Source organism: Pseudomonadota bacterium (assembly GCA_036339585.1).
GTDB lineage: Bacteria > Pseudomonadota > Alphaproteobacteria > UBA8366 > UBA8366 > UBA8366.
This window is the reverse complement of the sequence record JAYZAS010000004.1, coordinates 172,155-229,825: the sequence shown is the minus strand read 5'-3', so window position 1 is coordinate 229,825 and position 57,671 is coordinate 172,155. Positions and strand designations below refer to the sequence as shown.

The 57,671-nt window shown below is 45.9% G+C and carries 54 protein-coding genes and 1 tRNA gene (2 of these 55 cut by a window edge); 26 read left to right on the top strand and 29 right to left on the bottom strand.

The window, feature by feature from the left end; translation table 11 throughout:
- The 9 genes from cofH to VX941_03965 form a co-directional block, all read right to left on the bottom strand.
- On the bottom strand, positions 1 to 1,189 hold the 5' portion of the coding sequence (gene cofH / locus VX941_04005; GenBank protein ID MEE2932569.1) for a 5-amino-6-(D-ribitylamino)uracil--L-tyrosine 4-hydroxyphenyl transferase CofH. Its footprint begins 1,184 nt before the window's first position; the window shows 1,189 of its 2,373 coding nt (coding positions 1-1,189); the start codon lies at positions 1,187 to 1,189; its stop codon lies off the left edge, out of view.
- Entirely contained in the window at positions 1,186 to 1,863 is a 678-nt protein-coding gene (gene cofC, locus VX941_04000) for a 2-phospho-L-lactate guanylyltransferase (protein ID MEE2932568.1), read from the bottom strand. Before cofC ends, cofH begins: the two co-directional genes overlap by 4 nt.
- Before the next feature lie 79 nt (positions 1,864 to 1,942).
- Positions 1,943 to 2,890 (bottom strand): 2-phospho-L-lactate transferase, encoded by a 948-nt coding sequence (gene cofD, locus VX941_03995; GenBank protein ID MEE2932567.1) that lies wholly within the window; start codon positions 2,888 to 2,890, stop codon positions 1,943 to 1,945.
- Positions 2,887 to 3,645 (bottom strand): coenzyme F420-0:L-glutamate ligase, encoded by a 759-nt coding sequence (gene cofE / locus VX941_03990; protein MEE2932566.1) that lies wholly within the window; start codon positions 3,643 to 3,645, stop codon positions 2,887 to 2,889. The genes cofD and cofE overlap by 4 nt, the downstream gene beginning before the upstream one ends.
- A complete protein-coding gene (npdG, locus tag VX941_03985) occupies positions 3,642 to 4,310 on the bottom strand; it encodes an NADPH-dependent F420 reductase (protein ID MEE2932565.1) in 669 nt (222 codons plus the stop codon). The genes cofE and npdG overlap by 4 nt, the downstream gene beginning before the upstream one ends.
- A 17-nt stretch (positions 4,311 to 4,327) precedes the next feature.
- Positions 4,328 to 5,119 carry a 3-oxoadipate enol-lactonase gene (gene pcaD / locus VX941_03980; protein MEE2932564.1) on the bottom strand — a complete coding sequence of 264 codons (792 nt, stop codon included), beginning with the start codon at positions 5,117 to 5,119 and terminating at the stop codon, positions 4,328 to 4,330.
- Between the two features lie 65 nt (positions 5,120 to 5,184).
- Positions 5,185 to 6,273: a hypothetical protein gene (locus VX941_03975; protein ID MEE2932563.1), complete on the bottom strand. Its 1,089-nt coding sequence runs from the start codon at positions 6,271 to 6,273 to the stop codon at positions 5,185 to 5,187.
- Between the two features lie 23 nt (positions 6,274 to 6,296).
- Entirely contained in the window at positions 6,297 to 6,608 is a 312-nt protein-coding gene (locus VX941_03970) for a DUF4387 domain-containing protein (protein ID MEE2932562.1), read from the bottom strand.
- A gap of 5 nt (positions 6,609 to 6,613) precedes the next feature.
- Positions 6,614 to 7,978, bottom strand: a complete 1,365-nt coding sequence (locus VX941_03965; protein ID MEE2932561.1) for an acyclic terpene utilization AtuA family protein — start codon at positions 7,976 to 7,978, stop codon at positions 6,614 to 6,616.
- Between the two features lie 283 nt (positions 7,979 to 8,261).
- On the opposite strand from VX941_03965, the gene VX941_03960 reads away from it, so the two are divergent.
- Complete coding sequence (locus tag VX941_03960; GenBank protein MEE2932560.1) at positions 8,262 to 8,816, top strand: MmgE/PrpD family protein; 555 nt, start codon at positions 8,262 to 8,264, stop codon at positions 8,814 to 8,816.
- A 476-nt stretch (positions 8,817 to 9,292) separates the two neighbouring features.
- Here the strand turns inward: VX941_03960 and rpoN are convergent, their stop codons facing one another.
- From rpoN to VX941_03925, 7 genes are all read right to left on the bottom strand, one after another.
- Entirely contained in the window at positions 9,293 to 10,867 is a 1,575-nt protein-coding gene (gene rpoN / locus VX941_03955) for an RNA polymerase factor sigma-54 (protein ID MEE2932559.1), read from the bottom strand.
- 19 nt (positions 10,868 to 10,886) lie between these two features.
- On the bottom strand, positions 10,887 to 11,675 hold the full coding sequence (lptB, locus tag VX941_03950) for an LPS export ABC transporter ATP-binding protein (GenBank protein ID MEE2932558.1): 789 nt from the start codon (positions 11,673 to 11,675) through the stop codon (positions 10,887 to 10,889).
- A gap of 94 nt (positions 11,676 to 11,769) precedes the next feature.
- Positions 11,770 to 12,630 (bottom strand): LptA/OstA family protein, encoded by an 861-nt coding sequence (locus tag VX941_03945; GenBank protein ID MEE2932557.1) that lies wholly within the window; start codon positions 12,628 to 12,630, stop codon positions 11,770 to 11,772.
- Complete coding sequence (gene lptC, locus VX941_03940; protein MEE2932556.1) at positions 12,627 to 13,346, bottom strand: LPS export ABC transporter periplasmic protein LptC; 720 nt, start codon at positions 13,344 to 13,346, stop codon at positions 12,627 to 12,629. Before lptC ends, VX941_03945 begins: the two co-directional genes overlap by 4 nt.
- Positions 13,347 to 13,350: 4 nt before the next feature.
- Positions 13,351 to 14,355, bottom strand: coding sequence for a KpsF/GutQ family sugar-phosphate isomerase (locus tag VX941_03935; GenBank protein MEE2932555.1), 1,005 nt, complete (start codon positions 14,353 to 14,355; stop codon positions 13,351 to 13,353).
- Positions 14,356 to 14,408: 53 nt separating this feature from the next.
- Positions 14,409 to 15,023, bottom strand: a complete 615-nt coding sequence (locus tag VX941_03930) for a ribonuclease D (GenBank protein MEE2932554.1) — start codon at positions 15,021 to 15,023, stop codon at positions 14,409 to 14,411.
- A 126-nt stretch (positions 15,024 to 15,149) separates the two neighbouring features.
- A tRNA-Leu gene (locus tag VX941_03925) sits at positions 15,150 to 15,236 on the bottom strand.
- Between the two features lie 130 nt (positions 15,237 to 15,366).
- Here VX941_03925 and VX941_03920 point away from each other — a divergent pair.
- Positions 15,367 to 16,362 (top strand): complex I NDUFA9 subunit family protein, encoded by a 996-nt coding sequence (locus tag VX941_03920; GenBank protein MEE2932553.1) that lies wholly within the window; start codon positions 15,367 to 15,369, stop codon positions 16,360 to 16,362.
- Between the two features lie 6 nt (positions 16,363 to 16,368).
- Here the strand turns inward: VX941_03920 and VX941_03915 are convergent, their stop codons facing one another.
- On the bottom strand, positions 16,369 to 17,166 hold the full coding sequence (locus VX941_03915) for an undecaprenyl-diphosphate phosphatase (GenBank protein MEE2932552.1): 798 nt from the start codon (positions 17,164 to 17,166) through the stop codon (positions 16,369 to 16,371).
- Positions 17,167 to 17,303: 137 nt separating this feature from the next.
- Between VX941_03915 and VX941_03910 the strand changes: the two genes are divergently transcribed.
- Both VX941_03910 and VX941_03905 read left to right on the top strand, forming a co-directional pair.
- Positions 17,304 to 17,972 (top strand): glutathione S-transferase family protein, encoded by a 669-nt coding sequence (locus VX941_03910; GenBank protein MEE2932551.1) that lies wholly within the window; start codon positions 17,304 to 17,306, stop codon positions 17,970 to 17,972.
- A gap of 345 nt (positions 17,973 to 18,317) precedes the next feature.
- A complete protein-coding gene (locus VX941_03905) occupies positions 18,318 to 19,205 on the top strand; it encodes an SDR family oxidoreductase (GenBank protein ID MEE2932550.1) in 888 nt (295 codons plus the stop codon).
- Here VX941_03905 and VX941_03900 read toward each other — a convergent pair.
- On the bottom strand, positions 19,171 to 19,932 hold the full coding sequence (locus tag VX941_03900; protein MEE2932549.1) for an alpha/beta fold hydrolase: 762 nt from the start codon (positions 19,930 to 19,932) through the stop codon (positions 19,171 to 19,173). The two genes, VX941_03905 and VX941_03900, sit on opposite strands and share 35 nt — an antisense overlap.
- 57 nt (positions 19,933 to 19,989) lie before the next feature.
- Here VX941_03900 and VX941_03895 point away from each other — a divergent pair, with 57 nt between their 5' ends.
- From VX941_03895 to infC, 4 genes are all read left to right on the top strand, one after another.
- Positions 19,990 to 21,150, top strand: a complete 1,161-nt coding sequence (locus VX941_03895) for a glycosyltransferase family 4 protein (protein ID MEE2932548.1) — start codon at positions 19,990 to 19,992, stop codon at positions 21,148 to 21,150.
- A gap of 76 nt (positions 21,151 to 21,226) precedes the next feature.
- Positions 21,227 to 22,168, top strand: a complete 942-nt coding sequence (locus VX941_03890; GenBank protein ID MEE2932547.1) for a glycosyltransferase family 9 protein — start codon at positions 21,227 to 21,229, stop codon at positions 22,166 to 22,168.
- A gap of 62 nt (positions 22,169 to 22,230) precedes the next feature.
- On the top strand, positions 22,231 to 24,159 hold the full coding sequence (gene thrS / locus VX941_03885) for a threonine--tRNA ligase (protein MEE2932546.1): 1,929 nt from the start codon (positions 22,231 to 22,233) through the stop codon (positions 24,157 to 24,159).
- Between the two features lie 116 nt (positions 24,160 to 24,275).
- Complete coding sequence (gene infC / locus VX941_03880) at positions 24,276 to 24,797, top strand: translation initiation factor IF-3 (GenBank protein MEE2932545.1); 522 nt, start codon at positions 24,276 to 24,278, stop codon at positions 24,795 to 24,797.
- A 75-nt stretch (positions 24,798 to 24,872) separates the two neighbouring features.
- On the opposite strand, the gene VX941_03875 is transcribed toward infC, so the two are convergent.
- The gene (locus VX941_03875; GenBank protein MEE2932544.1) at positions 24,873 to 25,337 is read right to left on the bottom strand and encodes an enoyl-CoA hydratase-related protein; all 465 of its coding nucleotides are present in this window, start codon (positions 25,335 to 25,337) and stop codon (positions 24,873 to 24,875) included.
- A gap of 403 nt (positions 25,338 to 25,740) precedes the next feature.
- Here VX941_03875 and rpmI point away from each other — a divergent pair, with 403 nt between their 5' ends.
- From rpmI to VX941_03830, 9 genes are all read left to right on the top strand, one after another.
- Positions 25,741 to 25,941, top strand: a complete 201-nt coding sequence (rpmI, locus tag VX941_03870; protein MEE2932543.1) for a 50S ribosomal protein L35 — start codon at positions 25,741 to 25,743, stop codon at positions 25,939 to 25,941.
- 25 nt (positions 25,942 to 25,966) lie between these two features.
- The gene (gene rplT / locus VX941_03865; protein ID MEE2932542.1) at positions 25,967 to 26,323 is read left to right on the top strand and encodes a 50S ribosomal protein L20; all 357 of its coding nucleotides are present in this window, start codon (positions 25,967 to 25,969) and stop codon (positions 26,321 to 26,323) included.
- Between the two features lie 49 nt (positions 26,324 to 26,372).
- Positions 26,373 to 27,449, top strand: a complete 1,077-nt coding sequence (gene pheS / locus VX941_03860) for a phenylalanine--tRNA ligase subunit alpha (GenBank protein MEE2932541.1) — start codon at positions 26,373 to 26,375, stop codon at positions 27,447 to 27,449.
- Positions 27,449 to 29,851 carry a phenylalanine--tRNA ligase subunit beta gene (gene pheT, locus VX941_03855; protein MEE2932540.1) on the top strand — a complete coding sequence of 801 codons (2,403 nt, stop codon included), beginning with the start codon at positions 27,449 to 27,451 and terminating at the stop codon, positions 29,849 to 29,851. The genes pheS and pheT overlap by 1 nt, the downstream gene beginning before the upstream one ends.
- Before the next feature lie 277 nt (positions 29,852 to 30,128).
- Complete coding sequence (locus VX941_03850) at positions 30,129 to 30,779, top strand: J domain-containing protein (GenBank protein ID MEE2932539.1); 651 nt, start codon at positions 30,129 to 30,131, stop codon at positions 30,777 to 30,779.
- Between the two features lie 29 nt (positions 30,780 to 30,808).
- The gene (locus VX941_03845; GenBank protein MEE2932538.1) at positions 30,809 to 32,101 is read left to right on the top strand and encodes an aspartate aminotransferase family protein; all 1,293 of its coding nucleotides are present in this window, start codon (positions 30,809 to 30,811) and stop codon (positions 32,099 to 32,101) included.
- Between the two features lie 323 nt (positions 32,102 to 32,424).
- Complete coding sequence (locus tag VX941_03840; protein MEE2932537.1) at positions 32,425 to 33,507, top strand: hypothetical protein; 1,083 nt, start codon at positions 32,425 to 32,427, stop codon at positions 33,505 to 33,507.
- 134 nt (positions 33,508 to 33,641) lie between these two features.
- Positions 33,642 to 35,654, top strand: coding sequence for a tripartite tricarboxylate transporter permease (locus VX941_03835; protein ID MEE2932536.1), 2,013 nt, complete (start codon positions 33,642 to 33,644; stop codon positions 35,652 to 35,654).
- Positions 35,655 to 35,784: 130 nt separating this feature from the next.
- Complete coding sequence (locus tag VX941_03830; protein MEE2932535.1) at positions 35,785 to 37,788, top strand: tripartite tricarboxylate transporter permease; 2,004 nt, start codon at positions 35,785 to 35,787, stop codon at positions 37,786 to 37,788.
- 132 nt (positions 37,789 to 37,920) lie between these two features.
- Here the strand turns inward: VX941_03830 and VX941_03825 are convergent, their stop codons facing one another.
- The 8 genes from VX941_03825 to VX941_03790 form a co-directional block, all read right to left on the bottom strand.
- Positions 37,921 to 39,177 carry an MFS transporter gene (locus tag VX941_03825; protein ID MEE2932534.1) on the bottom strand — a complete coding sequence of 419 codons (1,257 nt, stop codon included), beginning with the start codon at positions 39,175 to 39,177 and terminating at the stop codon, positions 37,921 to 37,923.
- A gap of 31 nt (positions 39,178 to 39,208) precedes the next feature.
- A complete protein-coding gene (locus VX941_03820) occupies positions 39,209 to 40,099 on the bottom strand; it encodes an ABC transporter substrate-binding protein (protein MEE2932533.1) in 891 nt (296 codons plus the stop codon).
- A gap of 305 nt (positions 40,100 to 40,404) precedes the next feature.
- Positions 40,405 to 41,247 carry a TauD/TfdA family dioxygenase gene (locus tag VX941_03815; GenBank protein ID MEE2932532.1) on the bottom strand — a complete coding sequence of 281 codons (843 nt, stop codon included), beginning with the start codon at positions 41,245 to 41,247 and terminating at the stop codon, positions 40,405 to 40,407.
- 9 nt (positions 41,248 to 41,256) lie between these two features.
- Positions 41,257 to 42,105: a TauD/TfdA family dioxygenase gene (locus VX941_03810; GenBank protein ID MEE2932531.1), complete on the bottom strand. Its 849-nt coding sequence runs from the start codon at positions 42,103 to 42,105 to the stop codon at positions 41,257 to 41,259.
- 55 nt (positions 42,106 to 42,160) lie between these two features.
- The gene (locus tag VX941_03805) at positions 42,161 to 42,997 is read right to left on the bottom strand and encodes a TauD/TfdA family dioxygenase (GenBank protein ID MEE2932530.1); all 837 of its coding nucleotides are present in this window, start codon (positions 42,995 to 42,997) and stop codon (positions 42,161 to 42,163) included.
- Positions 42,998 to 43,224: 227 nt separating this feature from the next.
- Positions 43,225 to 44,820, bottom strand: coding sequence for a rhodanese-like domain-containing protein (locus VX941_03800; protein MEE2932529.1), 1,596 nt, complete (start codon positions 44,818 to 44,820; stop codon positions 43,225 to 43,227).
- Positions 44,821 to 45,024: 204 nt separating this feature from the next.
- Positions 45,025 to 45,264 (bottom strand): hypothetical protein, encoded by a 240-nt coding sequence (locus tag VX941_03795; GenBank protein ID MEE2932528.1) that lies wholly within the window; start codon positions 45,262 to 45,264, stop codon positions 45,025 to 45,027.
- Positions 45,265 to 45,710: 446 nt separating this feature from the next.
- Positions 45,711 to 46,820, bottom strand: a complete 1,110-nt coding sequence (locus VX941_03790; GenBank protein ID MEE2932527.1) for a mandelate racemase/muconate lactonizing enzyme family protein — start codon at positions 46,818 to 46,820, stop codon at positions 45,711 to 45,713.
- A 109-nt stretch (positions 46,821 to 46,929) separates the two neighbouring features.
- On the opposite strand from VX941_03790, the gene argH reads away from it, so the two are divergent.
- From argH to VX941_03760, 6 genes are all read left to right on the top strand, one after another.
- Positions 46,930 to 48,462, top strand: a complete 1,533-nt coding sequence (gene argH / locus VX941_03785; GenBank protein MEE2932526.1) for an argininosuccinate lyase — start codon at positions 46,930 to 46,932, stop codon at positions 48,460 to 48,462.
- Complete coding sequence (locus VX941_03780) at positions 48,455 to 49,447, top strand: asparaginase (protein ID MEE2932525.1); 993 nt, start codon at positions 48,455 to 48,457, stop codon at positions 49,445 to 49,447. Before argH ends, VX941_03780 begins: the two co-directional genes overlap by 8 nt.
- A gap of 175 nt (positions 49,448 to 49,622) precedes the next feature.
- Entirely contained in the window at positions 49,623 to 50,006 is a 384-nt protein-coding gene (locus VX941_03775) for a Rieske 2Fe-2S domain-containing protein (protein ID MEE2932524.1), read from the top strand.
- A gap of 58 nt (positions 50,007 to 50,064) precedes the next feature.
- On the top strand, positions 50,065 to 50,685 hold the full coding sequence (nthA, locus tag VX941_03770; protein ID MEE2932523.1) for a nitrile hydratase subunit alpha: 621 nt from the start codon (positions 50,065 to 50,067) through the stop codon (positions 50,683 to 50,685).
- Positions 50,685 to 51,002, top strand: a complete 318-nt coding sequence (locus VX941_03765) for a hypothetical protein (GenBank protein MEE2932522.1) — start codon at positions 50,685 to 50,687, stop codon at positions 51,000 to 51,002. Before nthA ends, VX941_03765 begins: the two co-directional genes overlap by 1 nt.
- Positions 51,003 to 51,044: 42 nt before the next feature.
- Complete coding sequence (locus tag VX941_03760) at positions 51,045 to 51,956, top strand: hypothetical protein (GenBank protein ID MEE2932521.1); 912 nt, start codon at positions 51,045 to 51,047, stop codon at positions 51,954 to 51,956.
- Here VX941_03760 and VX941_03755 read toward each other — a convergent pair.
- Both VX941_03755 and VX941_03750 read right to left on the bottom strand, forming a co-directional pair.
- Positions 51,912 to 53,228, bottom strand: a complete 1,317-nt coding sequence (locus VX941_03755; protein MEE2932520.1) for an MFS transporter — start codon at positions 53,226 to 53,228, stop codon at positions 51,912 to 51,914. The two genes, VX941_03760 and VX941_03755, sit on opposite strands and share 45 nt — an antisense overlap.
- A 381-nt stretch (positions 53,229 to 53,609) precedes the next feature.
- Entirely contained in the window at positions 53,610 to 53,906 is a 297-nt protein-coding gene (locus VX941_03750) for a hypothetical protein (protein MEE2932519.1), read from the bottom strand.
- A 286-nt stretch (positions 53,907 to 54,192) separates the two neighbouring features.
- Between VX941_03750 and VX941_03745 the strand changes: the two genes are divergently transcribed.
- From VX941_03745 to VX941_03735, 3 genes are all read left to right on the top strand, one after another.
- The gene (locus VX941_03745; protein MEE2932518.1) at positions 54,193 to 55,089 is read left to right on the top strand and encodes an amidohydrolase family protein; all 897 of its coding nucleotides are present in this window, start codon (positions 54,193 to 54,195) and stop codon (positions 55,087 to 55,089) included.
- A gap of 113 nt (positions 55,090 to 55,202) precedes the next feature.
- On the top strand, positions 55,203 to 57,539 hold the full coding sequence (locus VX941_03740; GenBank protein MEE2932517.1) for a xanthine dehydrogenase family protein molybdopterin-binding subunit: 2,337 nt from the start codon (positions 55,203 to 55,205) through the stop codon (positions 57,537 to 57,539).
- A gap of 92 nt (positions 57,540 to 57,631) precedes the next feature.
- A protein-coding gene (locus VX941_03735; GenBank protein MEE2932516.1) for a TauD/TfdA family dioxygenase crosses the window boundary here: on the top strand, positions 57,632 to 57,671 show its 5' portion. It continues 893 nt past the right edge of the window; 40 of the gene's 933 nt are visible here — the first part of the coding sequence; it begins with the start codon at positions 57,632 to 57,634; its stop codon lies beyond the right edge, outside the window.

Sequence of the window (57,671 nt, the reverse complement as noted above, 5' to 3'; positions counted from 1 at the left end):
TGTCTAAAATTTGAATTAGTGTATGGTTGCAAGGCCCTGTCTTATTCAAAATAGGTACAGGAGTGTCGGAGCCTGGGGTCCAATCTTCACACCGTGCATACCCCTCACTATCACTCTTTTGTTTTACTGCAGACGCGATGGTGGGGACCGCCCAAGCATCAATATTTTGTGCATACTTGGGATATATTGCAAGTCGTTCAGTCAATTGCTTTCCGGCACGAGCAGTTTCACTTTCTAATTTATCTAGGTGTGGCCAAGGAGCCTCTGGGTTGACGTGGTCTGGCGTTACAGGTGAAACACCTCCCCAATCATTTATACCAGCTGCGATCAGCTGAGAAAGTGCTCCGTCATTTAAATTCGGTGGGACCTGTATGTTGATTGAGGAAGGTAAAATTAAGCGAGCAACTGCGATGGTCCAAAGTAACTCTTCTAGTTTAGGGTTTTGAACCTGCGCCATCTTGGTATTGGGCTTCGCGCAGAAGTTTTGAATAATTACTTCTTGAATATGCCGATGCTTTGTGTGCGCATCACGAAGTGCAACTAGTGTTTCTATACGCTCCGCTTTAGTTTCCCCTATCCCGATAAGAAGACCAGAGGTAAAGGGAACGGATAGCGCGCCGGCCACTTCAATCGTCATCAATCGAGCTGAAGGGTCTTTATCGGGTGAGCCATAGTGAGGCCCGCCCTTTTCACAAAGGCGTTTAGACGTGCTTTCAAGCATTATACCTTGCGATACCGAAACATCTCGTAATTCAGAAACCTCTTTTTTGGACATGACTCCTGGATTGAGGTGTGGGAGTAGGCCGGTCTTTTCAAATACAAGTGCCGCCATTTCCGATAGATATGACAATGTAGTCTCATGACCGAGCAGAGCTAGCTCTTCTCGTGCAATACGGTAGCGGGCCTCTGGCTTGTCACCGAGCGTAAATAAGGCTTCTTTACAGCCAGAGTCTTTTCCAGCTTGGGCAATAGCCAAAACCTCGTCAGAATCTAAATAGGCTCGGCATCCTTTCTGAGGGGATTTTGCGAAAGTACAATAATGACAAACGTCACGGCATAGGGTTGTGAGGGGAATGAAAACTTTGCGTGAAAAGCTAATTATATTCCCATACTGTTCATCACGTTTGGCGCTTGCGGACGCCATTAGTTCGTCTAAACTTTTTGTTAGGAGATCTTGCAATTTCATCATGCAGTGCCTGGCATATTCTGTTTTGAGAGAAAATTTTTGGCAATTCCGCTTGCCCTAAGGTATTTATGTGTCCGTGTTTCCCCGTCCCCTTTTAAAAACCGCACTAAATCTTCTGGTGTGTCTATATCGAGCCTTATGCCCGGAAGATCGAAGTGGACTACTGGGTCAATGTGACGTTTTTTTGCTTCATTGAGATGGGGTTGAAAGCTGTCATATCCAAAATGAAAGGGTATTAGGTTTGGTGGGGTTAAGGCAATACAATTTGAACCAAGTTTGTCATGGGATGGAACAATACTCATAGCCGGGGCTGGTGGGTGCTTAGAGATTATAGCCTCGATCTCGCTCGACCGTAGATTTGGGGTGTCGCCGGGCAGTGTAAGGATACCATTTCTTCTTGTTTGATTTAATTGGTAAACAGCACGTGCTACCGCTGCACTTTGCCCGTCATTAGTTGGTTCATTGTTAACTTCTACGTTATATTTGCGCGCTAGGCTTGCAGCTTGGGGGTCTCGAGTTACTACCATTACACCATCAAGGGAGGGTGCATTGACAGCGGCTTCCAGAACATCCTCTAGCATGACGGCGAAAAGAGATTGACGTTCCTGCGGGCTCAAAGCAGGGGACAATCTTTTTTTGGCATTGCGAAAGTCTTTCGCGGGCAGGACGGCCCACATTGAACTCTCCTCATTCAGCGGAAGGTTTTAAGTAATGTAATAGTTATAGCAGAGCATTTGACGTTGTCACAGTCACCGTTCACAAAGAAATTTCTGCCGCGAAATCCAAAATATCATTAGCCAAGCTCACTTTATCATCAAGCGATTTCATGATGGTTTGGGTAACTAAGACTTTGTGCCCTTTTTCACTTATTTGCTTCTCTAAGCGGCGATCTTTCGTATCGATCACAAAGCCATCAAGTATTTCACCGTAATGTTGCGCTATGGAAGATGCATCTGATTTGAGGCGAAGTTCTTTTAACATCTTGGCTGTAGGCCCCTTTAGTGCCTTGCCTCCTACGATGGGAGACACTGCTAAGACGGAGGCTCGGGAGCTCTCTATTGCTTTTTTTAGGCCGGGTAATTCAAGGATAGGGTCAATACTTATAAATGGATTTGACGGACAAAAGATTACCAATTCTAACGCAGGATCCTCAAATGCTCTTAGAAGTTTTGATGAAGGAATTGCTTTCCTAATTCCAGCAAATCGAAAGCCGCTTATAGCAGGTAAGCATCGATTTTTCACAAAATATTCTTGGAATGGCATCTCTCCTTTTTCTGTTAAAATCATCGTGCGTACCGGGTAGTCACTCATCGGAACTATCGAATGACGAACGTTAAGCTTGTTAGCGAGATAAGCTGTGATTTCGGTAAGAGTGGCACCAAGTATCATTTTATGTCTTCGGGCTAGATGAAGCGCTAGGTCTTGATCTCCAAGTTTAAACCAAGTCTCGCCACCCAAGCTTTCGAGAGTTTTCATTGTTTTCCAGCTTTCTTGCTTACGTCCCCAACCTGTGTCCGGATTGGAAATGCCCGCCAGAGTATAAAGTACAGTATCTATATCAGGGCATATGGTTAGACCAAGGTGTTCAAAATCATCACCTGTATTAACTGCAATTAAAAGTTCTTCTGGAGGAAGGATTTGGGTGAGACCTAGCACAAGTTTTGCTCCCCCAACCCCCCCGGTAAAGGCGATGCATCGGGTCATCTGAATAAATCCTCATTCTCAGGCCTGGTTAATTCTGTTTCGGGCACCTCATAATTGAATGGATCAAAACCTTTTATAATAACAACTGGCCTACCTTCATTCCCTTGTCCTTGAACTAATGAGGCGGCAGACGCTAATTCATCTGCGAGACCCACCATACTCACTTTTAGAGGTCTTTGATCAAGATCCGGGTCCTCTCGAAGGTCAAGTAACGCAGGAAACCCCGCTGAGCCGAGTGCAATCGAGGTGGTTCCTCGTCTCCAGGCGCGTCCAACGCTGTCGTTAATTATAACCCCCAAACTGGCGTCGCAAGCATCAGAAAACGCTTGAAGTAATTGTTGGCAAGTTTTGTTGGGGTCCTCCGGTAACAAGAGGACATGTTCTCTCGTGAGACCAACATTCGAGGCATCGATCCCTGCATTTGCAAGCACATAGCCTAATCGGTGTCTCGCAATTATAATGCCCGGGCGGTGGCGGACAATCTCTGCAGACTCCTGCAAAATCAATTCGACTAAGGACGGGTTCTTTTCGGTCTTAGCGGCAAGCCTAATTGCCTCTGTTGACGGATTGATTTCGTTCAGATTTCTGTAACGGTTCTCAGCTTTGGAAACAATTTTTTGAGCAATAACGAGAATATCACCATTGTGAAGTCCTGCTGCATGCGATCTCTCTAATATTATGCTGGCAAGGTCGTCACCGGGCGAAATAAAGGGGAAGTCATCAAGAGCGATAACCTCGATCTTTCTTGGTGTCACGATTTCGGGTCACCAGTCACACGTATGCCTGCGTGAGTGACGGGTCCATTCTTATTGATGAAAATTAATAGGGACGTCAAAGCTTCTGCAGCGGCTGAATTATCAATAGGCCCGGCGTGCCAAGCGGCCATTCCTGCGGATTTGGCGAGCTCAATAACTTCGGCCCGTGCATCTTTATTATTTCCGCAAACGAGCACTTCGCATTCAATTGTTGCTGTTAAATCGTGCAATAAATCTGCAGCGATATTCTGAAAGGCAGAAACAACCCGAACATCATCACCTAAAAATTCTTGTGTTTCTTTTGCGGCGGACCCGCCGACGGGTAATTTCACCCTCATAACCTTAGGCGGCGCCAGGGGTACAGTCACGTCGATCAATATTTTTCCCTGCACTCCGTCTTTTATAATATTCAGCATAGGCTCATGGTTTGAAAACGGAACGGTGAGTACAACTAAGTCAGCGCATGCGGCAGCCAAGCTATTTTCGTCTCCGGTAACTTGCCCCCCAGATATCGCGGCAAGTTTTTTTGCGGCTTCCTCGGCTGCTGTTTTGGATCGGGATCCAATTATAATGGGGTATCCCGCTTTGGCCCACCTAAGTGCGAGACCTGAGCCGAGATCACCGGTGCCACCTACAATGGCTATGGACAGTTTTTTACAAGTCACTTTTTACTCCCGCAATGCTAGTTTATTTGTTCAATATGTGCACCAAGTGCAACATTAAATGCCTCATGTTGCTCTACGTTTGCCAGATGGGCCGCCGACTTAATCACAACAAGCTCCGCGCCTTCAATATTTTCTTTGAGGAATTGTGCGGCTGCCAATGGGGTGCTTTGGTCATCTTCTCCCACAATAACTAGTGTTGGTGATTGAATTTTATTCAAAATATCTTCTTGGTTCATCTCTTTGATGGCTTCACAGCAGCCGAGAAATCCGACTAATGGGGTCGCTTCGATCATCTCCTCAATCCCCTTAATTACGCTCCCCCCGGCCGATAAAAAATTTTGGGTGAACCAACGGGTCATGGTTGCTGATTGAATACCAGTCATGCCACGCTCTTTTGCCAATTTCATACGTTCATCCCAAATTGAAGGATCGCGCATTTGTGAGGTAGTATCGCAAAGTGTTAAACTATGTAATCTATCTCCATGAAACGCCCCAAATCGTTGTCCAATCATTCCACCGAGCGAGAGCCCACAGAAATGCACCTTTTGGATTTGGAGTGCGTCTAGTAGTGCGATGGCGTCATCAAGCAGCAACTGAATCGTGTAAGGAGGGCTAGTGACTTCTGTCTTGCCATGGCCGCGAGTATCAGCACGCAATATTCTGAATTTGGAGGTAAGAGCCTCAACTTGGGCATCCCACATATGAAGATTAGAGGCGAGTGAATTACTGAGCATTAGAACAGGCGCATCTTGAGGGCCGTCGAATACATAATTTATGTCGATGCCATTGGCTTTAATTTTTTTACTCATTAGAACCTCTTTCGTTGATGCCGTGAGTCAAATGTAAGTTTACTAATTGTTTCTAATGCGGGAATTTAAACCTTTGTACTTACTCCAGAAAATTCAGCAGAATTACTTTCTTCCAGCCAGCGATTTTTTTGCCACTCTAAATACTGTTTAATATCGTCCACTGTAAATGTCAGAAGGTCGGTCGTAGTTTGCAGTCTCAGTGTCATGCGCGCAAATCCACTCAGTAAGGCCTCAGTCTGCGGCGTCAGCTCTGAAGCAACGACGACGCCTACGTTGGGAATAATAATATAACCCGGTCGCTCATGAAATTCTTTTTCATGGCGTAATGCGGTCTGCCAAAGAGGCTCTTTAGGCTTTGCCACAGGTAAATTCAGTCCTAGTGTCATGGCCTGCCCAAGCGTTAAGAGCCCTTTCATGCATGCCTCAAGTGAGAGTGAGTCACAGCCCAATGCATGTATTTCTTTATATACGGGCAATCTCCATGATTGGTCATTGGTGATCATTCCTTTTAGGTCATAAAGCGCTGGCTGGGGTACAGGCCGTGAAGGTCTTACTAACCTTTGGGTAAGTTCACTCAGATGTGCTGAGACAGTAGTTGGATCAACTCCACCAACAACAGCCCCCCAATGTGAAATTATAAGTATATCTATTGTGCCTGATTTTTGCCCCAGTGCTCTGGCTACGGAACGATTTAGGCTTGCGCCCGGCGGCGCCATAGATGCAAAGGCCCAACGTAATCCCTTGAGGCGTTCAGAAAGGGTTTCTTGGGCGTTTGCTTCGGATGTTATAGCCAATAGATCGGGGGGTGTTACGTGCGACACTAAAGGATGCTCAATTAAAGCATCTAGAGCAGCGAAAGGCAGTGGGCGTACAATTTTATCTGTTTGTTGATTCAACTCTGCCTCTAGTGTTGCCTGTTCATTTGGGTCTTCTAGTCCAGCAGCAATACCGCTCAATACTTTGTCGATGCGTAATGGTATGAATATTTCGGATTGTTCAGCAATCGCGAGACTGGCCTTTTCAGCTCGCACCCACATTAAACCACTATGTTTTACAGATAGAGTGCCACTACGGCCTTGCACTAGATTTATATCGGCACCGAGGCGCGCTGCGAAACGCTTAACGTCTTCAAAAGGCAGAACTTGGGTCGCCATAACTTGTTTGCCGTGTGTCTTGGTCAGACAGGTATATCAATATCGAGTAATGGAGCGTGTTGCTGCGCACCATAGATATCAGAATCGTCAGGATCACCAGACTTATGAAGTCTAGGTATAGTGATCTTGATTGCATAGGCAACGTCGTAAGGAATAATTGATACTTCGTTATCTGACAAACCATAAAGGTCAGCGATTAAGCTGGGTGTGAGTACACCACTATCGCGTACTTTCTCATAAGTGCTTTGGTCTTCAAACATAAGATCGAGTGTGCAGAGCAATGCTCCGGCATTTTTTGATCGCAAGACAGATGTTAATTCTGAAAGAGTTGTCATACTACTTACACCTCTACCATTTCTATTGGGAAAGGTTCTAGTGGGTCTTCGATTTCCATTCTATGCCAGATATTAAACTCATATGTTTGGCCAACGGGCATATCGGAAGGTGAAAATGGGATCGCGAGGTTCCCAGAGATGCATTTTCGGCCAGGAAAATCTGTATGCAACAATGCATAACGGGCTTTTGCCATTATAGCTTTGCTAGTCTCAGGGTCATCCGCCAGAACGTCTGCAAGTAATCCAATTTCGTGGGCTTGCGTGTACTTGACGGGCTCCCTCGGTCCCATGGTGGCATCCTTTCCATAAATGCGAATGTTAAGGCGGTATTGGTCTCGGCTAATACTGAGATTAGCGGCCTCCACTGCTACGCGTTCGTGGCAGGCTTCAATGAACTCATCTATTACAGAAATGAGAATTGGATCCCGCACTCCTGCGATAAAAACAGTACGGTAGCCCGATAACTTTACCCCTTCAAGTTTAACAGTATAGCGATTAGCGTCTTCAAAACGGCTGTCGCTTACCTTGACTATTCTTTCATCAAGCTGCTCGTAATTGGAATGCGTTGTAACCAGCGTGCCTTCAGGCTCTTCTAAATGGTAGGGGCTCGGGTTTTCATAGAGTGTATGTGCCGCAATACGCATGCGTGTGCAGCGTTTGTCGGGATGACCGGGCTCAACAAGGAAATAATCGTCATGCAGTGTGCCTATAACGCAGTCTTGGCCAGTCCGCGGGGTGGTCACCTGTCCTGCGCACTCAATAATTTTCGATAAATGCCAACAAAGTCCAGGATCGAAACCCCTCATCAAAGGTATTGCGGAATAGATGGACGCGTCCGTAGCGCGACCTGCCAAGATAATTTGTGCTCCATCATTAATAGCTTTTTGAAATGGTTCGACACCCATCATGCCTACAACCCTATGACTTTCGTCAATCATGTTTGGGGTTAATTCAGAGATCGGGCCAAGTGATTCAATTTTTCCGGCAGCACATTTTTGTTTGAGGTAGTCGGCCGATTGCTCGGCTCGAATTAAGGCCATATTGAAATGAAGATTTTTTTCCTCAGCAATTTCTTTGACGACATCGCGCACAAAATTTAGCTGTGGATCACTTCCTCCACCACCACAGGAGCCAATTAGCATTGGGATCTGTTGTTTGATAGCAGCATCAAGCATCAGGGAGAGATCTCTCTTGATTGCTTGGCGTGAGACAAAAGGGACTCCCTGACCTAGGTAGTGAGGGCCCGGGTCCATAGAGCCACCATCGGCTGCTATGAAATCTAAACCTTGTTCGACGCCTCTATTGAAGGCTTCTTCAGTGTAGCCATAACCAACCATTCCGGTAGTTGCCATCATACGCAATTCAGTCATTTTTGAATTCCTTCCGGGCTTTAGAAAGAAGATCCATAAATCCTCTTAACAGTAAATCAAGTGCATAAACTTGACCAGTGAGGGTCACATACAGATATCGACGCGAACCAAGTTTTGAAAAAGAAGAACATTCGCAAGATAGCTTGATTTCAAAACCATGAGAACCTTATTTCTATGGGTTTCAAATTCGGGTTAGTGCTGTTACTGGTTATCGTTGGTTTTCTGGAGAGGAAAGTGAAAAAATTCAGCATCGTTTAAGCCTGAAACGGAATTTACACAGCCGATTGCGCAAAGGCTTGCCAGATTAGCTCATTCTTTGAACATTGAGGATATACCAGCTTTAGTACGCGATCGTGCAAAGTATCTAATATTAGATGCTGTTGGTATTGCTTTTGTTACCCGTCATTACCCCATTTCAGAAAAGACACGTAATGGCCTTCTAGATGCAGTGGGTACCGGGACTGCCTCAGTTGCAGGGTTTCAAGAGAAATTACCTTTGAGGGATACGGTAATAATAAATGGTGCGTTGGTACACGGTCTAGACTACGATGACACACACCCACGAAGCATTGTGCATCCCGAGGCTAGTTCCCCAAGCACGGTTTTAGGCTTCGGTGAGCATTGTGATGTTGGTGGGAGGGAGTTGCTGACTGCCTATGTGACTGCAATGCAGAGTATTATTCGCATTAGAATGGCAGCGATGGGAGGATTGCACAGGTGGGGCTGCGCAGCAGGAGTCAACGCTGCTTATCTCGCTAAAAATGGATTTGTTGGACCAACTTGCCCGTACGAGAGTCGATTTGGACTTTATAAGAATCATTTACATGATGATGAATAGCATGTTGATTATGAATATCTTTTCGCTGGGCTGGGCTCTCAGAATTTGCAGATGATGTTCTTAGGGATGAGGCTATCTTAAACTTAGCATCAAAGATTGAGTATGAGATCGATCGGCAAAAGAGGTACCCAGATTATTATTCAGGCGGGATCATTATCACCACTAAAGATTGCATTGAGCACGTGCATCACGAGCGTATAAACCGTGGTGTCGGTGAAAGAGCATTAAGTGAAGCTGAAATTTCATCAAAATTTTTGAAAATGCTCTTCTGGAGATACCGCGAGATCGAGCAGAGTTAGCTCGCGATTCTGTGCTTGGACTGAATAAAAACTCAGCATGTGAATTGGCGCCAAAACTAATTTTCGCCTAGATTGTTTTATTTCTCATACGCACAGTTTCAGGGCTCCATGTCAGCGCCACAGATTCTCTTAGAGACGATTGCTGATTCACGAGCCTCGGCGCTGTTTATTAAAAACTTATATGCGTTTATTCTTTTCTCGTCGACGACGTACGGAAGAAGAAATTTTCATCGACTCCCGGTATTTTGCAACCGTGCGCCTTGCGATATTTATGCCTTCTGTTTGCAGAATAGAGACGATCCCGTCGTCTGACAGTATTGATCCGGGGTCTTCCCCATCGATCAGCATTTTTATGCGGTGGCGCACAGACTCAGCAGAGTGTTCTGACAAACCCCCAACGCCGCTGATTGCTGAAGTGAAGAAATATTTCAATTCAAAAGTGCCGCGAGGTGTGTGAATGTATTTGTTTGAAGTAACGCGGCTCACGGTGCTTTCGTGCATTTCAATAGCTTCAGCAATATCCCGAAGGACAAGCGGTCGAAGATGTTCCACTCCTTTACTGAAGAAGCCGTGTTGTTGGCGCACGATCTCACGTGAGACCCTGAGTATTGTGGTTGCTCGCTGATGCAGAGATTTCATAAGCCAATTCGCGGATTGTAGTTGCTCAGCGATGTACTCCTTCTCATCTTTTTTTCGAGCCTCGCCGGCGACCTTTGTATGGTAATCTTTGTTTATGAGCACGCGAGGAAGAGTTTCGGGATTAAGTTCAACAATCCAATCACCATCAGGATGGGGTCGCATTAGGATATCGGGAATGACTGTTTGGAGGATCTCTCGTTCGAAGTTTTGGGCTGGTTTTGGATCTAAAGCGCGGATTTCAGCGACCATATCAGTCAAATCCTCCTCATCAACGCCGCATATCTTTATGAGCGCTGCTTTATCCTGTTTTGCTAGGAGGTCGAGATTATCCAGCAAAGCTTCCATAGCCGGATCATAACGATTACGATCTTGAAGTTGTAGAGCTAAGCATTCTTTCAGATCGCGCGCAAAAATGCCGGGAGGATCAAATCTCTGTAATTCTTTAAGTACTCTTTCTACTCTTTCTGTTGAACAGCCCAAAGTAGCTGATAAATCTTGCAATGGAGAGCTGATCCAGCCTGACTGATCAAGTAATTCTATTAAATGACGGCCTACCAGTCGGTCCTTAGTATCTAAAATATCCACGGTTAGTTGTTCTGACAGATGATCGCGCAAGGACTTGGCCTCACTAAGCGTAGATTCAATGTCATTTATTGGTGTGCTGAAGTCGCTGCGTCCACCTTGGGCATTATTAAGTTTATCTAAAGAAAGACCCTGTTCACTGGCTCCATCATCATTTAGTGCCATACCAGCATCGGTCGGGCTTTCGCTTTCCCAAACGGAGTCATGGTCTATATCAAGCGGGCTCTCTGCTTCATCGGTAGTTGCGGCGCCTGTAGCAAATTCTAGAGTATCGGGGGTTGCGCCGTCATCATTTGGTTGCTGTTCGTTATGACCATCAGTGCTTGTGCTGTCGCGCGAGCGTTCTGCCACGCTCGGTTCATCACCAGATTGCTCATCACGTTCGAGCATGGGATTCTGTTGCAGCTCGGCTTCGACGAATTCCCGCAACTCATTACTTGAAAATTGCAAAAGCTTAATGGCTTGTTGCAGCTGTGGTGTCATAACGAGGTTTTGGGATTGGCGTAAATCGAGGCGTTGTGAGAGTACCATTATATGGGTAGTTCTGCCCTTAAAGGCTGAACCGTTCTCCAAGATAGACACGACGAACTTCATTATTTGCGACAATTTCGTCTGGGCGCCCCTCCATCAACAGTCTACCATCGTGGAGAATATATGCACGGTCAACAACCTCAAGCGTTTCGCGCACATTATGGTCTGTAATAAGCACTCCAATGCCACGGTCTTTTAGATGAATAACGAGCTCTCTAATATCCCGTACTGCTATGGGGTCAATACCCGCGAGGGGTTCGTCTAGAAGAATAAAATTTGGCTGTGAAGCCAAGGCGCGCGCAATCTCTACTCGCCGCCGCTCTCCTCCGGATAGAGCAAGTGATGGAGTACGGCGCAAATGTGTTATTGAAAACTCCGCAAGCAATGATTCGAGCATTGCTTCGCGTTGTTCTCTATTTCTTTCAACCACTTCAAGAACACCGCGGATATTTTGTTCAACGTTGAGACCCCGAAATATGGATGGTTCTTGAGGTAAATACCCAATGCCCAATCGAGCGCGTCTATACATAGGAAGAGAAGTGATATCATGTCCGTCCATCAAGACGGCTCCATAATCTGCGGCAATCAGGCCGGTAATAATATAAAAGCAAGTTGTTTTGCCGGCTCCATTCGGACCCAGTAGACCGATTACTTCGCCGCGTTGGAGATAAAGGCTTACATCCCTCAGTATTGGGCGTTTCTTGAATTGCTTTCCTAGATTACGTACTACCAATCCTGAATTAGAGGCGATAAGTTTTGGCCCCTCCTGATTGTTTTGATCCCTATCTGACGAATGGTCCGATGTCATCAGGGGCGAATGGATTGGAGGTTCGGATGATTGATTCACTTGAGCTGATACTCCAGTACGGTATTTCTAGAAACCCAATATTTATATCACAGTTTTATCGCGTCTGGTTGGGTGTTATCAAACCTTTTACGCGCTTACCCACAAGCCTATAAATACCTGTTTTTAAATTCACCTTTGCCGTGTCCCCATTTAGCTGGTTATTTTTACTTGTGATTTTGACGTTTCCCTTGAGCGTTGCCACACTCGTCGTGGGATAATACTCCCCTCTGTCCCCCCTTATAATTGCATTTGGAACTGAAACGTGGACGTTACCAATGGCATCCACTCTATCGATTCGCTGCCCATTCGAGTTTGAGTTTTTGTTATTCGCCGTGGGAGAAGTGAAATACGCGGTTAGAACATCTGCGTGTAGACGCTGTTTGTTTTGAATAATTAACGCCTTTCCTCGCGCGACAGCTGTTTGACGTTTATCCCAATACTCGAGACTATCTCGTGCCTTCAAAACACCTTCAGGCGAAACAATCTGAAGTTCCTTACCACTGAGGACAAAGACTGACTCTTTGACGTGATAAATGGCTATGTCTCCAGTCGCAATCGTCCTTGCTGGTTTTCCTGTTTGGTCTTTACCCAATGAAATAATTTTGACTTGTCCTTTTGCATCAAGCCTGACCATCTCTTGGCCTTGCCCTGTTTCTGTATCCCGATAATGAGCGATTAGCTCTTCTGCCTGCAGGGTTACTTTTCCGCGTGCCGCTCTCGCATTGCCTCGTGCGATATATTTCCCCTGTTTAGGAATCCATTCAAGACCGTCGTCAGCCTCTATTATAAGGGGTGAGGTATTATCCTCATCGGTCATAGGTATGTTTACTGACTGAGCATGTGTTGTGGGCGATAGCGGGATTTGACCCATCCAAAGAAAAACCCAAGCCAATATAACAGGATACGGTGTCCTCATCCTTCTTTCATCCGATGCGGGAAAAGCGTCAACTTAGAACGCCCGGTAAAAAGTATGCGCTTCGATTTATAAAAAAGGACGAACCCTTCAGATTGAAGGTTTCCCAGGGGGCCTTGGCCTTCGACGGGGTCGACACCACGCGCATCCCCCGCTTTCAAGTCAATGACTGTGTTTTTGGTGCGGAATTCGTATCCAGTGTCGTGAAAAAGGTTTACCCCGCCTGTTAGCTCTAAAAGCTGCATTTTATGATTGTAGAAGCCATCCTTTGCTGTGATAGCAGTCCACGAACCATTCTGCATCATTACGTCTACTTGGGGTCCTTGTAACGAGAATTCCATATCTGTTGCATTCTTCTGATGTGCTTTTGTTGCTGTTATCGTGAATGGCTTTTCTTCCAAGATTCCTGCGTAACGGCCATTGAGCATCGTTAAGTTTTTTGCGGCACTTTTGTCAATTTTTGCCGGCCCCAGCGTAAACCGGCGTTGCTGCTGCTCTAACTGAGGCCAAACAAGAACAAGAACTATCAGCCCTGTCGCAATAGTTGGTAGCAAAACTCGCATGGTCCCTACAAACCGACCGTAAACAGGAGATACACTAACTTGCTGTCGGGTCGAGATAGGGATGTCGTAACGCCGTGTATGATGATCGGTTTTTTTAAGACCAGATACAGGCTCATTCTTTTGAGCGGATGAAGCCATAATAGGTGTATCACCCATTGCGCTAAACCAGCCCAGCTCTTAGACAATCATGAATATGTAGCACGCCAATTAGTGCTCCCTGATCATCATCAATCACGAACAGATTTGTTATAGATTTTTCGTTCATCATAGCGATCGCCTCTCCCGCTAAAGCATGAACGCGGATTGTTGCAGGAGCACCAGTCATAATCTCTCCGGCGGTTACTTTGCGCAGATCACTATCGATATGGCGACGCAAATCGCCATCCGTTACAATTCCAACTAGTTCCCCCGAATCTACAATTCCCACACAGCCAAGGCTCTTTGAAGTCATTTCCAATATGGTTTCACTCATGAGTGTAGTGGGTTTAACAATGGGCATCGAAGACCCACGATGCATCAAATCTGAAACCCGAAGTAGACTGGAACCCAGTTTGCCGCCAGGATGTAAAACACGAAAATCGTTAGCCGAAAAGCCATTCACCTCTAGCAAGGAAACCGCAATCGCATCCCCCATGGCTAAGCTCGCAGTGGTTGAAGTAGTTGGTGCCAATCCCATTGGGCACCCCTCTGGTACATCTGGCAACAGTAGTACTGTATCTGCCATTTCACCAAGAGTACTCTCTATGCGTCCAGTAATTGCTATCAGAGGTATTGAAAATCGGCGGGTATATTCCAAAACGTCGCGAAGTTCGCTCGTTTCTCCTGAGTTTGACAGCGCTATAACGGCATCTTCATCCGTAATCATTCCTAGGTCGCCATGACTCGCTTCTCCGGGATGTACATATTGGGCGGGGCTTCCGGTAGAGGACAAAGTAGCCGCTATTTTACGGGCAATGTGTCCACTCTTGCCCATGCCTGTGACTATAATGCGACCCTCAATGCCATGAAGGATTTTTATCGCTTTAGCAAAGGTCTTGTCGATTTGATTGGCGAGGGTAGAAATCGCCTCAGCCTCAAGTTGGAGCACATATTTCGCAGCGTTAAGTTCTCGCTTTTTATTCTTTGTCAAAGTATCCCCGGAGTTGAATTCACTTGCTGCCGTCATTTAATTCTTCCAATGCAGAGCTGAGAAACGATAAAGAAAGCGTTCGCCTTTGTTTAGTGATGCGCGAAGATGTCGTCATCTTCAAATCCCTTGATGTCTAATGCAGAACGAAATGGTAAAAAGTCAAACGCAGCTTGCGCCAAATCCATGAGGCCCTCTCGTATCAGCATTTCTTCGAGTTTCTCCCAGATCGCATGAAGATACAGAACATCGCTCGCTGCATATTCAATTTGCGCCTTTGACAGCTCTAAGGCCCCCCAGTCCGATGATTGTTGCTGCTTCGATATGTCCAAATCAAGAAATGCTTTACACAAATCTCTCAATCCATGCTTGTCAGTATACGTTCGAACTAAACGAGACGCTATTTTAGTGCAAAATACGGGCTGACATCGGCAGTTGAGGTAATGCGTTAAGACGCCTATGTCAAACCGGGCAAAATGGAACAGCTTAACTGTATTCTGATGTGAAAGTAATCTGACAAGGTTTGGCGCACAAATATTATTTTGTGGCATTTTGACCACATGGGCGTCTCCATCCCCAGCTGAGAGCTGGACCACGCAGAGACGGTCTCTGTGCAATTTCAACCCCATTGTCTCAGTATCAACTGCTACAAGGTTGCCGAGATCGAGATCGTTTGGCAAGTCGCCAAGATGCAAATGAGTACTCAAAGTAAAGATCCTGATTAATTTAATATCAAACAACTTCCAATACTGGTGGATACCATAGCTTCCAAAGGGGGGCTAACGCCACTGTTAAGGACGGCTCGACCTATTTAAAATAAACAAGCAAGTCATTGGTGCCCAGGAGAAGACTCGAACTTCCACGGGGTTTCCCCCACAGGTACCTGAAACCTGCGCGTCTACCAATTCCGCCACCTAGGCTAAAATGGCAAAAGTGATGACCCTCCGGGATGAACTTGTCAACAGCATTTATGCTGGCCTTGCGTTATTGGGCTTTGTATACGTTTGTTAATTTCTAAATATATTGCCGTAGCTTGGTTCGGAGGAAATCATGAGATCGAGGCTAATAACGGTACTTGGAGCGTCCGGATTCATCGGTAGCTATGTAGTAAAGAGGTTAGCAAAGCAAGGGTACCTGGTCCGTGCTGCGGTTCGAGATCCGTATGGTGCATCTTTTTTGAAACCCATGGGTGACGTAGGTCAAGTAACGCCGGTACAGGCTAATGTTCGAATTAAGGAATCAGTCATCAGGGCGATAGATGGAGCTGATGGGGTAATAAACTTAGTCGGTATATTTCGACAAATTGGCAAGCAGCGTTTCGATGCAGTCCATTATCAAGGAGCTAAAAATGTTGCGCAAGCAGCAGCGGATGTCGGGAGTAGATGTTTGGTGCATATGTCCGCACTTGGCGCCTCACCGCATTCACCGTCAATATATGCGCAAAGTAAAGCGGCTGGAGAAAAAGCTGTAACAGAAGCCTTTCCAAAAGTGACTATCATGAGGCCAAGTATCGTTTTCGGACCGCAAGACAATTTCTTCAATCGGTTAGCTGCCCTAGCTTGCTTTTCACCGGTGATGCCTGTCCTCGGTTGCCCGTGTCCTAAATACAATGCGGGCAAGATAGACCTTTTTGGAAATGGAGGCACTCTTTTCCAGCCGGTTTATGCTGGTGATGTAGCTGACGCAATCGTTCGGACTTTAGAAAATGATACTTACGTAGGCAGAGTCTGCGAACTCGGGGGTCCTGAGGTTTTTAGCTTCAGAGAAATAATAGAAAAGATTTTGCACAACACAGGACGAAAGAATTTTTTGATGCCTGTTCCTTTTAGACTTGCCTCGATAGTCGCATTCCTTGCTGAGTCGATGCCTGTCCCACCATTAACGCGCGACCAAGTTACGCTGCTTAGAAATAACAGTGTCCTTGATAGCGGAGCCAATGGGTTCTTGCCATTTGATATTACGCCCACCTCTGTCGACGTCATTCTCCCTAGCTATCTTGATAAATATTGCAAGGGGGGAAGATTTAGTCGTTTTAGTGGAGCCTAACTGTCGTTAGTAGTAAACCATAAACAGAAGCCCTCCACCTAAAATGAGCCGATAGACTACAAATGGTGTAAAGCTCGAGTGATTTAGCCAGCGAAGCAGAGTTGTAATTGCTATTAAACCTGCAACAAAGGAAAGCCCAATAGCAATTAATGCTTCTATCTGTATCGTGATATTTTCTTGTTGGTAAAGCCCAATTCCAGAGACTGCCGAAATTCCAGCGATTGTTGGTATTGAAAGTAGCATTGAGAAGCGGGCTGCTTCAGCTCGGTCCATGCTTAATAAGCGTCCCGCTGTTATGGTGATGCCTGCTCTACTAGTTCCGGGGATAAATGCAAGAACCTGTGCAACACCGATAAATAGTGCATGGAAGAGCTTAAGGTCATCACACCTGTGTATGGTAAGGGTTACTTTGTCAGCGATCCACAGTAATATGCCGAATCCAATGGTTGCCCATGCAATGACTTCCAAATTTCGAAAATATGCTTCCACTTGATCGTGAGCAAAAAAGGCTAGCAGTGCAACCGGAGTGGTTGCTACAAGCAAATTAATTGCGCGTTTTGAATGCGAATTTGGTATCCCCAAACACAGACGGCCTAAACCAAGCAGCATTTGCCAGAGGTCTCGCCAAAAATAGACTAGGACGGCGCCTAGTGTTCCGAAGTGTAATGCGACGTCGATCGTCAGTCCTTGATCAGACCAACCCAACACTTTGGAGATTATAACTAAATGGCCGGAGGAACTTATAGGGAGAAATTCGGTTACACCCTGCACTAAGGCTAGAATAGTGAGCTGGTAGAGCTCCATAGATATTGTGCCTCCAAACAGATTGTTACTTACAAAGCATAGATTACATACCAAAATAGGCAACTTGATATGTTAATTTGCTTAGATTAGTTGTCTTTGACAGACTAGTTCTTTGAAATAAAACTGTCGGTATTAACATGCGTACTCTTTACCATCTATGGTTGTCTCCGGGTTGCCGAAAAATACGAGTAGCTATGTCGGAAAAAAAACTTCAATTCGACATGAGGCTTGAAAAAGTGTGGGAGCGACGAGAAGATTTTGTGGCTATGAATCCGGCGTGCGATGTGCCTGTACTGGAGGAACCTGGGCACAAAATCATATGCGATTCTTACGCGCTAGCTGAATACCTCGACGACAAATATCCAGAACCCCAGCTTTATGGAGACACTGCTGAAGCTAGCGCTGAGGTCCGTCGTTTGGTCTCTTGGTTTGACGGTAAATTTCAAAGCGAAGTCACCACTAATTTGGTGGACGAGAAGATTTTGAAACGATTTTTAAAAATGGGTGAGCCGAACTCTCAGGCAATACGGGCGGGCTCTACCAACATTCATTATCACCTTGACTACATCGGATGGCTGATTGAAGAGCGTCAGTGGCTGGCTGGTGATAGGTTTAGTTATGCAGATATATCGGCAGCAGCGCATCTCTCTTGCGTTGACTACTTGGGCGATGTGCCATGGGAAGAGCACCGTCCGGCGAAAGAGTGGTATGCGAGGATGAAATCACGTCCAAGCTTTCGCGAGATTCTCGGCGATCATATACCAGGCTACCCACCACCCGAGTATTATGCCGATCCAGATTTTTGAGCAAAAAAGCTATAAGAGGTAAAGTTTATTACGATGCCTTCTGCGATGGTGTTAAAAGTTTGACAGAAAAACTCCACGCCGAAATATTTGTCCGGTCTTAGGCCAATTCTTATCTCATTTGAGCAGCGCAATAGATTGGAAGGTTTTTGCTGGAGTGCACCCGCATAATAGGCGCGCATGCCACCAACAGAAAAATTCGTGGTGAAATTGCGGCTGGTAAGAAGATAGTGACGTAAAAGCGATATGATTTGTTGGCAGCGTTGTACAGATAGAACTATTTTTGATACGAGAACTTTTTAAAAATATAGAGGGTGTTTGGATGGCAAAGAATCTAAAAAAGCAGGCATGAGCAATAAAAAAAAGCGTCTTTTTTGTTTTGGGTTTGGCTACTGTGCCCTTGCCTTGATGAAACCACTCCGGGATGCGGGTTGGCAAATAGCGGGCACTTATCGTTCAAAGGGGTCATTGTCGTCCCTGACTGAGGAGGGCGTTGAAGCTTACTTGTTCGACGGGACTACACCGATGTGTCCATTACCAAGCGCATTGCTAGATGCAAGTCATGTCTTGGTTTCAGCCCCACCAACGGCTCGCGGAGATCCTGTCCTTACCTATCATGGCGATGACTTGGCCCAACTTAAAAAGCTTGCCTGGGTAGGCTATCTATCCACCACTGGCGTTTACGGTGACTGGAAAGGGGGTTGGGTTGATGAAAGCTCAGAATTAAAAACAATTAATGAACGCGGCAAACATAGAATAAAAGCAGAGAATGAGTGGTTAAAGCTTTGGGAACAATTTGGTGTGCCTGTGCACATTTTTCGCCTTGCAGGGATTTATGGGCCAGGACGCAACGCGATCGAGACTGTAAGGACAGGCCGTGCACGTCGAATTAAGAAGCGGGGACAGGTGTTTAGTCGTATTCATGTGGACGATATTTCGCAGGTGCTTGCTGCATCGATTTCAATGCCACACCCTAGTCGAATATATAACGTATGCGACAATGAAGCGGCTCCACCGCAAGACGTGATCTCTTATGCTTGCTATTTGTTAGGAGTTGAACCTCCCCCGCTTATTCCTTTCGAGGGGGCCGGCCTGTCCCCAATGGCACGCAGCTTTTATTCGGAAAACAAGCGGGTTTCCAACTTAAGAATTAGTAAGGAGTTAGGGGTTCAACTTAAATGGCCCGACTACAGGTTGGGCCTTAAAAGCCTTTTGAAGTCGCCAAAAATGAGCTGACCAAGCTCAGAAGGAGTGCAGTATCTTTGGGTCTCGATAATCTGTGGTCTCCATCCTTTATGAGATTTATATGTACGTCGTCTGAAATTAAAGCTGCTGCAATTTCCAAAGACAATTCCCACGGCACTGCATCATCCCTCATTCCATGAAGGATTCTGACGGGCCCTTGAAAATTGATAGGGCCAGGCAAGAGGAGATGGAGTTCGCCTTCGTCCAGTAGTTTTTTCGTGATTGGATAACCTTGGGCATCATATTTGGATGGACGCATCCACGCTCCCGTCTCAGAAAGTTCGCGTTTGGCCTCTGCGCTTAAGTTCGAAAGAGCACGTTTTGTCATGTCAACTGCTGGCGCGATACCTATGATGCCAGCGACTTTTTCAGGGCGGGCATTAGCGGCAAGGAATGAAATCCAACCACCCATAGAGGATCCTACCAAAAGCTGGGGTCCATCCGTTACCGAATCGAGGATTGAAATTGTGTCTTTTAGCCAATCTCCAATGGTTAAATCTCTGAAGTTACCTCCAGACTTACCGTGACCACGATAGTCGAACCTTGTAAATTGCTGCCCTTGGCTTTGGCACCAATCCTCTATTGAAGTTGCTTTCTTTCCAGTCATGTTGGAACGAAAACCAGTACAAAAAAGTACTCCTGGTTCGTCCCCAGCCGAATGGTGATAGGCAAGGTGGGTGCCATCGATACAAGCAAGACTTGCTGGCTCATTGACCATGTGGGATATCCTTTCCAGACTTCAACTTTATTAAAATTATAGAACGCCCCTTTTAGTATGACAGAAATTGAAAATACCACCCCAATTAAGTCTCGGCCTGTTATTTTGCAAGTTTTACCTTCTTTGGAAACTGGGGGAGCGGAAAAAGGCTGTATCGATGTTGCGAAGGCGATTACAGAGTCAGGTGGTATTGCGCTTGTGGCATCTAGCGGCGGCAAAATGGTGCGCGATTTAGACCGTGCTGGAGTGCATCACATCAACATGCCGGTAAATACTAAGAATCCTTTACGCATGCATATGAACGTTAATAAATTGATATCTGTCATCAGAGATTTTAACGTGGATATCGTGCATGCTAGAAGTCGCGCGCCGGCTTGGAGTTGTTACAAGGCATGCAATGCCACAAAAACCCATTTTATAACAACTTTTCACGGAACATATAATATTTCATCAGGTCTAAAGCGACACTACAATTCGATTATGACACGAGGCGAGCCAGTTATTGCCATCTCAAGGTTTATCGCTGAACATATGAAGAACGAGTATCAGGTCAATTCGGAGAGGATAAGACTTATTTACAGAGGAGTAGATATTGAGTCTTATAACCCTTCGGCAGTAACAGCTGGTCGTATAGTGCAATTGGCTGAAAAGTGGCGCCTTACAGATGGCGTTCCGGTAATTATTTTGCCGGGTCGACTTACTAGATGGAAAGGGCAGTCAGTGCTGATCAAGGCACTGGCCGAGCTTGGAGAAATGGAGTTTAGATGTCTTTTGGTTGGGGACGACCAAGGCCGTTCCGGTTATCGTCAGGAACTGATATCGCTGGTTAAAAAGCTTCGGCTTGGCAGTAAGGTACATTTTGTTGGTCACTGTGACGATATGCCTGCTGCATACATGTTGGCTGATGTTGTCATCTCGGCATCAACGGATCCGGAAGCATTTGGGCGTGTGATGGTGGAGGGTCAGGCCCTTGGTAAACCCGTTATTGGAGCTGACCATGGCGCTAGTCGAGAACTTATTTTGCCTAACGAAACTGGGTGGTTGGTGCCTCCGAATAAAACTAGTGCGTTGGCTAGCATGCTGAAGCATGTACTGTCACTTGATACTCCATTCCGGGAGGAGCTAGCTTCGCGTGCGATTTCCAATGTAAGGGCCAATTTCACCCGCGCTCAAATGTGTGCAAAAACAGTCGATGTTTATTATGAGGTCCTCGGTTGACCCCACAAATGCAAAAGTTTTTACAAAGGGCTAACTTCAAGGGTTTCGAGAAAGTCTGTCGTGTAGCGAGAATGCCGTGAGTTGCGACAACCGAGAGCACGTATTGGTAATAAAGCTCGGAGCACTTGGCGATTTTGTTCAGGCTTTAGGACCCTTCCAAGCAATACGGCAGCATCACCGGTCCGCTCACATTACCCTTTTGACAACTTCGAGGTTCTCAGGCATCGGAGCTGCTAGTGGTTTTTTTGATGAAATCTTTACTAATGTGCCGTCTGCGTGGTGGCATTTTGGTGAAAGATTGAGACTTAGCGGGTTCCTTAATAGTAGTAGGTTTACGCGAGTTTATGATTTGCAAACTTCTAGGCGCAGCAGTACATTTTTAAGGATGTTCCAAGGATTTAAGCCAGAATGGTCGGGTATCGCTAAAGGTTGTTCTCATCATCACGATAACCCTAGCCGTGATCTTATGCACACAATCGAGCGTCAAAAAGAACAATTACACATAGCAGGTATCTTAAACGTGCCGGCACCCAATCTCGAATGGTTGGACGCAGATGTTGATCATTTTTCACTTAATGGTGATTTTGTTTTGATCGTTCCCGGTGGTTCAGCTCGCCGACTGAAAAAGCGTTGGCCCGTCCATAAATACATCGATCTTGCTAATAATCTACTTCTTTGCGGCCTGCTGCCGGTCTTGTTGGGAGGGGAGGATGAAAAAGATGTCTTGGATTCTATTCATCTTGGCTGCAGTCGAGCGCGTAATCTTTGTGCTAAGACCAACCTTTTTGAGGTAGCTGGGCTAGCCCGACGAGCGGTGGGGGCGATAGGAAATGATACAGGGCCTATGCACATTACTGCAGCTGTCGGATGCCCATCCGTGGTCCTATATTCTGCTGATTCTAATCCCGGTTTATGTGGTCAACGCGGAGAGGCAGTTAAGATTATCCGAAGGACGTCGCTGGTTGACTTGGATAGTAAAGATGTGATTTGCGGCTTGAAAGACGTCAAAGGGCGTTGACCTCGTTGAGCAAAACGGCGAAAAGACTCACAGCGTAAATTCTGAACTAGAAAATGAGTGTTATGGGTAGGGTTGTTAATATTGTGTTGCCGGATGGCACTAAGAAAGTTTTTGAAGCTCCAACAACTGGGGCTGAAGTGGCATTGTCAATCGGACCGGGGTTGGCTAAATCGGCTATCGCAGTAATTGTGGATGGTGTTGAGTGGGATTTAACCCGGCGGATCGAGCAAGACTCAAGTGTTTCTATCATAACTAGAGACTCTGACGCGGCGTTGCCACTGCTTCGTCATGATTGTGCTCATGTTTTAGCTGAGGCAGTGCAGGAGATATGGCCTGATGTGCAAGTCACGATAGGTCCGCCTATTGAAGATGGATTTTATTATGACTTTGATCGTGAGACACCGTTTACGCCGGACGATCTCGTAAAAATCGAGGAGCGCATGGCTGAAATTGTTGACCGTGATGAAGCATTTTCACGGGAGGTTTGGGAGCGGGAAAGGGCCATTAAATTTTTCAAAGAAAAGCGGGAATATTATAAAGCAGAAATAATAGAGAATCTGCCAGCTGATGAGGAAATCACCATCTATCGCCAAGGTGATTGGCTAGATCTGTGTCGCGGACCACATTCACAATCAACTGGTAAAATTGGTAAGGCCTTCAAGTTGACCAAGCTTGCAGGTGCATATTGGCGTGGAGATTCACGTAATGCACAGCTTCAGCGTATATATGGTACGTGCTGGCGCACCGAAAAAGAGTTGAAGACCCACCTTCTTCGGCTGGAAGAAGCTGAAAAGCGAGACCACCGTAAGCTAGGGCGTGCAATGGATTTATTTCATCTGCATGAGCAGGCTCCAGGGTCTATTTTTTGGCATGCGAAGGGTTGGTCACTATTTCAGGCTCTTATCGATTATATGCGAAAACGGCAAACCAGCGCAGGGTATTTAGAAATCAATACCCCAGATATTATGGAACGAAGTCTCTGGGAACAATCTGGCCATTGGGAGAAATTCGGCGAAAATATGTTCACCACTGAAGCAAGAGAGGATCGTATTTTTGCCTTAAAACCTATGAATTGTCCAGGCGGTGTTCAGGTTTATAAACAGGGTATAAAAAGTTACCGAGACTTGCCCCAACGCATCTCCGAGTTTGGCAAAGTGCACCGCTATGAACCATCTGGTGCTCTTCACGGTCTAATGCGCGTCCGTGCTTTTACCCAAGATGACGCGCATATATTCTGTACAGAGGAACAAATCACCCAAGAGTGCTGCACAGTATGTCGACTTATTTTAGATATATATCACGATTTTGGGTTTACAGATGTACGCATTAAGTTCTCAGATAGGCCAGCAATTCGTATTGGATCTGATGCCATTTGGGATAAATCTGAGGCAGCTTTGAAAGCAGCGGTTGAAGCGACAGGCCTAGTTTGTGTAACCAATCCAGGAGAAGGAGCATTCTACGGGCCAAAACTTGAGTTTGTTTTGCGTGATGCTATCGGTCGTGATTGGCAGTGCGGCACTTTGCAGGTTGACCTTAATCTTCCAGGTCGCCTTGGGGCAACCTATATCGGGGCTGATGGTGAAAAACATACTCCAGTGATGCTACATAGGGCTTTGTTTGGTTCTCTCGAGCGTTTCATTGGTATATTACTAGAGCACTATTCTGGGATTCTGCCCCTTTGGTTAGCGCCAGTGCAACTTGTTATAACTACTATAACGAGTGACGCAGACGACTATGCAGCCAAGGTTCTAGAGATTTGTGAGGCGAATGGACTTCGTGCTGAGGCTGATACTCGAAACGAGAAGATTAATTATAAAATCCGTGAACATTCACATGCTAAAGTGCCTATATTGTATGTGATAGGCAAGAGAGAGGCAGAAGAGGGTACAGTTGCAATTCGACGACTAGGTGGAAAACAGCAAGAAGTTCTTGCGCTTACTGACGCGATAACTAGACTTACAAAAGAAGCCTTACCTCCGCATGCCAGTTAAATCATTTGGACGTTACTTTTGAAGGCACTAGTAGCAAAGACGGATGCAAGGTACATACGCGAGAAAGTACAGCCTGATCAACGACTGAGGAGGATAGTTCTATAGCAAGACGACCAATATTGAGCCCGCCGGTCAAGGAAGGACCAAAGGCTAATGAACAAATTGAAGCTGCAGAAGTTCGACTTATTGATGCGGAAGGGGGGCAGGTAGGCGTAGTTGGTATTAGCGAAGCTATCTCTATGGCCGCAGACTCGGGACTAGATCTCGTTGAAGTTTCTCCTAATGTATCGCCACCTGTGTGCAAGATCCTTGACTTGGGTAAATTTAAATACGAAGCACAAAAGAAAAAGAGTGAGGCTCGAAAAAAGCAGAAGATAATTGAACTTAAGGAGATAAAGTTTCGCCCCAACATCGAACAGCACGATTATGACGTCAAGATGCGTGCAATGAGACGGTTCCTTGATGATGGTGATAAGGTTAAGGTAACCCTAAGGTTCCGCGGGCGTGAAATGGTGCATCAACATTTAGGTATGAATGTCCTAAAGAGAGTGCGAGATGAGATGGATGGAGCAGCAAAAGTCGAGCAGATGCCTCAACTTGAGGGGCGCCAGATGACCATGATTTTAGTTCCGCGGTAGATGTCGTTGATGGTATTTTAAGCTGACTGGAAGCAGAAACTCTGTATGAAGCAAACTGCAAGCTTATAGCAATTGTTAGAACTTTAATGTTCCTCTCTCTTGGTGCTTTAGTTTGCCGGTGGCTTCCTGAATTCTTTTATTGGCGTCACCAGCCGAATAGGACTCGGCAAAAACATCGATACCAGCTTCTATGGCCTTCTGAAGAAAACTATTTTCCCATTTCCGCATGAGTTTCTTTTGTAAACGTATACCGGTAGGTCCGTTGGAAGCGAGTTTTTTTGGACATTCTTCGATGGCACCGTCAAGTATTTCCGCGGGCACTACCTTCTCAATGAGGCCCCAATCTTCGGCAGTGTGTGCATCTATTGCATCGCCCCGATAAAGAAGCCAAGATGTTCGGCCCCAGCCAATCAGGCGGGGTAACAACGCTGCCTCTACTATTGATGGAATATCTAACTCTACTTCCGGCATAGAGAATTTTGCGTTGTCGGCACAAATGCGGAGATCGCATCCTGCTGCGAGTTCTAGTCCAGCAGATATGTACGCCCGTGCTTTATTCGGGTCAAAACCACTGAGCTCCTTGAGGTCGGCTCCTGCACAAAACGCTCCTTTTCCAGCATTTTCCTAGACTATAACCCGAAGACTTCTATTGTTAGTAAGGGCACAAAAAGCATATCTAATTTCGTTTATCACATCGCAAGAAAGGCAATTTGCCCGGGCTGCATTATCGAAGGTTACAAAAGCGATCTGTCTAGTGTCAGAATATTGAAAGTTTGTACTTACCAGTTTACGTTCATACATTTTGTAATTCCCATTCTGCTTGCACGTTTCCAATTCGGGCGTTATAAGGCCGCTTCTTATATAAGAGCGTTATGGCAAAACGATAACAGGCTTTCTGGGTATGCCTGTTTAGTGAAAAAAATCTAGCTGCTAGGAGAAAAAAATGCCCAAGTTGAAGAACAAATCGAGTGCGAAAAAGCGCTTTCGCCTAACTGCAACGGGGCGGGTGCGATTTAACAGCGCAAAACTTAGACACATGCTGCGTCGACGTTCGCAAAAAATGAAGCGTACAAATAGAGGTACGCAGATTATGAGCAAATCGGACTCCCGTATTGTAAAGCGCAATTTTTTGCGCAATAGTTAGGCTGAGATAGAAGGAAACATCTGAAATGGCACGTGTAAAACGCGGTGTGACAAAGCACGCCCGGCACAAAAAGGTTGTTGATCGTGCGAAAGGTGCTCGCGGGCGGCAAAAAAATACATTCCGTGCGGCGAAGCAAAGGGTTGATAAAAATCTCCAGTACGCTTATCGCGACCGTCGTCGAAAGAAGCGCATATTTCGAGGTCTCTGGATTCAGCGCATCAACGCTGCATCGCGTGAACACGGCATGACATACTCACAGTTTGTTAACGGTATAAAAAAAGCTGGAATTGAGATCGATAGAAAAGTACTTGCTGATTTGGCGGTTCGTGAGCCACTTACTTTCAAGGCGCTGGCTGAACAGGCTCAGGCTGCATTGCCTTAAGTGTCAGTTTACTCGTGATCGCCGGCCAATGAGGCCGTGAAGGATTTCGATGACCAATGATCTAGACCAACTTCGCGATAAATTGCTAGCGAGCATAGATGAAGCTTCAGATTTAGCGGCTCTGGAAACCGTTCGTATTGGAGCCCTTGGCAAAAAGGGTACCATCTCGCAGCGCATGCAGGGTTTGGGGAGATTGCCGGCCAGTGATCGCAAGACCTTAGGCCAAAATCTAAATCTGGTTAAAAGCTCCATTGCTGAAGCAATTGATACTAAGAGAATTCTGTTAGAAGCTGCCCAACTGGACGCCAAGCTTTCAGACGAATCGATAGATGTGTCACTTCCAGTCCGTACAGCCGAACTAGGGCGCTTACACCCTATCACGCAAACAATTGACGAAGCTGTAGCAATATTAGGGGAGATGGGCTTCGTGGTCGCTGAGGGTCCAGAAATAGAGGACGATTTCCATAACTTCACTGCACTCAATATCCCACCTGAACACCCGGCGCGGCAGATGCATGATACATTTTATTTGCCGGAGAAAGAAGACGGCGGACGGCCGGTGTTGCGTACTCATACTTCGCCCGTACAGATACGAACGCTGGAGTCGGTTAAGCCGCCATTGCGCGTGATAGCGCCCGGTCGAACATACCGGTGTGATTCAGACATGACGCACACGCCCATGTTTCATCAGATTGAAGGATTAGTAATCGATAAAGAGACTCATTTCGGACACCTGAAGGGGTGTCTCTTGAATTTTCTTGCTGCATTTTTTGAGGTGGAAGAATTACCCCTTCGGTTTAGACCGAGTTTTTTTCCCTTCACTGAGCCGTCGGCAGAGGTAGACATTGGATGTTCACGCGATGGAGGAGAGATTCAAATTGGCGGGGGTGATGATTGGCTGGAGATCCTGGGGTGCGGAATGGTACACAACAACGTACTCTCTGCATGCGGTATTGACCCAGATGAATATCAAGGGTTTGCTTTCGGCTTAGGAGTGGAACGAATGGCCATGCTTAAATATGGAATTCCCGACATTCGGACTTTCTTCGAGGCTGATCTCCGTTGGCTCAAGCATCACGGGTTTATGCCTCTGGAGACACCAAGCCTTGTCCGTGGATTGAGCTGATGAAATTTACTTTGTCGTGGTTGAAGGATCACCTAGATACGTTAGCTTCCCTCGATGAAATTTCTGAGCGTCTCACAATGCTTGGTCTTGAGGTGGAGAGCATTGTAGATAGGGGTGATGCCTTGTCGGAATTTAGGAGTGCGTACGTGGTTTCAGCGGAGCCACATCCAAACGCTGACCGGCTTCAGGTATGTACCGTATCGACAGTTGATGCTGATTTTCAGGTGGTGTGTGGAGCGCCTAATGCTCGTGCCGGAATGAAGGGCGTGTTTGCGCAAGAAGGTGCATATATTCCTGGCCTCGGAATAAAGCTCAAAAGAGCAAAGATACGCGGTGTGGAATCGTGTGGTATGCTTTTGAGTGAAAAAGAGCTCGAAATCTCAGAAGAGCACTCTGGCATTATAGAATTACCTGATGATACTGAGATCGGTGTGCCATTTGCTAAGGTCGCGGGCTTGGATGATCCCATTATTGAAATAGCGATTACACCGAATAGAGGCGACTGTCTCGGAGTACGTGGCATAGCTCGTGATCTCGCCGCCGCCGGTCTTGGTATATTAAAGCCCTATGGTGGAGAAAAAATAAACGGAAGTTTTAAGTGTCCGATTCATTGGCAGCGAGATTTTCCCGAGGGTGGTGGGAACGCAAGCCCGATAGTAGTCGGTCGGTGTTTCAGGGGAGTCGTTAACGGGCCCAGCCCGAAATGGTTGCAGGACAGGTTAAATGCTGTAGGGCTCCGGCCAATTTCCCGTTTAGTTGATATAAGTAACTACATTTCATACGATCTTGGCCGCCCAATGCATATTTTCGATAGTGGGAAGTTGACGGGTGATCTCACAATGCGGTTTGCCGAAAAGGGTGAAAAAATTACTGCGCTTGATGAGAACGTCTATGAGTTGGACGATACCATCACAGTAATTTCAGATGAGGTAGGCGTGCAGAGCATTGGGGGACTGATGGGTGGGCTTAGCTCTGGGTGTACGGAATCCACCACTGAAGTTTTTTTAGAGGTTGCACTATTTGACCCAGTCCGCACAGCAACTGCGGGGCGCAAACTCGGGATCGAATCAGACGCACGATATCGTTTTGAGCGCGGCGTTGATGCGCAGTCGGTTATTTGGGGGACTGAGGCCGCTAGTAGCATGATTTTGAGTTTGTGCGGAGGTGAGGCTAGTGAGTTGACCATAGCCGGTGCTATCCCGAGAGACCCGCCAGCCATCTCATTGCGAGTTGGTCGCCTGAAAAGTTTTGGAGGAATTTCAATCACAGCATCAGAGACTTCTAAGATTCTCAAGTCACTTGGGTTTGTTGTGTCAGGGAAAGGCAAAATATTGGAGGTCACTCCACCCAGCTGGCGTCCCGATATAGAGGGTGAAAACTGTTTGATTGAAGAAGTTCTTCGTATCTATGGGTATGACAAAGTTTTATCTGTGCCCTTGGAGCGTGAAACGGTCTTGCCGCGCCCCATACTTACCTATCGTCAACGTCATTCCGCACTTGCAAAACGCTCGCTTGCAGCCCGCGGAATGATGGAGGTTGTGACGTGGTCGTTCTTGTCATCCGATCATGCCTCTCTATTTGGCGGGGGGCACTCTGGCCTGCGGATAGACAACCCTATAAGTTCCGACCTCGATGAGATGCGCCCGTCTTTGTTAGCAAATCTTATAGGCGCGGCTAGGCGAAATTCAGATAGGGGGTTTCCGGATCTCGCATTTTTCGAACATGGTCCCACTTTTCACGATAACACCCCGGATGGCCAGAAATTGGTGATTGGTGGTTTGCGTCATGGAAACTTTATTCGACGTCACTGGTGTGAACGGTCCCGGCCCGCGGATGCCTTTGATGTAAAGGCTGATGCATTAGCGGTTCTAGAGGCTTGTGGAGTACCTGTAGGAAATCTTCTGACAAGCACCGAGGTGCCTAAGTGGTATCACCCTGGTCGGGCAGGAACTCTTTGTCTCGGCCGGACAAATTTGGCGCAATTCGGCGAAATCCATCCCATTGTATTGCGAGAGATGGATCTTTCAGGCCCAGCAGCGGGATTTGAGATTTTTCTTGATACGCTACCTTTGTCTAAAATTGCATCGAAAAAAAAACGGCCACCGTTAATCTTATCATCGTTTCAGGCGGTCACCCGTGATTTGGCTTTTGTAGTTAATATTGATACTCCAGCAGCTGACGTAGCCCGGGCAGCACAGCGAGCAGACAAACAGCTTATTACCCGGGTCGAGGTGTTTGACATTTTTGAAGGGGACAGCTTGGGGAAAAAGAAAAAATCGGTGGCATTGCAGGTATCGTTGCAGCCTCAGCAACAAACATTCACTGACAAAGAAATCGACATAATAACGGATAAAATCATCTTCTTTGTCAACAAACAAACTGGTGCTGTGCTGAGGTCTTGATTAATTGCTAACGCAGGGCGAATGCATTGATCCCTTTTTGTGTCGGTCTGTTTTTCGATGGGTGAAGAAAAACGTTGTTGAATGCCAGGATATCAAATCATTGAACCCGTATTGAACTTTTTATTCTGGGGGAGGGTTTTGGAGAAGGGTCAAATTAATTTCCATTTCCTTACCTGCTCCGAAGCAGTTATCAGATGAGACCTTAACTCTTTGGACGTGAATGGTTAAATCAGCGAGCCTGGAAATTTAAAATAGTGGCTGAGGCATAGGGCACGAAATGGCCCAAAAAGGTAAAAGCAAGAAATCTTACGTGATCCCCTGCTCGTCCGGCCTGCGTGACGCTGTTGCAGCGTTAGCCGAGGTAAATGGGGTAAACACTGCGGATATAGCCCGGTCTGTAATGTTAGTTGTTCCCAATACGGTTATTCAGTCTTATCCAGACCCGGGAGAACCTTTGCCGAATGACAGAGAAGAGGTTATTCTCAAAACTGGGCCCAACGCTGGTAAGCCTTGGCGGCGAAAGCCAAGATTACAGGTTCGGCTTCCCGCTGGTTATAAAATTATTGATATCAGAAGAGCACTTGGGCTGGCCTTGGCACTCAATGCCGGCAGCTTGGAGGTTATTTTGAAAGATATTAATCATCCGCGCATCGAGGACCGTTTAGAAGCAGCGGAGGTGAATATAAAGAGATTGAGGAGTGCACTTAGTGTAATTTCATATCAACCAATAAAGCGTGGGGTTGAAACGAAGGCGGATGCGCTTTATGTGCTCGGATTTCATCCTCACTCGAGACCAACTCGAGCCGATATTAAGGATCGTTTCAGAATGCTCGCACAAATTTATCACCCAGACGCAATATTTGGAGATACTTACCGGATGAGTCAGCTGAATGCTGCAATCTCATTTTTACGCAAGCGAATATCCTGATTTTTCAAATATGAAAAGGATTGGAAGATATGTCTGACATTTCTCGGGCGACCGAAGATAAGTTGCAAACTTTATTCCCGGGAGGACGCATGACAAAGAATGCCCTTCCGTCTGATGTAAATTTCGTGATTTGTGAAGGGAAAGGTTCCCGTGTTCTTGGAACCGACGGAAGATGGCGAATTGATTATGTGTGTGGTGCTGGGGCCTTAATACTCGGTCACGCGCACACTGCCATTGTTGCCGCTCTTCAGGAACAGTCCACCAAGGGGACGCATTTTTTTGGCTTAGTTAATGACAAGGCACTTTCTCTTGCCGAAGAAATGATTAAGGCGGTCCCTTGCGCTGAAAGGGTAATTTTTACCACAACGGGTTCCGAGTCTACCTACTACGCTATGCGGTTAGCACGTGCACACACTGGACGTGATCTCATATTAAAATTCGAAGGTGGATACCACGGCAACCATGATTATTCGAATCTAAGTGTGACGCCACAGGCGGCATCTAATTATCCGGGAGGGCAGCCAGATGCACTTGGAATTCCAAGAGGTGTGCAGGAGACAATAATAGTCGCCCCATTCAATGACATTGATGCTGCGGCAAGAATAATAAAAGAGCATAAGGACCACTTAGCGGCTGTTATGTTGGAACCGGTGCAGCGAGTGATTTTTCCTAGGAGCGGGTTTTTAGCAGGCCTAAAAAATCTTTGTGATGAGGCCAATGTTCTTCTTATTTTTGATGAAGTGGTAACAGGCTTTCGGCTTGCTTACGGCGGTGCACAGGAGGCTTATGGGGTAACACCAGACATTGCTTGTTATGGCAAGGTGATGGGCGGTGGCATGGCGCTCGGTGCAGTAGCAGGACGGGAGGATATTTTGCTCAATGGAAACCCCGGTGTCACGGGAGATAGTAAGGGCATAGCCATCAGTGGCACTCTACACGGAAACCCCTTAAGTGCGGCGGCAGGATTAGCTTGTTTGCAGACATTAAAGGACCTTAACCCGTATGATGATCTGCGCGCAAAGGGTGATGCCTTGCGTTCGGCATTTCAAGAGATTTTGGATCAGCATGGACTTGGAATAAGGGTTATAGGAAGCGAGTCTTGGTGGCAGTTTTTTTCAGGGTCCCATGAGCCCTTCGATTACGCGGATTTTTTAGCATCTGATATGTCAAAGACAGAAATGCTAGATCTTGCGCTTAGCCGTGAAGGAGTATTTGTGATGCCAAATACGAGGCGTTTCATCTCCGTGGCGCATACAAATGAAGATTTAGAAGAAAGTGTTTTAGCGTTAGATGCAGCGTGTCGCGCCATTACAAGTGGATAGAGTGGTGGAGTCGAGCACCCATCATGCTTAGAATTAAATACTCGCATTAGTCGGGAAAGGGTCAGTAGCTGCGGCTTCCAGTAAAAATTCGGTTCCGATATAGGAATTTGTTAGAGGATCTTCTGAAATCCTTACTTGACTTACACTTTGATAGGCAAAACAATAGATACCTGCGGCAAATTCATCAGCCTAAGGGAGGGTTGCCGGTGGATTTTATCGAGGACAAACGGACTGTTAATTAAAAAAGTCAGTATCATCGGTGTATTCATCTTTTGCCATGATGGCGAAGGGCCTGCCCGCGGTAGTTTTAGGGAGGCATAAATATGTCTTTACGTAAGATCATGGCCGCCGCCGCTTTGGGCGGAGGCCTCGCTATGGCACCAATTGCGGTGTCAGCTGCTGACTTCAGCGGCAAAACCGTAACTATTATCGTTCCCTTTAAAGAGGGTGGCGGTGCAAGCCGTTACGGTCGTACCTGGCAACCATTTCTACAACAATATCTGCCAGGAAATCCCAAGGTTGTTGTGCTCAACAAGCCAGGTGGTAGCTCAATCCTTGGTGCGAACTATTTCCAGAAGCAAAAAGGTGACGGTCTTACTCTTCTAACCGTCTCGACATCGACTTTGACCAGCTTTCTTTTTGGTGGAAACAAAGTCAAATATGATCCTAATAGCTGGAAGATAGTTATCGCGAACCCCTTAGGGACTGCATTCTATGCCCGGTCAGACCAGACTGGGATCAAGAATAAAGGTGCTAAGGCTGATGTCATGGCTCTCCGGAAAGCGAACCTCGTTTTCGGTGCCAAAAATAAAACCTCGGCCGAACTTCGTGCCTTTTTGGCCTTTGACCTTCTTGGATATTTTCCTAAGCCAGTTTTTGGTCTTTCGACAGGTAAACAGCGCAAGGCAATATTGCGCGGTGAGCTTAACATCAACTATGACAGTGCCGCCAAATACAACAAATCTGTCACGAAGTGGGTCAAGAAGGGCACCGTTACTCCCCTCATGAACCTTGGCCTACTTTTGCCGTCAGGCGAAGTTGTTAAAGATCCATATCTAGGTGATGAAACACCAAGTGTGGCTGAAGCTTACGAAGCCGTTAACGGTAAAAAGCCATCTGGTGTTCATTGGGAAGTTATGAAGAACTTTATCGCAATGGGCGTCAGTGCGTCGAAATCAATGGCTTTGCCGGGAGATACACCGAAGGATATTTATGACATCTATGTTGCTACCTTTAAGAAAATCTACAAGGACCCAAAGTTCTTAGATTTCATAAAAAAGGACATGGGTAAATATCCACATTCATTTGGTGGAGATGCTCAGAACATCATTAAGTTTGCGACTAGTATGACTCCCGAGGGTAAAAAGTGGATGAATGCTTGGTTGGTGAAAAAATTCGGTAAATAAACTGGTAACGGGGACCGGCTAATTTGGTTTAGAGCCGGTCCCACCTTTTTTAAATTTTGTTTACACATCTAGACGCCGTTGAATTAATAATAGGAAATCGTTTTCAATAAGTCGCTAATTGGGAGGGTGGTCCGATTTCAATAGAGCAAGCCGCGCTGGCAGCGTTATCGCAGATATTTACCTTTAGTCACGTTGCAGCCCTAGCGGGGGGCGTATTTTTAGGTTTATCGGTTGGTATCCTACCCGGTCTTGGGGGAACTGCGGGGCTATCTCTTATTCTGCCGTTTTTGTTCGGCGTTGAACCCTCCCTAGCGCTTGCTATGATGATTGGTCTTCAATCAGTGACAGCAACATCCGATACATTCCCCTCTGTTTTGATGGGCATTCCAGGCACTGCTAGTTCTCAAGCAACAGTTATGGACGGCTTCCCGATGTCTAAGCGAGGTGAAGCGGCAAGAGCGCTGTCGGCAGCATTCATTTCATCGATGTTTGGTGGAATATTCGGTGCAATAGTCCTCTCAGTTGCTGTTTTCTTTGCAATCCCATTAATACTTGCTATGGGCTTCTCCGAGCAATTGATGCTCATCGTACTCGCCCTTACCATGATAGGCATGCTTACCGGGACCAGTGTAATGAAAGGTCTTGCTGCATGCGTTCTTGGCCTTGCCCTTGCAGTTTTGGGGCCTGCCCCAATGACCGCCGAACTTAGATTAGGTTTTCTCGACTTTGGCAGTGGCTATCTTCTTGATACTGTAAAATTGGTGGTGGTCGGCCTCGCTATGTTTGCCCTCCCCGAGATCGTTGACTTGTTGCGGCGGAATTTGACCATTTCCAAAAGTGGAGTGCTTGGGTCTAAAGGAGGCTGGTTTCGTGGTGTCAAAGACTGGCTCCAGAATTGGTGGCTGTCATTGCGCTGTGCATCTATCGGCTGTCTGGTAGGTGCGTTGCCGGGTCTGGGTGGTTCGGTTATTGATTGGATTGCTTATGGCCATGCCATTCAATCCACAGATCGTAAAGATGATTATGGCACGGGTGACGTGCGCGGTGTTATTGCTCCAGAGTCTGCTAACAATGCGAAAGAGGGTGGAGCACTTGTACCCACGCTCCTATTCGGGATCCCTGGATCTGGCTCTATGGCGATACTGCTTGGTGGTTTCGTCCTGATAGGAATTGAGCCGGGCGTTGAGATGGTCACTGAACAGCTTGATCTTGTTTATGTTATGATCTGGTCCGTTGGTCTCGCAAATGTGATTGGAGCGGGAACATGCGTGTTTTTCGCAAACCAAATCGCAAAGCTTACGACACTTCGTTATTCTTTGGTCGCACCCTTTATGTTTGGTTTAATATTCTTTGCTGCTTTCCAAGCGACACGGCATTGGGGCGACTTAGTACTATTGATGGTGTTAGGCACACTCGGCGTCTACATGAAACGTTTCGGATGGCCACGGCCAGCTTTGCTAATAGGTTTTGTACTTGCTGATAAGGTGGAGAAAGGGGTTTATTTAACCTACACGGTGCACGGGGTTAACATGTTTACAAAGCCGATCGTGATTGTTTTGATTGTGTTAACCATAGCTTCTATTATTGCCGCAGCGCGATTTAAGCCCAAAGCACCAAATATGACCGAAACTAGTCCCCACACACACCTGCAGAAAAGCCCACAACTTATTTTTTATTGGATATTGATGATTTGTCTGACTGTTATGTTTGTTGATGGCTTACAAAAACCGGAGCTCACAAAGCTGTTCCCTGTCTTCACATTCTGGTTGGCAATGATATTCATGGTGCCATTAGGCTTTAAACTTCATCGAGCCAAACAACCCAGCAAAGATCTTTACGACAATGAAAGAGAATCGCCGCCTGAAACAGATGGCTTTGTTTCCCGTTCTGCGGAACATTATCTTATGTGGTTATTAGGAATGCTGGCTGTCTCCGCTGTATTTGGCTTTGAGATTGGAGTGGGACTTTTCATTTACTCTTTTGTGAGAGTGAAAGCTGAGCTGTCCCACGCAAAGAGTATTCTTTGCGGATTAGTATTTATCGCATTCCTTGGCTTATTGGCGAATTATCTAACGCTTGAGTATCCGAAAGGCTTTATTCAGAATTACCTATTTGATTACGGGCTAGATTCTCTCTGGAGAGGTTAATTAGGACTCAGTATTTCTTAAACGGGCCCTGTTTCGCTTGCGCATTTGTAATTGGTTGCGGGTCAGGACTCTTGCTATAAAAGCGCATAAATTTGAACGTGGTTCGACAACGTAAAAAAGGTGTCCCGGAATGTCCATCGAAGAAGCCGTAATTACAGCGTTTGCTAGGTTATTTACTCTGGGGCATTTACTTGCTCTTTGCGGTGGGGTTTTCCTCGGGCTTGTAGTTGGCATACTGCCAGGTCTTGGTGGTGTTGCTGGTTTGTCGCTTATTCTACCATTTCTTTTTGGGGCTGATCCATCTATCGCGCTAGCAATGATGATAGGCCTTCAATCTGTTACCGCAACCTCAGATACATTTCCGTCTGTGTTGATGGGCATACCAGGCACCTCAAGTTCACAGGCTACCGTTATGGATGGTTTCCCTATGTCAAAAAAGGGCGAGGCGGCACGCGCCCTTTCGGCGGCTTTTGTATCGTCGATGTATGGTGGTATTTTCGGAGCATTGGTATTATCGGTGGCTGTTTTTTATGCCATACCCTTGATTCTAGCGATGGGATTTTCGGAACAATTGATGCTAATTGTTTTGGCGCTCACCATGATTGGTATGCTCACAGGTGACAATGCTTGGAAAGGGCTTTTCGCATGCGTGATGGGTTTTATGGTAAAAATTATAGGTCCGGCACCCATGACGGCAGAGCTTCGACTTGATTTTCTTGATCTTGATACTGGGTATTTTCTCGATAATGTGAAGTTGGTAATCGTTGGTCTCGGCATGTTCGCAATGCCCGAGATAATCGATTTATTACGCCGAAGCCAAACTATCTCGAAGTCAGGTGACCTGAGGGCACAAGGTGGATGGGTGCAGGGTGTCAAAGATTGGGCACAAAATTGGTGGCTCTCAACTCGTTGCTGTGTAATTGGTTGCATAGTTGGAGCAATGCCGGGTTTAGGCGGTTCGGTAGTCGATTGGATTGCGTATGGTCATGCTATACAAACAACCGACCGTAAAGACGATTACGGCACTGGCGATGTCCGTGGCGTGATTGCACCAGAGTCAGCAAATAACGCTAAAGAAGGTGGAGCGTTGGTGCCAACACTGTTATTTGGCATTCCAGGCTCTGGGAGCATGGCCATCTTGATAGGTGGTTTCGTTCTGATAGGCATTGAGCCTGGTGTAGAAATGGTAACGGAGCAGCTTGATCTAGTGTATGTAATGATCTGGTCCGTAGCGCTCGCTAACGTTTTTGGTGCTGGCTTTTGTGTGTTTTTTGCAAACCAGATCGCATTATTGACGACTATTCGTTATTCCTTAATCGCGCCATTCATGATGGGATTAATTTATTTTGCTGCGTTTCAGGCAACCCGTCATTGGGGTGATCTTCTGATGTTATTTATTGTAGGCACCCTTGGCGTTTACATGAAGCGTTTTGGTTGGCCGCGCCCTGCTTTGCTGATTGGGTTTGTTTTATCTAAGCAGGTCGAGCAGGGTGTTTACGAGACATATACCGTCTACGGGTTTTCCTTCTTCGAACGACCAATCGTGATTGTTATGGTCATCCTGATACTGCTCTCGGTACTAGCCTGCATCAGATATAAGCCTCGCCCGGTAAATCTTGCTGAAGACGGTCCGTATACCCACAAAAATAAAGCGCCACAGTTAGTTTTTTATGGTGTTTTGGTGGCGTGGGTCGTGATGATGTTCGTAAATAGCTTATATAAAGAGGATTTAACGCGTTTTTATCCTCAATTTGTAACTGTTTTAGCATTGGCATTGCTGCTTCCTCTGGGCTTACAAATAGCCTTCGGTAAAAAGCCAGCAACACATTTCTATGACTCGGAACTTGAAGATTTCGGTGATCACGAAGATAAACGAACGAACGAATATCATCTGCTTTGGCTTGTTGGCATGCTTGCTTTGTGTGCTGTGTTCGGATTTGAGATTGGGGTTGCAATTTATATATACCTATTCACTAAGTTGAAGGCTGAGCGGACTCACTTGGGAGCCTTGATTTGTGCGTTATCATTTACGGTTTTCTTGGGTGTCCTCGCGTATTATTTGACCCTAGAATATCCAAAAGGATTTCTCCAAAATTTCGTAAATATTGGCCTTGATAGGCTGTGGCGTGGCTAATTTATTTCTACCACCTGAGTTTTTTTAAGGGTATTTTTTCCAGATTAGCTGTTTAGGTTACGCCGTTGATCGTGGATGTGGTTTTTCATAGATGTATTCATGTGGCAAAAATTAAATATGCTCAGATATTTGTCATATTTTTTTGTCGTGATGAGCCAATCTTTCTCGAAATCCGAAACCCAACATTAAAACTCCAGTTAGAACCACTATGGCTGTGAGACCATAACCTACACTATAATTGAAGAGGTCAAGGGCAGCCCCCATAGCTAGAGGCCCTATACATGCACCTGTGTGCATACTCATATGTGTGTAGCCAAGCGCTGATCCTATCCTTTTGGGTTCGACTGCCTCCACTGTCATGGCTTGTATCAGAGGAGGATAGGAGGCAATCGTGGCCCCAAGAATAACTGATATGCATATGCCAAACCAAGCTGGCGCACCTGCATAAGAAATTAGGGAGCATGCAGAAAAACATATTACCGAGAGGGAGCATATCACTAGGCAGAGGGCCTTTTTCCGGCTTTGCAAGAAAAAATCACTCGCAAACCCCCAGAAAGGTCGCGCGAAAGCGCTCACGGCCTGGACACCGCTGTAGATGACTCCGGCAGCCTCTTGACCAAAGCTCAGTACTTTCGTGAGAAACGCCGTTAGGAAAGTAAAGAAATTATATTGGCCGAAATTGAACGCCATTGTGGATAGAACATACCGATTAAACTGTCGATCTGATGCAAGTACTTTGAGTTCACCAAATACGCTTTGCTGTTCTTCTACGTCTTCGGTTTTGTTCAGAGATGGAGGTAATAGAAGACAAAGTCCGACGCCAACAAACGTTAAGGCAGAAATAATAAGCATTACAGTCTGCCAATGCAGGTTCCAACCGGATGCCTCAACACTATGAGACACTGCTAGGCCACCGAGTAAACCGGCCATGATGCCGCCTAGCGGCACGCCGGTTTGCTTAATTCCCATTGCTGTAGCCCGACGATTTGCGGGGAAACACAAAAAAACACCTTTAGTTGTAGCAGGATTAATGGCGGAATACCCCCAGCCCATCATAAAAAGGGAGATGTAAGCCACAAAAATATTCTCCGCAAATGAAACTAAAACCGCCGCTGAGAATAAAATCGCAAAGCCAACGAGAAGGCCATTTCGTACTCCAATACGATCAATCATATTGCCGTTGGGAATTGAGGATACTGCTTGCCCAATACTGTACCATGTTATAAGTGCTGCAATGGCGGTGTATGGGGCTTGATAGTAAGTTTTAATTACAGGTACCATTACAGTGACAGTAGTTGAATGAACTGTGCCTACGAGGTGAGCCAGAACAAAAACAACTAGAGGTAACCTCCAACCAGCTTGGTCGGCATCAGCGCTTTTTAATTTCATTTTGCTCAATGATACATTGGCCCCGACATCCCTATTTAATGTCTGGCGGCAAAACCGCTACTTGATCAAAGGGGTGTCTTTTAGTGATCAGACCGCAATAAGAAAAAACATCTAAGGCGCGCTCATATGATTCTGATGATATTTCCACTGATGGATGCCAATTCCCGAGACCTTTATAGGCCTTGAGACAATCGATTAGTGCCGTTTGGCTTATTCCATTGAAACAGTCATTCTCCATGCGTGCAATATCTTCAGCAGGTGTTTCTATACAATAGCTGCGGGCTTTACGATAGGCGATCATGAAAGACTTAGCTTCATCAGTAGAAAACCACTCCGGTAATGCTGCCAAGCTAGAGAAGGCAACGGGGCCAATTACTTCACCAACAGAGGCAACCACATATCCCACATCTTCGGCTTCTAGTTGTTGTGGCGTAGGACCTTGAAAATGTGCGTAATCTGCTCTGCCAGCACGAAAGCCAGCTTCCATTGTATCCGTATTTCCCAAGTCGATTGCTTCGATGGAGTCAAAGTTTAACTTCGACAGGTGACAGGCAAAGCGAAACATCGCCATAGGCTGTGCACCATGGTCCACAATTACTTTTTTCCCGTTGAGTTTATCCCATGTAAAACTAGGGTCCGGCTCTTTGGCAACGATGAAAAATCCATCCTTAATATTTATTTGCGCAAAATGCCGCACCGGTGACATTTCGCCCTTCTCGAGCGGAGCCCAACTTGCGGAAACTGCCGATTGTGTTACTTCGACGGTTCCATCGGCAATCATATCAAATACCGACTTGCGTGCATTCGCAATATGATATTCGGGCTCTAAACCTTCTTCCCTTAAAAAACCGCCCGTAATTGTTGCTATTAGAGGGCTATAAAATGCTGAATACCGACTGAACCCTATATTAATTTTTTTCACCGTATTCTCCCAAAAACCTTATATACCCCCATCTAAGGGTTCTCACAGAAAGTCGCTATATTTCTCAAAGCAGATACGTGTAATTTTTATAAAGATACAAACCACAGACCGATGCGATACTTATTTGCCAAAGCCTAGCCTTTCATTTGTCGGCATGGGATTAATGAGACAAACTATTCTGAGTTAATTTGCAAGGCCCGCCAATACTTGCAAGGTATATAGCGTATAAGATTAACCATGCAGCTAACATTTATTTGGAGGCATAATAGAACCACCCCACGGTCCTACTATAGGCTGCGAAGATATTAAACAGGGCGGTCGCCCTCGACCATCATGCGATAGAGTTTTCGGAATTGTGACATGTCATAATCCTTGGTTGCTTGGTGCATCGTTTGGCGATTGTCCCAAATAACCATGTCGCCCAAGACCCACTTGTGTCGATAAATGAACTTTTCCTGGCTCGCAAACTTTATAAGCTTTTTCAGTAAGGTCTGGCTCTCTCCAATTTCCATTCCTTCAAATTTTTCGATACGTATAGGATTGACATAAATTGCTTTTTTGCCGGTTTCTGGGTGTGTTCGCGCGACAGGGTGAGCAACATCTGGTGAGCGGGCCTCTTCTTCTTTAGTACGTTTTGGAAGTTTTCTGGGCGCGAAACGGCTGTTATAGGTATGGATTGCTTTAAGTGGGTCAATTAAAGATTTTACGTCCTCAGGTAAACACTCATAGGCAGCTTGACAGTTACAAAACATGGTATCCCCGCCATGGGCAGGGAGAGATACACCATAAAGGGCGGTAGCCTTTGCTGGAATCTCGTCATTTGAGTGATCAGTATGCCACGTGTGTCCACGGATCAGAACTTTCCCATCACCCGCTTCGTCTCGATCGCGATTAGTAACAACACCTATTTCAGGGGTGTCTTCATATAAATACTGTTGCAACAGTTGATATTTGGCTTTACCAAAAAGTAGAACCGCATCTCTAAACTGAGGTCGGCTAAGGGTCTGGTTGCGAAAAACTAAAACTAGATTTTCGGCAAGAGCCTTATTGAGCATTTCTTTGGTCCCCGCCCCGACGGCTTGAGTTAGGTCGAGACCTATGACCTCTGCACCAATAGTATTTGTAAGTTTGTTAATTTTAATCTTCATGTTCTTACCTCACTCTGGCTTTATACCCTTGAGAATGATTCGATGCATAAGGCGTTCCTCGCATAAATCGTAATTATGATCAACGCGGTGCATGGTCTGACGATTATCCCAGATGATCACATCTCCTTGTTGCCATCTATGAGCATAAACAAGATTTTCTTTGGTGGAGTGGTGTATCAAGCGTTCCAATAGCTCAGAACTCTCATCGGGATCCATTCCTATAAAGCGTTTTATTCGAAGGGGGTTAAGGTAGATCGACTTGGATCCATTTATATCGTGGGTTCGCACAACTGGATGTACTATGTTTAAATTTCGTTCCTCAGCATCCGTTAGTGTTTCCGCATTGCGTTCATTTTTTGTCATTATATTCCGGCTCTCCCGATAGGCATGTATTGCCTCTAGTCCGTTGATACGATCTTTAAGTTTGTCCGGTAACGTGTCATAAGCGTGTCTCATATTCGCAAACCAGGTATCTCCACCCCGTTTTGGAAGTTTAACTCCATGAAGTAATGTGGCTTTCGGTGGTTCAGGTTGAAAGGAATGATCTGTATGCCATTCTTTACCTAGTAATTTTGGGTTTCCCGCATCAGTTTTTTCTTGATTTGACACGTAGGATACCATTGGGCAGCCAGGTACTTTATATTGCGAGAGCTTTTGGATTGTCGGCTGCCCAAGCTGTTTAGCGGCTGCAAGAAATTGTTTCGCGTTAAGCCTCTGATTACGAAAGACCAGAATATTGTTTTCGACGAATGCATCATTTAATTTGGTTTTAATTGAGGGACTCAAAGTGTCCTGCAAATCAAGACCTTTCACCTCGGCGCCCAAGTTTTTCGAAAGCTTATATATTTCAAATGTCATTCTTTCTCTCCCTCAGCCTTCGACTTGATTGAGCTCTCTTCCACATTATTCTTTTTTAGAGTACCGGCTTTTCGCCCTCAATCATCATCCTATAAAGAAATCGTTTACCCTCGTAATCACCATTTGCTTTATGGAGAACACTTCGATTATCCCAAATAATAATGTCTCCAGGTTTCCATTTGTGGCGGTATTGGAATTTTTCTTGATCGAGATGGGCATATAACTTGTCAAGCAACGCATCACTCTTTTCTCTGTCCATGTTTAGAATGCACTCTGTTCGCACGGTATTAACGTAAATTGACCTGCGGCCCGTGTCAGGGTTAGTTCTGACAAGTGGGTGTGTCACATCACCAGGATACCGCTTTTCGTCTTTAGCGGCTCGAACAGCCATTGGTCTTGGGCTACGACTGCTTTGGTAGGCATGTGTTGAGAATTTATTTTCGAGGTTTGTACGTTCTTCCGGACTGAGTGCTTCAAAAGCTGCGGTTGATGAAGTAAATTCGGTGTCTCCACCTTTATCTGGGATGTCTATGCCTAGTAATATGGTTGCTTTTGGTGGGACCTCTGCATAAGAGTGATCCGTATGCCAGCTGGTTCCTCGGATAATTCGTTTTCCTGACCCGTGAATATCACGGTCTTCGCTAGATATGTAGGCGAGTTCAGGACAGCCTTGAATGTTCATATCGCTCAGTGTTTGGATTATGGGGACCCCAAATTGTTTGCCGAAAAGAACAAATTCTTGTGGAGAGATATTTTGGTTGCGCAGTAACAATACGGAGTGGTCTACCCACGTCTTGTATATTTTGTTTCTAGTATCTTTATTAATTGCCACTCCGGCATCTATGCCGATGATCTCCGCTCCTACGAATTCACTAAGTTTTCTAATTTCCATTTTTTAATCCTTTGTGTCTTAGGACGAACCCCTTTGGCTCTAACTGAATGAAAACTACCAAGTTATTCTCCGGTGGCTTTTTCCAAAGTTCGCACAATCACTCGACCATATGAATTCTTTTCGGTCTAGATCATCTCGAAGGACGCCAGATTATTGATTGCCCGGCAAATGAAAGCCAGAATAATCTTTTCTTTGACATGTTTTTGTCATGCGAGACACGATATGCATTACTTTGTAAACACCTGGTAACGTGCATCGCCGTCCTCAATAATCTGCGTTGGCAACCCTTCCTCCCATTCGAGATACTCGCGCATTGCTTGTTCATTTCCCTGATGGCGATCATGAACGAAAAACAAGAAGTCAAGCTGCTCAGAATTTGATGGCACTTCAGGGGAGCTATTTAATGCACGGCCCTCTTTCCGCCATTTCTCACGTCCCCCACGGAGTATCGCGATAGGCTCCTCAACGACTTCGGAAAGATCCATGGCGAGTAGCCATGCTCTTGTTTCATGCTCGGAATATAAGACAATTTTTTTTCCAGGTATCATCTTAGGAACGAGGTTATTAATACGTGCACGTGTGCACCATATGGCACCAGGGATATGTTCTGCACGGTAAAGCCAGCTAACATCGGTATCAACCACTACGGCCTCGCCATTTGCAATGTCGTTTTCCAGCTCCGCAGTGGTGATGGTCGCGAAACTTAGTTCTTTAGAGCCATAAAATTTAGGTGTTTCTGATCCCACGTTGATCGCGTGTGGTAGTACGCCGCCCTCTAATACCCAAACATCCCATCCCATCTGCTTCAACCAATGGGCGGCTGTAATTGCCCGTATATTATTTTCATCATCGAGTAGGATGAGGCGGGCGCCGAGAGTAGCAATCCATTCATCACATGCTTGGACCAACTGACCGCCAGGGGCATGTGTTGACCCGGGTAAATGACCATCCGCAAATTCCTCCGCACTTCTAACATCCAAGAGAAAAAGTGTCCGCTCGGGGTCCCTTTGCCAGCATTTTAAGGTCTCAAAGGAAACTGTCTCAATGTGAAGATCTTCCTTGATTTTATCAGCACGTTGCTTGGCAGTTTTCTTGCCTTCCTCTGATAATCTGTCGTATTTCCGAGTTGCACCATTTTCAAGATCGAAACCCGCCAGGGTCCATCCCATGGTCCCTCCCTTAAGTGCAACAACTCGATTAGGTATTCCAGCGTTAATAAGTGTCTGTGCCCCAATAATTGAGCGTGTGCGTCCAGCACAATTTATTACAATTGTGGTTTCTGGGTCTGGAGCTAAATCATGAACGCGGTAGATTAGTTCAGCGTTTGGCACGCTAATTCCTCCTGGGATGCTCATCCTATTGAATTCTTTCGGGGTTCGGCCATCTAGGACAACGTGGGATTTGCCGTCCTCTTGAATGTCTTTCAACTCTTGGGGTGAGATGTGAGGTGTCTTGGTGTAATGTTCAACCATCTCTCCAAACGCCTTGCATGGCACATTGACTCCCTTAAATAGAGTGTATCCAACTTCAGCCCAACTGGAGATGCCTCCATTCAGGATCATTATGTTCGAATAACCGACCTCTGAGAGACGTGTAGAAGCCTTCTCTGCAATGGCGTTTCCCCCATCAACTAATACAATACGAGTAGTTTTACGTGGGACTCGTTTGGTGACGCGCGCCTCTAAATGTGAATATGCACACGGATTAGCATAGAGTATATGACCTTCGCCAAACTCCCCATCTTCGCGCACATCAAGTAATGCTAATTCACCGCCATCATGCAGCATTTTCTTAAGGTCTTCAGGGTTTATTTGAGAATCCATTTAGTTAACCCCCCTCTCCAGATGAGTGCGTCCGTCGCATCATTGATAAAGCCTAAAGGCAAGGCACTGTGACGTTAAGCTACTCGAACAACTTTAATCTTTTGGTCATCAATAAGATTGTAGCAAATATCAATATTAATTGAACGCCACGGTAGAAGGTAGCGGTTTTAAGTCGTTGAGACAACAAACGCCCGAGCATGCCGCCTAGTAGGACCGCGGCACCAATATCAACGCATTGAGCAAGGTATGCCATCCAACCCAACCGGCGATCACTAATAGAAAAAATCTCCATAAGCCGTAAAAAATTTCCATTAGAAGGTTTGTTCCGCGAAAACTTATTGAGCTTTCAGTCGCCCATTTGAGATATGCAGCGAGAAAATAACCCGTTCCACCGCCTGCGATTGCTCCACTAAACCCAGAAAATGCACCGTAGAAAATTAGCACGCTTAGTCTCTTGAGATTAATATGGACGCTTTGTCGATCAAGGGTTTTGCAAATTAGCAAGCATTATAATTAATAAGAGTAGGCCTATAGAAACTTTTAGTTGGTTCTCATTTAAAGAGGAAAATAGCAAAACACCTGCGATAGTAGCAAAGAAGAACCCAAAAATAAGGTGCTTAGAGATTTGCCAGTCACCAACTCGCACTCCCTGTGGAAAAAGTTGGAGGTGTGAGAATAACGTTGCCGTGCTGTGTAAGACTACCGCCTGGTGGGGTGGAACTATCAAACTCATTAGTAAAACATTGGGAAGCCCTGCGCCAAACCCGAAAGCGCCACGAACCGTGAAGCCAAATAGATTTATGCCGATTAGCAGGGATATATCTACTGTGTTTAAGTTGGCGAATGGGGTAAAACCATGGATAATAGAGCAACAGTAACTACTCAGGGGATTAATTGGTGCGATATTTTTTCACGGCTTCCCAATCAAGTTCAATGTTAAAACCCGGCCCTTGAGGCACATCTATCCAGCCATCACAAATATTAGGCCGGTTCACGATCATTTTATCCCAAATTGGATCGCGTTCAGGGTCTGGAAAACAATCTGTGTATAGACCATGCGGGACTGCCGCTAACGCATGAACTGCTAGGTGGGTTTCCTCATGATGCAAAAGCTTTACTCCAACTGATCCGCACATAGTTGCTGCGCGAAGCCATTCTGTAGGTCCTCCGCCATGCGACATATCAAAGTTGACAATATCTACGGCACCCGCATCAAGCAAACGCCGCACACCCCAACTTGTCATTTCACTTTGGCCGGCATTGATCGGAATGGAGATACGCTTTCGAAGTTCTGCCATAGAACGAACATCATCCTGCCATCGTACAGGTTCTTCAAACCACGTAATATCTAAAGGCTCTACTAGTTCGGCAAAACGGGTTGCTTCATCTATAGTCCAGCCTTGGTTGGCGTCACAGCCGAGAATAAAATTTGGCCCGGCTCCTTCGCGAGCTGAGGCGACGCGTTCAAAATCTTCTTCCGGGCTTAAGCCCCCAACTTTAAACTTACATCCACCCATTCCCACACTTATGAGCCATTGCATCTCCTCCCCGAAACTTTCAACCGTCCGTCCTTCTTGGTAGTAGCCCCCGGTTGCGGTGATGGGTATCCGTTGGCGGTATCCTCCCATCAACTTGTTGACGCTGCAGCCAAGTGCTTTGCCTTTCAAATCCCAAACTGCGGTATCCACGCAAGCAATTGCCTCCATCAAATATTTTCGGTCACCTTGGGGAGTAGTAATCTTAAAGGCATGTTCCCAGACCTTTTCATGACAGATGGGGTTAAGGCCGAGAATTAAGGGAGCTATATCCTCCATGACTATTCTTGCCACTTCTGGACCACACTTCCGATTATCACCATTGTACACCTCACTCACTAAACCATCATCAGTATAAATGCGAGTTACGATGGTATTACGGGTTGGTACGGTATAGGTGGCTCCAGCAAAAGGTTTGGGTAATGGCACTTCTATGGCTATAGCTTCAACTTTATCAATCTTCATTGTAAATCCTCCTTAATTCTATGGAGATTTGTAACATCTTGGGCAGTCGAGGCGATAGCCATATGAGTGTGGTTGGCTTAAACTTGACGACAAAATAAAGGAGGGTCATATGGTTCGAAAATCAAAAGTTAATCTGCGAGAGCGTCTAAAAAGTGCGCCATCCGAAATTTTTGTTGAGACTTATTTCAGCAAAAAATTAGCAAAAGACCTTGAATATAATTTTGATGCAGAAATGCAGATACATATGGCCCACGGGTTAATGTTGGTAAAACAGGGAATTGTTCCAAGCCGAGACATAAAAAAAATTTTAAAATTAATACTGAAGATACAAACTGAGGGCCACAGAGTACTTAGCATTGATTATAAATTGGAGGGCCTATACTCCTACACCGAGCGCTACATAGTGTCGAGGTTGGGTCCAGAGGTGGGAGGAAAATTGCATACCGGGCGCAGCCGCAACGATATGCACACCACAGCCTGGCGCATGGCACTGCGGACTGAATTGCTTGAGATTCTCTCTCGATTAGCTGAACTGCGAAAAACAGTTTTGAGGCTTTCACAACGACATATCGCAACCGTGATGCCAGGTTATACGCATTCCCAACACGCCCAGCCAATTACGCTGGGTTATTACCTGTTGACCTTGGCGGATCTGTTGCAACGTGATTTTGCCCGTATTTTCGCCTCTCTTCAAAATACTGATCAATGCCCACTGGGTGCTGGTGCTTTGACTACGACAGCGTTTCCGCTAAACCGTAAGCTTGTGGCTAAAGCGCTTGGTTTTCCTCAGCCGATGGAAATCGCTTATGATGCAGTTTCAAATCGTGATGATGCGATGGAGTCGACGGCAGCGTTGGCAATTTTTATGACAAACATTTCCCGTCTCGCTTTTGATTTGCAGGCATGGAACACCTTTGAATACGGTTTTATAGAGACTGGCGATGAACACTCTGCGGTTTCATCTATTATGCCGCAGAAGAAAAATCCGGCTGCCCTTGAACACATAAAAGCAGTGGCTGGGATTGTGAACGGCGCATTCACCTCAGCCTCGGCCTGTGTCAAGAACACCTCGCTTAGTGACGTGGCTGACGGCGTAACTGCTCTCAATGAGCCGGCACTTGATGCGTGCAAACATGCAGGTAGTGTATTGTTGCTAATAAATGAAGTACTTTCTGCTATTGTCGTTAATAAAGACGTTATGAAAAAACAGGCGGAAATTGGCTTCGGCACTGCAACGGAGTTATCGGATGTGATAGTTCGTGAGACTGGTTTTTCATTCCGCATGGCGCACAATGTAGTTGGTACCGTTGTACGTAATACTGTGGGCAAAGGTGGAATTGCTACTGACATCAAATCCTCTGACCTTGACAGCGCAGCGCTGGAGCTTTTTGGTAAGAGGCTCAACTTGTCTCAGAAACTGGTTAGCGAGGCGCTCAATCCTGAGAGAAACATTGAACAGCGTGGACTTATGGGCGGCCCAAGTTCTAAAAGGATGCGTGATATGATAACAATCAGGAATCGCGAATTGCTCGAGGATAAAAAGAAAGTTGGCGCTATTTCTCGTCGTGTAGCGAGGGCGCGAGAAAGACTGATTAATGAAACAAAAACATTCTGCAAGATTGGAGGTGCCCGAAATGACTAAGCCAAAAATTGCTCTTGTAACTACCGGGGGCACGATAGGATCAAAGGGTAAAAACAGCCTTGACACCTTTGACTACGTGGCCCACGGAGAGAGATATGGGCCAAGGGAATTATTAGATTTATTTCCGGAGGCCGCTTCAGTAGCCGACGTAACACCTGTCGACTTTGGTCGGATCTCCAGTTCTGCCATTGGGCCTGAGACATGGCTTGAGTTATTGGCTAAGGTTGAAGATGTCGCAAAGGTCCACGATGGTATTGTAATAACTCATGGCACAGCCAGTTTAGAAGAAACCGCTTATTTTCTCCACTTGGCTCACAAATCTCAGAACACGATTGTGGTTATAGGAGCTCAGAGGCCCTCGTCGGGGTTTGCCACTGATGGAGGTGCCAATCTTAGGAATGGCCTTCAAGTCGCTAGCGCGCCCGAATGTAAGGGCATGGGAGTACTGACTATTCTTAATAATGAGATCCAGTGCGCACGTGAAGTTACCAAGACTTCGACCTACAGGCTTCAGACCTTTCGCACTCCGGACATGGGAATGCTCGGCCATGCGGACCCAGATGACCGTATTTCTGTTTACCGAAAACCCACTCGAAGACATGCGCCAGACACAGAATTCAACGTGGCTGGGCGAGATAGCCTGCCGCGTGTCGACATAATTTATTCGTATGCTGGTGCATCAGGCGATCAAGTTGCGGCGGTAATTGCAGGGGGTGCAGAAGCAATTGTGATGGCAACCATGCCTCCTGGGACTCCGGCCCCTGACCAAAAGCGGGCACTGCAAGAAGCTAATGCCAAAGGCATACCCGTTATATTCTCTTCTCGAGCCGGTTCCGGTCGTGTATTGGACCGTTCCGAATATTTCAATCAGGGTTGGATAAGTGCAGACAATCTCAATCCGCAGAAGGCGCGGATACTGACTATGATGGCACTTACTGTATCAAAAGAAACATCAGAATTGCGACGAATGTTTGCTGAATATTGATACAGTAGCGGATTTCGCAGATGTTATGGAGAAGACTCATATAATATTGATTGAACGTGATGATAAGTTCTCCGCCAGAAGCGATAGACAAAAAACAGACTGAGAAAATATTCCGGGATTCGAGCCTTTTTTAGTTGCAAGATATATAGATGATGCGCCGAGAGGGGTAGCCCCAATGATTGAGCTGTGCCGACTTACTGATCTTTGTGATGGCGAAGCAAAAGGATTTAGCGTTGAGGGTGGGACTGTAGCTCAGCGGTTGATAATAATCCGTATTGGTAGCGATATAAGGGCTTACATTAACCTTTGCCCGCACATAGGTTCTCGATTAGATGGGGAAGTTGGGAACTTTATGACGAGGGGTAAGCCAGGGCTTTTATTTTGCAATTCACATGCCGCATATTTTCGGATTGAAGACGGGATGTGTATTGACGGCCCATGTGAGGGCCAGAAACTTTATCCCGCCGGGGTCATTTTAGACGGGGACAAAATAGTGTACACTCGATCCGGAGTAAAAGTAGTGGACGAAATCTCAAGAGTAGTGTCGACGATCGATTAAGAAAACAGGCAAATAGCATAGTTTTTGAAATTTTTAGAACAGGCCGGAGAAAGTTTTTATGCCTCATGAACACGATCAGTCCGAATTTCAGAAAGATACTGAAGGGCCAGATATAACAGAAACGCAAGTTCGTGAAATAGCAGTCCGTGAACTTTTAATTGAAAAGGGCATTTTGACCGCAGACCAAATTCGAAAACAAGTTGAGGATTGGGAGCAGAAGACGCCCGCTTTAGGTAGTAAAATCATTGCACGTGCCTGGTGCGATAATGATTTCAAGAAGCTACTTTTGGAAGACGGCACTAAAGCGGTCGCTCAATATGACGTTGGGATGGGCGATTTAGAACTGAAGGTCATTGAGAATACACCTGAGGTTCATAATGTTGTAGTCTGTACACTCTGCTCTTGTTACCCAAGACCAGTCCTTGGTTTACCACCTGCATGGTATAAAAGCTCTAATTACCGACGTAGGTTAATTCGCGAGCCGAGGACTGTTCTGAAGGAATTTGGAACTGATATACCAGAAGAAATTGAGTTGAGAGTACATGATAGTACAGCAGATCTCCGTTATTTAGTGTTACCCATGCGCCCCGATCAGACCAAAAACATGACTGAAAAACAGCTTTCGAAGCTTGTTACTCGAGACTCGATGATTGGTGTTACTACTGTGAGAGTGGCGTAATGAGAAAGAAGAAAAATCCAGCCGATATGGGAGGTGAGGCCGGTGGCCCCATTGATACAGCCGACCACGAATTGGCTTTTTGGGAGTGGCGCGTCGATGCGATGGGCCAATTGCTGCGTCCACTCGGGGCGAATTTAACTAACACGCACGAGGGTAGACGCGCTATTGAGGCTCTCGGTGAAGATTATAAAAAGCTTAACTATTATGAACGTAAGCTCTGGAGTTTGCAGGCGTTACTGATTGAGAAAGGGATATTTTCTGACGAAGAACTTACGACAAAGCTTGAAGATGTGCGCGCTCGTCAACGTAAGGTGTAAGAAGTTCTTGAGTCACCTCGTAGCATAAAATAGGGTTTTCTGATGTTGGAGCTCTGGGTCTGGATCACCCTTTTTGCTGTGGTCATGCAGGTCGTCCGGCATAGTCTGCAGAAGCATCTTACTACCAGCATGAGCTCGATCGGCGTGGTCTGCGTTCGATTTGTGTTCGGCTTACCATTTGGGTTTTTATATTATGGTATCTTAAAATATTTTGCCGGTGGGACTCTCATTCCCTCCACCACATTAGTTTTTTGGGGCTATTGTTTTTGTGCTGCAGTAACCCAAATTTTGGGTACACTTTTTCTCATTCTTTTGTTAAGGCAGCGTAATTTTGCCGTCGGCATCACTTACACAAAAACTGAAATTATCCAGTCAGCGCTGTTGGGATTATTGTTGGTTGGTGATCAAATATCCCTTGCCGGGTATAGTGCGATAGTCATTAGCATGACAGGTGTCGTGATGTTATCGGCCGTTGGTGGGAAATTCGATCTCAATAGCATTTTAACAGGTCTCTTTACTAGAGCTGCAGTTTACGGGGTTCTCAGCGGCTTTGGGATCGCGGCGGCTTCCGTGTTTATTCGTGCAGCTGCACTTGAGTTAACAGAGGGTGGTTTCTTGTTGAAAGCAGGTTTTGTGCTCGTGATAGTGCTGTCGATTGAGGTGTTTCTCATCGTGTTTTATCTTATCCTCCAGGATAAGTCTGAGATTCAAAATATTATTAGGCTATGGAAACCTAGTTTGATGGTAGGTATTTTCAGTGCCCTCGGCTCTGTTGGCTGGTTTAGTGCTATGACACTTGAGCGTGTGGCATACGTTAAAACGGTCAGTCAGCTTGAAGTAATTCTCTCAATATTGGTTTCTTACTTGGTATTTAAAGAACGGGCACGGGTCCATGAATTTATAGGCATGTCACTTGTTGTTACTGCGATCATTGTCTTGCTTCTGATGGCTTAGATCATTTGGTGGTTCGTAAAAACTACCACTCCAGATTGCAGGCCATTTATAGCCTGCCCAAATGAGTAACGTTGTTCCCAAACTTGCCGAGATCGCAATTGCAACAGGGGCCCCATAAAATTCTGCAATAACTCCCAGGAGAAGAATGCCGAATGGCTGGGTGCCGATACATACAGCAAGTACCCCCATTGTACGGGATCGCATGGTCGGATCAGAATATGCAATCATTAGGGCGGATTGGCTGGCGGAGAAACCGGAATGGCCAATCCCGCTCAACACCAATAGGGGTATTGCAAAAATTAGTTCGGGTGCATGGGAAAATGCGATAAGGAAAATCTCGAATATGATTGAGCCAAAGAGAAGAAGACGACCGGGAGTTGTAAACTGGCGTGTTGCTATTATTAAAGCACCAATAAATGCACCCAAACCTTCGGCTCCTGCAAGAAAGCTGGATTGGTTTGTATCTAAATTTAGTTCTTCAACTGCTATTGCTGGTATCTGTGATGAAAATGACATGGCAAAAGCGTTCATTATCGCCGTGACCACTAATGTCGCAGTAAGCATGTCACGTGTTTTGATATGTTTGAACCCATCGCTTATCTCAGTTAGCACCCGTTTTTTCTCTATTCTTGGTTTCTGCACAGGGGGTTTAAGAGAGTACGATAGTACAAAACCGATGGCATGCAAAATCAAACCTAAGAAATAAACCCCAATTATCCCGAGATATCCTTCGATAATCACTCCAAGAAATGGTCCGGCCATTCGCGTACACTGGTTAGTAACAGAATCAAGCGCCATGGCAGGTACAAGTTCTTTAGATTTTACAACATCTCCGATAAGAGTTCGGCGAATTGGAAATTCGATAACGTTTAGACAGCCATTAATGGTTGTCCCAAGAGCTACGTGCCAGATCTCTAGCGCATCAAACCAGGTTAAAACAAAAAGTGTAGCTGACACCATCCAAAGCATAAAAATGCCGTAGAGGAATAGCTTGCGGCGGTCAAATCTCTCGGCAAGTACTCCAACGAAGCTTCCTAGAAGGACCATTGGTATCCAACGAAGAAAAAACATCATCGCTACGAGAAATTCAGATTCAGTGGCTTTCTGAGTAAAAAAACCTATTGCAAGCAATTCAAGCCAGCGCATGGTTGTTGCCGTGCCGCCGTTAAACCACAGCTTTAGGTAATTTCTGTTAGCAAATAACATGTTAGGCGTGACTCTGTTAAAATCACGTGTCCTCATAGAGGCTAATTCACTTGGCTTATGCGGCATTTCTCTTAAGGCCCCGCAGTAACTGGTGTTCCTGATAATTCTTGCTCATCCACAAGGACATTTATATCGAACTCGGAGCATACTCGTTTTAAACTGATAATCGGCTTTCTCATTCTAGGTTTGTCAAACCAAGCCCATAGGCATGAGAAAATGAACACAAGGGATTACTCTTCCATCCTTCAAAAAGCAATCAGATGCTTTCAAAACGTCACAAACTTTTGGGTCTCAAGTATGTGGTAGACAAATAAGGCAATTGTTGGGTCTTGGCAGCTAAAGTTTTTTCCGTCTAACGCAGGAAAAGGATTTAGAGATCCATAATTAAACGGCAGTGGCACCAAAATTTTTTTGCTAAACGATTTCAAAAGTTTTTTTGTGAGTTTCTTATTCCGCAGGTTTTAGAGTTGCGGGCTCGGCAAATGCTGGCGCTTTGGACTCGGATGCCTTGCCATCTTCGACTTGTACGTGAATAGGATCAAAAAACCTAACATCACCAAAAACCGAGGCTGCGTATAATCTCACATCACTTGGATCATTGGTTGGATATGCTCGTGCGTGCGTTTCAAACCCATTCGGTGTGTAAACATTTTTGATTATCCACACCAATTCAGTATCATCCGATTTTCGATACCTATTGCCAGGAGCCACGCGAAGATCTTTTTTGTCGGTCTTAAACAGCATATATTGTCACCAAACACGTCCTTTACACTACTTGTGGTAGTTTTTTTCTCAAAAAATTTCAAGCAGAGATTATTTGGAGCAACAGTCAATACCGAAGAAACTTGTTATAACCCATTTTTTTGAAATGATATTTTAGGATTGCGAATAAGTTTTTTAGGGTCTTGGGCACGTTATTGAGAATGTAGATTAGGCAATAAATTGATGTAAAAACACCCCGAGTCGCTGACTCTGTAAGCCAATACATGTTATGCCTTTGTTAATATTATTGTCGCAAGGCTATAAAAGCATGAATACATTGAATGACAAGCATCAGCTTACTCTCACAGATTCTGGCAGGAAACCCCAATTAAAACTCCCTCCAAACTCATGTGAAACTCACTCACACATTTATGGGCCGCTAGAAAAATATCCTCTTTGGCCGGGGCGTTTAGGCGAGCCTATATGTTCACTAAATGCTTATAACGAGATGTTAGATAGGCTTGGTTTCGATCGCGCCGTAATCGTTCAGCCATCAGCGTATGGATCGGACAATCGATGTACACTGAAATCGATAGCCGCGCGGGGCCTGGAAACAACTCGTGGCGTTTGTGTTACCAGGAAAGACATATCAGAGAAAGAACTATGGAAACTCCACACACAAGGAATTCGTGGTTTGCGGTTTTTTTTGATGGCGGATGATTTCGCGCTTGAAGATGCTATTCCAATGGCTGAAAAGGTTGCTCCGTTGGGCTGGCATATACAGTTCCAAGACGACGGGGTATGGTTAGAAGAAGCGGTCAGTATATTTCAAAAATTACCGGTAGATTGTGTAATAGATCACATCGGGCGGATAGGTGCAGGCCAATCGGCAGACACTAATGGTTTTAATGCCTTACTCAAATTTTTCGAAACTGGCCGCTGCTGGATTAAGATATCGGCACCTTATTACATGTGCACCGATGGTCACCACGGCAAAAACGGGGATTTCCCTGATTATGAGCAAGTTGCCGTTTATGTTAGGGCACTTTTGGAGGTGCGGCCCGATCGGCTAGTGTGGGCCGCGAACTGGCCCCATCCACAATTTCCCATAAATGATAAGCCAGACGAGGCATCCTGTTTGGATGCAATGGTGGACTGGGTTCCAGACGAAGCGATTAGAAAAATGATTTTCGTAGATAACCCTGCTAAGTTGTATGACTTTTAAAAACTACCCATTGTTAGTGTTCTGTGATTCTTTTGGAATGGCAAGGGACTAAGAGGTGCGTATCCCTTTATTGCCGCTTAATATTAAAGGTGTTGCACTAGTTTGGAGGGTATATGGTTCGATACGCCATAGGGCAATCTGTTCCGCGGACTGAGGATCCGCGGCTTTTGAAAGGCGTTGGCCGTTATTTGGACGATATTCGCATTAACCGTATGGTACATGGATATATCTTGCGTGCCACGGTGGCGCATGCACGCATTAGAAACATCAAAACAGAACACGCTGCTGCCGCGCCGGGTGTGTTGTTAATTCTTACTGGTGAAGATTTTGTCAAATCGGGATTAAACGGTGTTGTTACTGATGTAGGCACACCAAGACGCCCTGATGGTAAGCCAATATTTCGTCCACCGCGTCCAGCGCTGGTAACCGATAGAATTCGATGTGTGGGTGACCAAATTGCTTTCATTGTCGCAGAGACCTTGGATCAAGCAAAGGATGCGGCTGAATTAATAGAGATTGAGTATGAGGTACTGCCGGCTATGGTTGGAACATCGGCTGCGGTTGGTCCAAATTCAATTCCAGTTTGGGAAGAATGTCCTGACAATATAGCCTTTTGTCACGATGTAGGTGATGAAGATGCAACATTAACTGCATTTAATAGAGCGGATGTTATTGTCCAACAGAAATTTGTGATAAATAGGGTATCAACCAACTCTATGGAAAATCGCGGTTGTATTGGTGAATTTGATAGGCATGGAAGCCGTTATATTCTCCATACTGGTCTGCAGCAGCCACATAATATTCGTGCTGATTTGGCCGAAAATGTATTCTGTGAGCCGGAATATAACTTTCGTATTATTTCCGATGATATAGGTGGAAGCTTTGGTATGAAAGGCGGCACATATCCAGAATATGTATTGGTGCTTTGGGCCGCAAAACTATTGGATAGGCCTGTAAAATGGTACGCACCACGTTCAGAGTCATTTATCAGCGATACGCATGCTCGTGACAACGTAAGTGATGCAGCCCTGGCATTGACTAAAGATGGTAAATTTCTTGGGGTGAAATGTAAAACTATTGCTAATCTTGGCGCCTACGTCGCCTCACGGGGGCCTAACCCTCCGCTTGGAAATATCGGCACGATGGCTGGAACGTACACCACGGAGGCAATGTATGTGCACGTTGATGCGGTTCTCACAAATACAAGCAGCACTGCCCCTTACCGTGGGGCGGGTCGACCCGAAGCGGCATATATAATGGAAAGACTTATTGATATTGCAGCACATAAAATGGAGATTGATCCAGCCGAGCTGCGCCGGCTTAATCTCATACCTAAGGATGCACTCCCGTTTCAGACTGCGCTCACCTTCAAATATGATTCGGGTGACTTTGAGAAGAGTCTTGATATGGCTCTCAAACTTGCAGATTACGAGGGATTTGAAGCTCGTCGCGAGGAGGCGGCAAAAGTAGGCATGCTGCGTGGTATCGGGATTTCAAATACAATAGAACAAGCTGGAGGAAGGCGGCGCTTTGAACACGCCGAGATTCGCTTTACTAAAGCAGGTTCGGTGCTGCTTCTTATGGGAACCATCAGTCATGGTCAGGGTCACGACACGTGTTTTAAGCAGATACTGTCGGATAGGTTGGGAATTCCCGTTGAAAGGATTCGGATGATAGAGGGCGATACGGACCAAGTTTCCATGGGTGAGGGAACGGGAGGGTCTCGGTCAGCAGAACTTGGCGGGGCAGCAATTTTTGGCGCATCCGGTAAGATCATAGAAAAAGCCAAAAAAATTGCCGCCCATAATCTTGAGGCTGCTGAGGACGACATTGAATTCTCTGATGGTAGCTTCAAGGTTGCTGGGACTGATAAGGCGATGAATATAATGGAGGTAGCACGGGCCTCTTTTTCGCCAAACCGAATTCCTCATGATGTGGAAATCGGGCTAGACGAAATGTACTCCCATCTCCCGGAGGCTGAGACGTTTCCAAATGGTACGCATGTATGCGAATTAGAGATAGATCAGGATACCGGGCGTGTTGACATACAGAGATATTCAGTCGTCGATGATGTTGGCGTTGTTGTTAATCCTCTGTTGTTGAAGGGCCAAATACATGGTGGCGTGGCACAAGGTCTTGGGCAGGTGCTTATGGAAAATATTTTCTATGATAACGAAGGACAGCTAATTTCCGGAAGTTTTATGGACTATTGTATGCCTAGAGCGGATGACATTAGTTCAATTGCCGTTGGATCCAATCCCGTTCCTTGCAAGACTAATCCAACTGGCATTAAGGGGGCTGGTGAGGCGGGTACGGTAGGTGCATTGCCATGTGTTGCGAATGCGGTGATAAATGCTCTTGCACCGCTAGGCGTCAATCATCTTGATATGCCCATGACATCGGAAGTTATATGGCGAGCCATCACATCAGCAAAGCGGGCCCAAGGTTGAGACAAATAGAACGGACCCTGGCCCAGAGTATTTTATTGCGGTATCTGCTATAATTGTGGTGTGACGCATGATTATTATTGGAGGGGTGAATTGTGAAGAATGTAGGTAACGGCCACTTTGAAGTTGTACAAA

Excerpts from the sequence above, each read along its gene's own strand:
- cofC (MEE2932568.1), bottom strand. The coding sequence starts at position 1,863 with ATGTGGGCCGTCCTGCCCGCGAAAGACTTTCGCAATGCCAAAAAAAGA.
- cofD (MEE2932567.1), bottom strand. The coding sequence starts at position 2,890 with ATGACCCGATGCATCGCCTTTACCGGGGGGGTTGGGGGAGCAAAACTT.
- pcaD (MEE2932564.1), bottom strand. The coding sequence starts at position 5,119 with ATGAGTAAAAAAATTAAAGCCAATGGCATCGACATAAATTATGTATTC.
- VX941_03975 (MEE2932563.1), bottom strand. The coding sequence starts at position 6,273 with ATGGCGACCCAAGTTCTGCCTTTTGAAGACGTTAAGCGTTTCGCAGCG.
- VX941_03970 (MEE2932562.1), bottom strand. The coding sequence starts at position 6,608 with ATGACAACTCTTTCAGAATTAACATCTGTCTTGCGATCAAAAAATGCC.
- VX941_03965 (MEE2932561.1), bottom strand. The coding sequence starts at position 7,978 with ATGACTGAATTGCGTATGATGGCAACTACCGGAATGGTTGGTTATGGC.
- rpoN (MEE2932559.1), bottom strand. The coding sequence starts at position 10,867 with ATGGTACTCTCACAACGCCTCGATTTACGCCAATCCCAAAACCTCGTT.
- lptB (MEE2932558.1), bottom strand. The coding sequence starts at position 11,675 with ATGACATCGGACCATTCGTCAGATAGGGATCAAAACAATCAGGAGGGG.
- VX941_03945 (MEE2932557.1), bottom strand. The coding sequence starts at position 12,630 with ATGAGGACACCGTATCCTGTTATATTGGCTTGGGTTTTTCTTTGGATG.
- lptC (MEE2932556.1), bottom strand. The coding sequence starts at position 13,346 with ATGGGTGATACACCTATTATGGCTTCATCCGCTCAAAAGAATGAGCCT.
- VX941_03935 (MEE2932555.1), bottom strand. The coding sequence starts at position 14,355 with ATGACGGCAGCAAGTGAATTCAACTCCGGGGATACTTTGACAAAGAAT.
- VX941_03920 (MEE2932553.1), top strand. The coding sequence starts at position 15,367 with ATGAGATCGAGGCTAATAACGGTACTTGGAGCGTCCGGATTCATCGGT.
- VX941_03915 (MEE2932552.1), bottom strand. The coding sequence starts at position 17,166 with ATGGAGCTCTACCAGCTCACTATTCTAGCCTTAGTGCAGGGTGTAACC.
- VX941_03910 (MEE2932551.1), top strand. The coding sequence starts at position 17,304 with ATGCGTACTCTTTACCATCTATGGTTGTCTCCGGGTTGCCGAAAAATA.
- VX941_03905 (MEE2932550.1), top strand. The coding sequence starts at position 18,318 with ATGAGCAATAAAAAAAAGCGTCTTTTTTGTTTTGGGTTTGGCTACTGT.
- VX941_03900 (MEE2932549.1), bottom strand. The coding sequence starts at position 19,932 with ATGGTCAATGAGCCAGCAAGTCTTGCTTGTATCGATGGCACCCACCTT.
- VX941_03895 (MEE2932548.1), top strand. The coding sequence starts at position 19,990 with ATGACAGAAATTGAAAATACCACCCCAATTAAGTCTCGGCCTGTTATT.
- thrS (MEE2932546.1), top strand. The coding sequence starts at position 22,231 with ATGGGTAGGGTTGTTAATATTGTGTTGCCGGATGGCACTAAGAAAGTT.
- rpmI (MEE2932543.1), top strand. The coding sequence starts at position 25,741 with ATGCCCAAGTTGAAGAACAAATCGAGTGCGAAAAAGCGCTTTCGCCTA.
- rplT (MEE2932542.1), top strand. The coding sequence starts at position 25,967 with ATGGCACGTGTAAAACGCGGTGTGACAAAGCACGCCCGGCACAAAAAG.
- pheS (MEE2932541.1), top strand. The coding sequence starts at position 26,373 with ATGACCAATGATCTAGACCAACTTCGCGATAAATTGCTAGCGAGCATA.
- pheT (MEE2932540.1), top strand. The coding sequence starts at position 27,449 with ATGAAATTTACTTTGTCGTGGTTGAAGGATCACCTAGATACGTTAGCT.
- VX941_03850 (MEE2932539.1), top strand. The coding sequence starts at position 30,129 with ATGGCCCAAAAAGGTAAAAGCAAGAAATCTTACGTGATCCCCTGCTCG.
- VX941_03845 (MEE2932538.1), top strand. The coding sequence starts at position 30,809 with ATGTCTGACATTTCTCGGGCGACCGAAGATAAGTTGCAAACTTTATTC.
- VX941_03840 (MEE2932537.1), top strand. The coding sequence starts at position 32,425 with ATGTCTTTACGTAAGATCATGGCCGCCGCCGCTTTGGGCGGAGGCCTC.
- VX941_03830 (MEE2932535.1), top strand. The coding sequence starts at position 35,785 with ATGTCCATCGAAGAAGCCGTAATTACAGCGTTTGCTAGGTTATTTACT.
- VX941_03825 (MEE2932534.1), bottom strand. The coding sequence starts at position 39,177 with ATGAAATTAAAAAGCGCTGATGCCGACCAAGCTGGTTGGAGGTTACCT.
- VX941_03815 (MEE2932532.1), bottom strand. The coding sequence starts at position 41,247 with ATGAAGATTAAAATTAACAAACTTACAAATACTATTGGTGCAGAGGTC.
- VX941_03810 (MEE2932531.1), bottom strand. The coding sequence starts at position 42,105 with ATGACATTTGAAATATATAAGCTTTCGAAAAACTTGGGCGCCGAGGTG.
- VX941_03805 (MEE2932530.1), bottom strand. The coding sequence starts at position 42,997 with ATGGAAATTAGAAAACTTAGTGAATTCGTAGGAGCGGAGATCATCGGC.
- VX941_03800 (MEE2932529.1), bottom strand. The coding sequence starts at position 44,820 with ATGGATTCTCAAATAAACCCTGAAGACCTTAAGAAAATGCTGCATGAT.
- VX941_03790 (MEE2932527.1), bottom strand. The coding sequence starts at position 46,820 with ATGAAGATTGATAAAGTTGAAGCTATAGCCATAGAAGTGCCATTACCC.
- argH (MEE2932526.1), top strand. The coding sequence starts at position 46,930 with ATGGTTCGAAAATCAAAAGTTAATCTGCGAGAGCGTCTAAAAAGTGCG.
- VX941_03780 (MEE2932525.1), top strand. The coding sequence starts at position 48,455 with ATGACTAAGCCAAAAATTGCTCTTGTAACTACCGGGGGCACGATAGGA.
- VX941_03775 (MEE2932524.1), top strand. The coding sequence starts at position 49,623 with ATGATTGAGCTGTGCCGACTTACTGATCTTTGTGATGGCGAAGCAAAA.
- nthA (MEE2932523.1), top strand. The coding sequence starts at position 50,065 with ATGCCTCATGAACACGATCAGTCCGAATTTCAGAAAGATACTGAAGGG.
- VX941_03765 (MEE2932522.1), top strand. The coding sequence starts at position 50,685 with ATGAGAAAGAAGAAAAATCCAGCCGATATGGGAGGTGAGGCCGGTGGC.
- VX941_03760 (MEE2932521.1), top strand. The coding sequence starts at position 51,045 with ATGTTGGAGCTCTGGGTCTGGATCACCCTTTTTGCTGTGGTCATGCAG.
- VX941_03755 (MEE2932520.1), bottom strand. The coding sequence starts at position 53,228 with ATGCCGCATAAGCCAAGTGAATTAGCCTCTATGAGGACACGTGATTTT.
- VX941_03750 (MEE2932519.1), bottom strand. The coding sequence starts at position 53,906 with ATGCTGTTTAAGACCGACAAAAAAGATCTTCGCGTGGCTCCTGGCAAT.
- VX941_03745 (MEE2932518.1), top strand. The coding sequence starts at position 54,193 with ATGAATACATTGAATGACAAGCATCAGCTTACTCTCACAGATTCTGGC.
- VX941_03740 (MEE2932517.1), top strand. The coding sequence starts at position 55,203 with ATGGTTCGATACGCCATAGGGCAATCTGTTCCGCGGACTGAGGATCCG.